44 protein-coding genes and 3 pseudogenes (2 of these 47 running past the window's edge) are annotated in these 57,671 nt (G+C 73.7%); 19 read left to right on the forward strand and 28 right to left on the reverse strand.

What is annotated here, in order from left to right:
* Window positions 1-96, forward strand: the end of a protein-coding gene (locus tag ACQP0N_RS23410) for a hypothetical protein (protein ID WP_355049532.1). Its footprint begins 219 nt before the window's first position; only the last 96 of its 315 coding nucleotides appear in the window; the start codon falls outside the window, past its left edge; its stop codon occupies window positions 94-96.
* Complete coding sequence (locus ACQP0N_RS23415) at window positions 93-551, forward strand: hypothetical protein (RefSeq protein ID WP_433114130.1); 459 nt, start codon at window positions 93-95, stop codon at window positions 549-551. Before ACQP0N_RS23410 ends, ACQP0N_RS23415 begins: the two co-directional genes overlap by 4 nt.
* 21 nt (window positions 552-572) lie before the next feature.
* Here ACQP0N_RS23415 and ACQP0N_RS23420 read toward each other — a convergent pair whose 3' ends face one another.
* Window positions 573-4,562 carry a CHAT domain-containing protein gene (locus ACQP0N_RS23420; protein WP_433114132.1) on the reverse strand — a complete coding sequence of 1,330 codons (3,990 nt, stop codon included), beginning with the start codon at window positions 4,560-4,562 and terminating at the stop codon, window positions 573-575.
* Window positions 4,563-4,745: 183 nt separating this feature from the next.
* Here ACQP0N_RS23420 and ACQP0N_RS23425 point away from each other — a divergent pair, with 183 nt between their 5' ends.
* Window positions 4,746-5,618 carry an aldo/keto reductase gene (locus ACQP0N_RS23425; RefSeq protein ID WP_433114134.1) on the forward strand — a complete coding sequence of 291 codons (873 nt, stop codon included), beginning with the start codon at window positions 4,746-4,748 and terminating at the stop codon, window positions 5,616-5,618.
* A 25-nt stretch (window positions 5,619-5,643) separates the two neighbouring features.
* On the opposite strand, the gene ACQP0N_RS23430 is transcribed toward ACQP0N_RS23425, so the two are convergent.
* The 3 genes from ACQP0N_RS23430 to ACQP0N_RS23440 form a co-directional block, all read right to left on the reverse strand.
* Window positions 5,644-6,036: an effector-associated constant component EACC1 gene (locus tag ACQP0N_RS23430; RefSeq protein ID WP_433114136.1), complete on the reverse strand. Its 393-nt coding sequence runs from the start codon at window positions 6,034-6,036 to the stop codon at window positions 5,644-5,646.
* 14 nt (window positions 6,037-6,050) lie between these two features.
* Window positions 6,051-8,273: a M48 family metalloprotease gene (locus ACQP0N_RS23435; protein WP_433114138.1), complete on the reverse strand. Its 2,223-nt coding sequence runs from the start codon at window positions 8,271-8,273 to the stop codon at window positions 6,051-6,053.
* Window positions 8,274-8,444: 171 nt separating this feature from the next.
* The gene (locus tag ACQP0N_RS23440) at window positions 8,445-9,224 is read right to left on the reverse strand and encodes an esterase/lipase family protein (protein WP_433114140.1); all 780 of its coding nucleotides are present in this window, start codon (window positions 9,222-9,224) and stop codon (window positions 8,445-8,447) included.
* A gap of 232 nt (window positions 9,225-9,456) precedes the next feature.
* On the opposite strand from ACQP0N_RS23440, the gene ACQP0N_RS23445 reads away from it, so the two are divergent.
* Entirely contained in the window at window positions 9,457-10,818 is a 1,362-nt protein-coding gene (locus ACQP0N_RS23445) for a pentapeptide repeat-containing protein (RefSeq protein WP_433114142.1), read from the forward strand.
* A 6-nt stretch (window positions 10,819-10,824) separates the two neighbouring features.
* Here the strand turns inward: ACQP0N_RS23445 and ACQP0N_RS23450 are convergent, their stop codons facing one another.
* Window positions 10,825-11,403 (reverse strand): TetR/AcrR family transcriptional regulator, encoded by a 579-nt coding sequence (locus tag ACQP0N_RS23450; RefSeq protein ID WP_396799248.1) that lies wholly within the window; start codon window positions 11,401-11,403, stop codon window positions 10,825-10,827.
* 218 nt (window positions 11,404-11,621) lie between these two features.
* Here ACQP0N_RS23450 and ACQP0N_RS23455 point away from each other — a divergent pair, with 218 nt between their 5' ends.
* From ACQP0N_RS23455 to ACQP0N_RS23465, 3 genes are all read left to right on the forward strand, one after another.
* Window positions 11,622-13,088: an MFS transporter gene (locus tag ACQP0N_RS23455; RefSeq protein ID WP_433114144.1), complete on the forward strand. Its 1,467-nt coding sequence runs from the start codon at window positions 11,622-11,624 to the stop codon at window positions 13,086-13,088.
* Window positions 13,089-13,183: 95 nt separating this feature from the next.
* Window positions 13,184-14,161, forward strand: coding sequence for an SEC-C domain-containing protein (locus ACQP0N_RS23460; RefSeq protein ID WP_433114146.1), 978 nt, complete (start codon window positions 13,184-13,186; stop codon window positions 14,159-14,161).
* Window positions 14,162-14,841: 680 nt separating this feature from the next.
* Entirely contained in the window at window positions 14,842-15,252 is a 411-nt protein-coding gene (locus ACQP0N_RS23465) for a hypothetical protein (protein WP_433114148.1), read from the forward strand.
* Between the two features lie 63 nt (window positions 15,253-15,315).
* Here the strand turns inward: ACQP0N_RS23465 and ACQP0N_RS23470 are convergent, their stop codons facing one another.
* Complete coding sequence (locus ACQP0N_RS23470; protein ID WP_007462863.1) at window positions 15,316-15,579, reverse strand: DUF6244 family protein; 264 nt, start codon at window positions 15,577-15,579, stop codon at window positions 15,316-15,318.
* Window positions 15,580-15,971: 392 nt separating this feature from the next.
* Between ACQP0N_RS23470 and ACQP0N_RS23475 the strand changes: the two genes are divergently transcribed.
* Window positions 15,972-17,045 carry a phosphotransferase family protein gene (locus ACQP0N_RS23475; protein WP_433114150.1) on the forward strand — a complete coding sequence of 358 codons (1,074 nt, stop codon included), beginning with the start codon at window positions 15,972-15,974 and terminating at the stop codon, window positions 17,043-17,045.
* 26 nt (window positions 17,046-17,071) lie between these two features.
* Here the strand turns inward: ACQP0N_RS23475 and ACQP0N_RS23480 are convergent, their stop codons facing one another.
* Together ACQP0N_RS23480 and ACQP0N_RS23485 are read right to left on the reverse strand one after the other, a co-directional pair.
* Complete coding sequence (locus tag ACQP0N_RS23480; RefSeq protein ID WP_433114152.1) at window positions 17,072-18,109, reverse strand: hypothetical protein; 1,038 nt, start codon at window positions 18,107-18,109, stop codon at window positions 17,072-17,074.
* Between the two features lie 2 nt (window positions 18,110-18,111).
* Complete coding sequence (locus tag ACQP0N_RS23485) at window positions 18,112-20,643, reverse strand: FtsK/SpoIIIE domain-containing protein (RefSeq protein ID WP_433114154.1); 2,532 nt, start codon at window positions 20,641-20,643, stop codon at window positions 18,112-18,114.
* 188 nt (window positions 20,644-20,831) lie between these two features.
* On the opposite strand from ACQP0N_RS23485, the gene ACQP0N_RS23490 reads away from it, so the two are divergent.
* Window positions 20,832-22,364: a M1 family metallopeptidase gene (locus ACQP0N_RS23490; RefSeq protein ID WP_433114156.1), complete on the forward strand. Its 1,533-nt coding sequence runs from the start codon at window positions 20,832-20,834 to the stop codon at window positions 22,362-22,364.
* A gap of 114 nt (window positions 22,365-22,478) precedes the next feature.
* On the opposite strand, the gene ACQP0N_RS23495 is transcribed toward ACQP0N_RS23490, so the two are convergent.
* From ACQP0N_RS23495 to gltB, 4 genes and pseudogenes are all read right to left on the reverse strand, one after another.
* The gene (locus tag ACQP0N_RS23495) at window positions 22,479-22,982 is read right to left on the reverse strand and encodes a hypothetical protein (protein WP_433121771.1); all 504 of its coding nucleotides are present in this window, start codon (window positions 22,980-22,982) and stop codon (window positions 22,479-22,481) included.
* Between the two features lie 330 nt (window positions 22,983-23,312).
* Window positions 23,313-24,425 (reverse strand): annotated as a pseudogene (locus tag ACQP0N_RS23500) (MFS transporter); the annotation flags it as partial.
* Window positions 24,426-24,597: 172 nt separating this feature from the next.
* A complete protein-coding gene (locus tag ACQP0N_RS23505) occupies window positions 24,598-26,118 on the reverse strand; it encodes a glutamate synthase subunit beta (RefSeq protein ID WP_433114158.1) in 1,521 nt (506 codons plus the stop codon).
* Window positions 26,111-30,814, reverse strand: coding sequence for a glutamate synthase large subunit (gene gltB / locus ACQP0N_RS23510; protein ID WP_433114160.1), 4,704 nt, complete (start codon window positions 30,812-30,814; stop codon window positions 26,111-26,113). Before gltB ends, ACQP0N_RS23505 begins: the two co-directional genes overlap by 8 nt.
* A 153-nt stretch (window positions 30,815-30,967) precedes the next feature.
* Between gltB and ACQP0N_RS23515 the strand changes: the two genes are divergently transcribed.
* Window positions 30,968-31,804 carry a GNAT family N-acetyltransferase gene (locus tag ACQP0N_RS23515; RefSeq protein ID WP_433121773.1) on the forward strand — a complete coding sequence of 279 codons (837 nt, stop codon included), beginning with the start codon at window positions 30,968-30,970 and terminating at the stop codon, window positions 31,802-31,804.
* 58 nt (window positions 31,805-31,862) lie between these two features.
* On the opposite strand, the pseudogene ACQP0N_RS23520 reads toward ACQP0N_RS23515, so the two are convergent.
* The 5 genes and pseudogenes from ACQP0N_RS23520 to trpC form a co-directional block, all read right to left on the reverse strand.
* A pseudogene (locus tag ACQP0N_RS23520) lies at window positions 31,863-33,049 on the reverse strand (FAD-dependent oxidoreductase).
* Between the two features lie 14 nt (window positions 33,050-33,063).
* The gene (gene lgt, locus ACQP0N_RS23525; protein ID WP_433114161.1) at window positions 33,064-34,230 is read right to left on the reverse strand and encodes a prolipoprotein diacylglyceryl transferase; all 1,167 of its coding nucleotides are present in this window, start codon (window positions 34,228-34,230) and stop codon (window positions 33,064-33,066) included.
* 226 nt (window positions 34,231-34,456) lie between these two features.
* On the reverse strand, window positions 34,457-35,260 hold the full coding sequence (trpA, locus tag ACQP0N_RS23530) for a tryptophan synthase subunit alpha (protein WP_425889552.1): 804 nt from the start codon (window positions 35,258-35,260) through the stop codon (window positions 34,457-34,459).
* 1 nt (window position 35,261) lies between these two features.
* A complete protein-coding gene (gene trpB, locus ACQP0N_RS23535; RefSeq protein WP_433114164.1) occupies window positions 35,262-36,500 on the reverse strand; it encodes a tryptophan synthase subunit beta in 1,239 nt (412 codons plus the stop codon).
* Window positions 36,501-36,537: 37 nt separating this feature from the next.
* Window positions 36,538-37,341, reverse strand: a complete 804-nt coding sequence (gene trpC / locus ACQP0N_RS23540) for an indole-3-glycerol phosphate synthase TrpC (RefSeq protein ID WP_039906616.1) — start codon at window positions 37,339-37,341, stop codon at window positions 36,538-36,540.
* A gap of 486 nt (window positions 37,342-37,827) precedes the next feature.
* Between trpC and ACQP0N_RS23545 the strand changes: the two genes are divergently transcribed.
* Window positions 37,828-38,121, forward strand: a complete 294-nt coding sequence (locus ACQP0N_RS23545) for a hypothetical protein (protein ID WP_433114166.1) — start codon at window positions 37,828-37,830, stop codon at window positions 38,119-38,121.
* Here ACQP0N_RS23545 and ACQP0N_RS23550 read toward each other — a convergent pair whose 3' ends face one another.
* From ACQP0N_RS23550 to ACQP0N_RS23565, 4 genes and pseudogenes are all read right to left on the reverse strand, one after another.
* Window positions 38,122-38,688 carry a Trp biosynthesis-associated membrane protein gene (locus ACQP0N_RS23550; RefSeq protein WP_433114168.1) on the reverse strand — a complete coding sequence of 189 codons (567 nt, stop codon included), beginning with the start codon at window positions 38,686-38,688 and terminating at the stop codon, window positions 38,122-38,124.
* Window positions 38,685-40,238, reverse strand: a complete 1,554-nt coding sequence (locus tag ACQP0N_RS23555) for an anthranilate synthase component I (RefSeq protein ID WP_433114170.1) — start codon at window positions 40,236-40,238, stop codon at window positions 38,685-38,687. Before ACQP0N_RS23555 ends, ACQP0N_RS23550 begins: the two co-directional genes overlap by 4 nt.
* Window positions 40,239-40,284: 46 nt before the next feature.
* Window positions 40,285-40,716 carry a phosphoribosyl-AMP cyclohydrolase gene (gene hisI / locus ACQP0N_RS23560; RefSeq protein ID WP_433121776.1) on the reverse strand — a complete coding sequence of 144 codons (432 nt, stop codon included), beginning with the start codon at window positions 40,714-40,716 and terminating at the stop codon, window positions 40,285-40,287.
* A gap of 228 nt (window positions 40,717-40,944) precedes the next feature.
* Window positions 40,945-41,583 (reverse strand): annotated as a pseudogene (locus tag ACQP0N_RS23565) (phosphoribosyl-AMP cyclohydrolase); the annotation flags it as partial.
* 180 nt (window positions 41,584-41,763) lie between these two features.
* Here ACQP0N_RS23565 and ACQP0N_RS23570 point away from each other — a divergent pair.
* From ACQP0N_RS23570 to ACQP0N_RS23580, 3 genes are all read left to right on the forward strand, one after another.
* On the forward strand, window positions 41,764-42,504 hold the full coding sequence (locus ACQP0N_RS23570) for an ABC transporter ATP-binding protein (protein WP_433114172.1): 741 nt from the start codon (window positions 41,764-41,766) through the stop codon (window positions 42,502-42,504).
* Window positions 42,501-43,256, forward strand: a complete 756-nt coding sequence (locus ACQP0N_RS23575) for an ABC transporter permease (RefSeq protein WP_433114174.1) — start codon at window positions 42,501-42,503, stop codon at window positions 43,254-43,256. The genes ACQP0N_RS23570 and ACQP0N_RS23575 overlap by 4 nt, the downstream gene beginning before the upstream one ends.
* A gap of 83 nt (window positions 43,257-43,339) precedes the next feature.
* Window positions 43,340-43,936: a TetR family transcriptional regulator gene (locus tag ACQP0N_RS23580; protein ID WP_357170748.1), complete on the forward strand. Its 597-nt coding sequence runs from the start codon at window positions 43,340-43,342 to the stop codon at window positions 43,934-43,936.
* 42 nt (window positions 43,937-43,978) lie between these two features.
* On the opposite strand, the gene ACQP0N_RS23585 is transcribed toward ACQP0N_RS23580, so the two are convergent.
* The 3 genes from ACQP0N_RS23585 to ACQP0N_RS23595 all read right to left on the reverse strand — a co-directional run bounded on the left by ACQP0N_RS23585 (window position 43,979) and on the right by ACQP0N_RS23595 (window position 48,608).
* Window positions 43,979-44,728 (reverse strand): DUF2470 domain-containing protein, encoded by a 750-nt coding sequence (locus tag ACQP0N_RS23585; protein WP_433114176.1) that lies wholly within the window; start codon window positions 44,726-44,728, stop codon window positions 43,979-43,981.
* Between the two features lie 94 nt (window positions 44,729-44,822).
* Entirely contained in the window at window positions 44,823-46,598 is a 1,776-nt protein-coding gene (locus ACQP0N_RS23590; protein WP_433121778.1) for an ABC transporter ATP-binding protein, read from the reverse strand.
* A 126-nt stretch (window positions 46,599-46,724) separates the two neighbouring features.
* Window positions 46,725-48,608 (reverse strand): ABC transporter ATP-binding protein, encoded by a 1,884-nt coding sequence (locus tag ACQP0N_RS23595; RefSeq protein ID WP_433114178.1) that lies wholly within the window; start codon window positions 48,606-48,608, stop codon window positions 46,725-46,727.
* Window positions 48,609-48,778: 170 nt separating this feature from the next.
* Between ACQP0N_RS23595 and ACQP0N_RS23600 the strand changes: the two genes are divergently transcribed.
* The 3 genes from ACQP0N_RS23600 to ACQP0N_RS23610 all read left to right on the forward strand — a co-directional run bounded on the left by ACQP0N_RS23600 (window position 48,779) and on the right by ACQP0N_RS23610 (window position 52,449).
* Window positions 48,779-49,408, forward strand: coding sequence for a TIGR03085 family metal-binding protein (locus ACQP0N_RS23600; RefSeq protein ID WP_433114180.1), 630 nt, complete (start codon window positions 48,779-48,781; stop codon window positions 49,406-49,408).
* 201 nt (window positions 49,409-49,609) lie between these two features.
* Window positions 49,610-50,485, forward strand: coding sequence for a terpene synthase family protein (locus ACQP0N_RS23605; protein ID WP_433114182.1), 876 nt, complete (start codon window positions 49,610-49,612; stop codon window positions 50,483-50,485).
* Window positions 50,486-50,622: 137 nt separating this feature from the next.
* Window positions 50,623-52,449 (forward strand): AMP-dependent synthetase/ligase, encoded by a 1,827-nt coding sequence (locus ACQP0N_RS23610; RefSeq protein WP_433114184.1) that lies wholly within the window; start codon window positions 50,623-50,625, stop codon window positions 52,447-52,449.
* 63 nt (window positions 52,450-52,512) lie between these two features.
* Here the strand turns inward: ACQP0N_RS23610 and ACQP0N_RS23615 are convergent, their stop codons facing one another.
* Complete coding sequence (locus ACQP0N_RS23615; RefSeq protein WP_357127047.1) at window positions 52,513-53,970, reverse strand: PLP-dependent aminotransferase family protein; 1,458 nt, start codon at window positions 53,968-53,970, stop codon at window positions 52,513-52,515.
* A 59-nt stretch (window positions 53,971-54,029) separates the two neighbouring features.
* Between ACQP0N_RS23615 and ACQP0N_RS23620 the strand changes: the two genes are divergently transcribed.
* Both ACQP0N_RS23620 and ACQP0N_RS23625 read left to right on the forward strand, forming a co-directional pair.
* Window positions 54,030-54,704 carry a YczE/YyaS/YitT family protein gene (locus ACQP0N_RS23620; protein ID WP_433114186.1) on the forward strand — a complete coding sequence of 225 codons (675 nt, stop codon included), beginning with the start codon at window positions 54,030-54,032 and terminating at the stop codon, window positions 54,702-54,704.
* 102 nt (window positions 54,705-54,806) lie between these two features.
* Window positions 54,807-55,268 (forward strand): hypothetical protein, encoded by a 462-nt coding sequence (locus ACQP0N_RS23625; RefSeq protein ID WP_433114187.1) that lies wholly within the window; start codon window positions 54,807-54,809, stop codon window positions 55,266-55,268.
* A 26-nt stretch (window positions 55,269-55,294) separates the two neighbouring features.
* Here ACQP0N_RS23625 and ACQP0N_RS23630 read toward each other — a convergent pair whose 3' ends face one another.
* The 3 genes from ACQP0N_RS23630 to ACQP0N_RS23640 all read right to left on the reverse strand — a co-directional run.
* Window positions 55,295-55,837, reverse strand: a complete 543-nt coding sequence (locus tag ACQP0N_RS23630) for an N-acetyltransferase family protein (protein ID WP_433114189.1) — start codon at window positions 55,835-55,837, stop codon at window positions 55,295-55,297.
* A 206-nt stretch (window positions 55,838-56,043) separates the two neighbouring features.
* Window positions 56,044-56,811 (reverse strand): imidazole glycerol phosphate synthase subunit HisF, encoded by a 768-nt coding sequence (gene hisF / locus ACQP0N_RS23635; RefSeq protein WP_433114191.1) that lies wholly within the window; start codon window positions 56,809-56,811, stop codon window positions 56,044-56,046.
* A gap of 72 nt (window positions 56,812-56,883) precedes the next feature.
* Window positions 56,884-57,671, reverse strand: partial view of an NADP-dependent oxidoreductase gene (locus ACQP0N_RS23640; RefSeq protein ID WP_433114193.1) — the 3' portion only. 211 nt of this gene lie beyond the right edge of the window; the window shows 788 of its 999 coding nt (coding positions 212-999); the start codon falls outside the window, past its right edge; it ends in the stop codon at window positions 56,884-56,886.

Raw genomic sequence — 57,671 nt, forward strand, 5'->3', positions numbered from 1 at the left:
CTGCTGTGCGAGTGCGAGGTCGAGCACCCGGGGTGCCCCGCCGGGCTGCGGGGCTGCGGGGCGTACTGGACGCTGTGGCTGGAGGTCGAGGCATGATCCGTCTCCGTCCCGGCCCGCCCGCGACCGTGGCCGACCTGCGCGGCGCGCAGCAGCTCGCCGGACTGCTTCGCGGTGAGCTGGAACGGGTACGCGCGGCGGCGCTGGCCTGGCGCAACGGCCTGGGTGGCCTGCTGGTGGCGCTGGTCGGGTTCAGCCTGATCCGGGGCCGCTCCGACGTGACCACCCTCGCCGCGGGTTGGGGCGCGCTGGTCGGGTTGCTGCTGCTCGCCGCGCTGGCCGCGGGCGTGGCCGGAGCGCTCGCGCTGCTCCGCGCGGCACACGGGCCGCTGACGGTGACCCCGGTGGCGGCGCTTCCGCCGGCCCCGCTCGGTGACCACCGGGAGGCGATGGCGGCGGTCCGGTCCCTGCGCGTCGGGGTGGGGCTGGTGCTGCTGTGCACCACGCTGCTGGTCGCCGCCGTCGGCGTGACCTGGTACGCCCCCGGCCGCTGATCCTCCTACGCTGAGCGGCGCTCAGGGGCCCAGGTGCGCGTAGCCGGCCCAGGTGTCCGGGTGGTCGGGTAGGGCCGCGCGCAGGCGGCGGACCGCCGCGTGCAGGGCCACGGCCGCGCGGTCCGGAGCGATCCCCGCGCTGACCGCCAACCCGTCGTACAGGTCGGCGCATAGCCGCACCGTCAGCGCGTCCGAGATGGACCACAACGCGCCGATGACGTGCCGGAATCCGGCCAGTTGGAAGGCCGTGCCGAGGGTGAGCGCCTCGTCCGGCAGGGCCGCCCCGCCGCGTACCGTCTCGCACGCGGAGAGGACGGCCAGCGCGGCCGGCCGCCCCGCCGGCCGCCACAGGTCGCGGACGCTGAGCGCGCCGCCCGCCAGTTCGAGGCGTCCCCGGGTCGGGAAGCGCAGGTCCTGCGTACCGTGGCAGGACAGGTGCGCGACGGGCTGCTCGGGCAGGGCGTCGAGCACCGTCGCCGGGCTGGCCACCGGGCCGATGAGCGAACGCACCCGGCTGAGGTGCCGTCGGACGACCTCCTCCTCGCGCGTCACGCCGGGCAGGTCGGCCAGGCCGGGCGTCTGTGGCATGCCGACGAAGAGCGCCGCGTCGACCGGTCCGGGAGGTGTCGGTCCGCCCCGGCGGGCGTGCGTCAGCGCCCGGAGCGAGGCCGTGTAGGACGGCACCACCCGGTCGAGCAGCCCGTCGCCGCCGTCGGACGGGCCGGCCGCGTGCAGTGGCAGGAGGGTGAGCACGCCCGTGGGGCACCACCACAGCCGGGGCCAGCCGCCGTCCGTCGGCTCGGCGTCGGCGGCCGGCGGGGTGGGCAGGGCCACCTCGAGGACGGGTACGGCGATGACGCGCCACAGCCAGTCCAGGGTCTGGGCGACCTCGGCACGGGCCGCCGCGTGTCGACGTCGTACCTGCGGCGGGGGGACGTCCGCCGCCGAGGGCCCGGTGAGCACCGCGATCGCGCCCAGGAAGCCCGCCGTACGGACGATCAGCTCGGCCAGGGTCAGCTCGGGCAGCGGCACGACGGTGACCCGGCCGTCGGCGACGACCAGCGCGTCGCACCGCCGGTCGGCGACGTTCACCAGCACCACCGGTCCGTTCACGGCGGCCCGGGCCAGCTCGTCGAAGGGCGGCGGGCGGAGGAAGTCGGCGAAGCCGGGCCGGTCGCGGATCTCGGCCAGCAGGTGGCGGCGGCGGGTGGCGAGGTCGTACCGCTGCTCCGGCGTCGCTCCGGTGGCGGCGACCGACCCGTCGCGGCCCCACGCGTCCGGCGACACCACCTGAGCCGGCGGCCGCGACCCGAAGCCGTCGAGGGCGGCTTGGAGGTCGGCGAGGCGGTCGGCGAGGCGGGGCGCCCGGGCGCGGAGCGCGGCCAGGTCCGCGCCCGCGTCGTGGGCGCGGGTGAGCAGGACTCCCCGGCCGTATTCGAGCAGCTCGACCGCGCGCTCCGGGCGGTCCAGGGCGATGGCGACCGCCGCGGCGTCGCTGGCCAGTCCGGGGAAGCGTGCGAGCAGGCGGGTCTGGTCTTCGGGGTCCATCCCGTGCCAGGCCACCAGGTCGATCAGCTCGATGGCGGTGGTGTACCCGTCGAGCGCGGCCGGCAGGTCGCCCGCCTGGGCGGCGTGTGCCGCGTACCGGCTGGCGGCGGTCGCCCGCAGCAGCGACGGCGCGGACTCGACGCGGGCGGCGGCGCGCAGCGCGGCGGTCGCCTCGGCCAGCGCGCCGGAGTCACCCGCGCCGGTCTCGGCGACCCGCTCCAGGGCGGTGGCCAGGTTGCTCAGGCACATCGTGCGGGCGGGATGCTCGGGGCTCAGCTCGTCGACTGCCTTCCGGTAGGCGGCCAGCATTGCGCTGGCGTCGGCGTCGGCGTGGCCGGCCTGGTGGCGCAGCAGGAGAGCGTTGCCGAGGTTCGTGAGGATCCGGTGCCGGTCCGCGTCGGCCGACGGCCGCCGGCTCAGCCGATCGAGCAGCCGGACCGCCTCGTCCAGCGCCGGCAGGTCGCCATTGAGGCGGTGCCGCAGCAGGTGGGCCAGTGCGTGGGTGCCGACCGTCTGGGCGTACTCGGTGGGGTCGGCCTCCTGTTCGGCCAGCTCGGCGGCCTCGCGCAGGGCGGCCACGGCGGTGTCGGAGTCCCGGGCGATGCCGGCCGCGACCTCGTCCGGGGGCCCGCCGCTCGCGGGCAGCGCGCCGTCGAGGAAGAGTTCGACCCGGCGGTTCAGGGCGGAGCCGTAGTTGGTCAGCGCCGCCAGGCGGTCCGGATGCCCGGTCGGCGTCGATTCGACCACCTGCGCAAGCACCTGGATCGCCTCGGTCAGGGTCGCCAGGTCCTGCGTCGAGGCGAAGAGCGCCTGCAGCACGAGGCCCAGGTTCGAGCGGTACCGGGGCAGCGACGCGCTGTCCGACGCGGCGGCGGCCACGGCCGATCGCAGCGCGACCGCGGCCGGCTCCAGCAGCGTTGGCTCGCCGGCCAGGTCGGAGAGTTCGCGCAGCGTGTTGCCGAGGTTGTTGAGGACGTGCGGGCGCAGCGGGTCGGTGCGGGGCAGCAGCCGTTCCGCCTCGGTCAGCGCGTCGCGGCCGGCGCGCAGCGCGCTCACCCCGCCGAGGTCAGCGTGCCCCAGGGCGAGCGCGTGGCCGAGATCGGCGAGCCGACGCGCCCGCTGGACGGGGTCCCGGGCTGCGGCCGCGCTGGCGCGCAGCACCCGTACCGCCTCGGTGATGTCGTCGGCGCGTCGCCGCCGCTCGTACCGGGTCACCAGCAGACCGCCCGCGACGTGCCGCAGGTCGTCGCCGTCCGTCCCGTCGGGAGACGACCCGGTCGCGGTGGCGGCCCGGTACGCGTCGATCGCCGCGTCGAGGTCCGCCGGGTCGGAGGTGCTGTGGTGCCGCTCGGCGAGCAGGGTGGCGAGCCCGAACTGGGCGGTGCCGGCGAGATCCGGGGCGAGGCCGCCGAACCCGGTCAACGCCGACCGGTACGCCTCGATGGCGGTGTCCCGGTCGGCGGGCGTCCGGTCGCGCGTGAACCGCTCGGCGAGCGCGGCGCCGTGCAGCGCGGCGGCCCGGGGATCGGCGCTGTCCCGGGCGGCGGCGAAGGAGTCGACGGCCTCGTCGAGGTCACCCGGCCGCCGGTGCAGCCGCCACCGGTCGCGCAGCCGTTGACCGAGGTTCATCCGCGCCATCGTGCGCACCGGCGTGCCCGGCGCGGCGACCCGGACCGCGTCCCGCAGCGCGGTGATCGCCTCGTCCAGCGCGACCGGGTCGCGGTCGACCTCGTACGTGTCGCCCAGCACGTTGCCGAGGTTGAACAGCCGTACGGCACGTTCCGGGTCGCCGACGCCGGTCGCCTCCAGGCTCTCCCGGTGCGCCTCGACGGCCCCCGCCAGGGCCCGCCGCCGGCCGAGATGCTGGAACTGGTCGCGGTGGACCTTGCCGAGGGCGGACAGGTAGTGCAGGCGCTCGGGCGCTCCGGCCGGCGTACCGGCCAGCGCCTGCCGCAGCAGCGCCTCGGCCTGGTCGGCGGCCCGGTAGTCGCGGCTGGTCTCGGCGGCGGCCATCAGGAGGACGGCCTCGACGTACCGGGCACTCGCCGTTCCGTCGCGGGCGGTGGTGTCCGCTCGGGCGGGCCGGGGGCGCGGCGGCCGGCCCGCCTCTGCGGGAGCGTGCCGGGAGCGCAGCAGCTCCAGTAACGGCGGCGGCACCCGTTCCGGCGCGAAGCGCAGCAGAAACTCGGTGAGCCGCAACGCCTGGTCGAGGTCGTCGGCGTCCTCACCCGACGGCAGTAGCTGGTAGCGGTACCAGTGCAGGCCGGCCAGGAGCGACATCCCCTCGACGACCCGCTCGGGCAGCGGCCCGTCGGTGGGCGTGGCGGTCACCAGGTCGGCGACGGCCTCCGCGTCGCGGATCGCGCCGGAGTCGAGGACCGCCCGCCGGTCGCCGGTGGCCCCGAAACGTTCCAGCCGCTCCCGTAGCCGCCCGATCGGGTCGGGTCTGAACCGTCGCCACATCGCGCCTCCCCCGCGCCGGCCGCGCCGACTCGGATCAGGCGTAGCAGACCGGACACGGAGCGCGCTAGCCGTCACCGTGTCCCGGCACACAATCGGGCGGGCCGCGGCATGGCGGGCGGATCCCGGGGGACGATCACTGGGGTCCTGTCCCCGCCACGGCGAAAGACGATGAAGGATGTGCGTATGGCGACCGACATCAGTAAGCAGCCCGCGAAGGCGTCCGGCACGTACCGGATCGGGGGCGACACCACGGTCAACCGCCTCGGCTACGGGGCGATGCAGATCACCGGCCCGGGCGTGTGGGGCGATCCGAAGGACCCGGCCGAGGCGGTACGGGTGCTGCGTCGGGCGATCGAGCTGGGCGTGACGTTCATCGACACCGCCGACTCGTACGGGCCGTTCGTGTCCGAGATGCTGATCCGCGAGGCGCTGCACCCGTACGCCGACGACCTGGTCATCGCGACCAAGGCCGGCCTGACCCGGTCCGGGCCGGGCGACTGGCGTGCGGTGGGCCGCCCGGAGTACCTGCGTCAGCAGTGCGAGCTGAGCCTGCGGCACCTGGGTCTGGACAGCATCCCGCTGTACCAGCTGCACCGGATCGACCCGCTGGTCCCGCTCGCCGACCAGCTCGGCGAGCTGGCGCTGCTGAAGCAGGAGGGCAAGATCCAGCACATCGGGCTGTCCGAGGTCAGCGTGGAGCAGATCGAGCAGTCGCGGGCGATCACCGAGATCGTCTCCGTGCAGAACCTGTACAACCTCGGCAACCGCAGCGCCGAGGACGTGCTGGACTACTGCGAGCGCAACGACCTGGCGTTCATCCCGTGGTTCCCGATCGCCACCGGGGAGCTGGCCCGGCCGGGCGGCCCGCTGGACGCGATCTCCAACGCGCACGGCGCGACGCCCGCGCAGCTCGCGTTGGCCTGGTTGCTGCGTCGGTCGCCGGTGATGCTGCCGATCCCGGGCACCTCGTCGGTGGCGCACCTCGAGGAGAACGTGGGCGCCGCCGACGTACGGCTCACCGACGACGAGTTCGAGGCGCTGGCCAAGGCGAGCTGACCGCGCCGGCCCGGACGCCGCCGGTTTACTCGGTGGCGTCCGGGCCGATCTCGCGGGCGGCGCGCAGCGCCTCGGTGGCCTGGGCCAGCAGACGGGCCGAGTCGGTGCGCCCGCTGACCTGCAACTCGACCTCGGTGTCCCCGGACTGGATCCGGATGCTCGCCTCCGTGCGCTGCTGGTCCACCCAGGACTGCAACAGGTTGAACAGCCCCGGCAGCAACCCCTGGGCCAGCACCGCGATGATCACGGCGTCGCTGAAGCCGGGCCGTCCCCCGCCACCGCCGGCAGCCCGGACCCCCTGCCGGTACTCCGGACGGCGGTGGATCCAGGTCAGCAGGTCGACGGCTGCGGGCTGCCGTTGTCGGGGGTTGATGGTCAGCCGGACGGGCAGCCGCGCGGCGGCGTCGCTGTCGGTCACGGTGGGTCTCCCGGTCAGTCGGAGGCGGGTTGGAAGGTGACGGCGTCCCCGTCGGCGGTGGCGAGACCCGAAACGGTCAGCGCGCTGTCGTCGCTGAACGGTGAGCTGGTGCCGAAGTACGTGGTGGTGCCGCTGACCTGCACCCGGCCCTGACCCTCCACCGGCGTGGACACCCGGGCGGTGCTCGGCCCGTTCAGTTCGACGGCGACCTTCGGGTACTCCAGGATCTTCCAGGTGACCTTCTGCGCCGACCCGCCGTAGTAGCGGAACGGGCAGCCCGGCGGTGCGGCGACCGTCTGCTTGGCGCACTCGTCCAACCAGGCGCGTACCCGGGTCTGGACGGCCTCGACCGCCGTCGGCTTGAGCACCGGGGCCAGCTCCAGGATCGCCGAGCCCTCCCCCGGGCCGACCAGCAGGGTCTCGGCCGGCGTCTCGCTCAGCGCGCTGGACGGGCCGGTCGCCGTGTAGAGGCCGGGCAGCAGCACCAGCGGTGGCCCCTCGGTGGCGACCGGCAGCTCCACCCCGTTGAGGCGTACGCCCGGCTCGGCGATCGACGAGTCGAGCGGGATCGGCCCACCGGCCAACCGCCAGCCGTGGAACAGACCGGCGGTGGTCTCCTCCTCGCGCCGCAGGGTGAGGGTGGCCGTCTTCGGCGCGTCACCCAGCCGGTACGCCACCGTGGCGGTGGCCGTGTCGTCGGCGCGCTCCAGGGAGGTGATCTCGACGTCGGTCGGTGGCTGGTAGCCCTTGCCGCGCAGCAGTTGGGCGAGCAGCTTGTGGTCGGTGCCGTCGCCGGAGTCGGCGAGGTGGTCGAGCGCGGCCTCGCTGTCCCGGTCGGCGAGGGCGGAGAAGAATCCGTCCACCGTCGCCTGGGGACGGAAGAACGCCCACTGCACCACGCTCAGCCCGCTGGCGCCGAGGCAGGCGACGAGGGCGAGGACGCCCACCAGCAGCCAGGTGCGGCGGGTTCCGACCGGGCCGCTGTGGCCGAACAGCCGCTCGGCGGTGACCGACGCGGCGACGTCGGCGGGCACGCCGGCCTGGGCGGGCGCACCGGTGACCGACGCCCGTTCCAACGCGTCGAGCCGCAGCTCGTGCGGCGGGTGGGTGGCGCAGACCGCCTCGTCCCAGCCGCTGCGCCCGCTCTCGAAGGAGAGCCGCCGCTCCAGGATGCGCCGCAACCCGTCGACGTGCCCGGTCAGCACCGCGCCCAGGTCGGCCCGGTACTCGGCGGCCCGCACGTCGCGGGCGTGCAGGGGCAGCACCACGTACCGCATGGTGAGCAGCACCGGCCAGAAGAACAGGAACACCACGAAGTTGGTGGCCGGGTGCGGGAACGTCCGCATCAGCCACGTGGGCAGGGCGTGGGCGAGGGTGAGCGGCAGGCCGACGCCGCGGACGAAGGCGCTGGTGATCTCGTCCCCGGTGCGCCAGTGCACCAGCTCGTGGCTGAGCAGCGCCGCGACCTCGTCGTCCGGCTCGCCGAGCACGGCGGTGGTGACCACCACGTGCCGGGCGTACGTGCGGGCGTTGCTCAGGACCGGGTCGTCCTCCATCAGCAACCGCGGCACGTTGGGTAGGCCGAGTCGTCGCGCGCAGTCGTCCAGCAGCGGACGCAGTCGTGCGGTCTCGCGGCGGCTGGGCTGGCGCGCGCCGGACACCACCAGCAGACTCGGCTCGAACAGCACCCGGTACAGCGTGTAGACCACGCCGATCAACGCCGCCGCGACGACCGTGCCGATCAGGCCGGTGAGCAGCGCGAGAGGCTCGTCCGCGACGGTCAGCCAGGGCAGCACCAGCACGGCGAGGAAACCGGCGAGGAATCCGACCGCGAAGCCGGCCACGCCGCCCAGCATTCCGCCGGAGCGGCTGAGGAACGCCTCCAGCAGCGAGCCGATCAGTGGCGCGTCCCGCAGCGCCGTCGGGATCTGGTCGTCCGCGCCGGTGCCTCCGGCGAAGAGGCCGACGGCGGCGAAGCTGAGACCGCCCCAGAACGCCAGGAGCAGCGCGATCGGCAGGTAGAACCAGGTGGCGACGAACGCGCCCAGCACGCCCCGCCAGTCCCGCAGGATTCCGGCGCGCAGCCAGATGAGTGCGTTCGGGTAACCCGGTGGCCGGTCGGCGAACCCGCCGGTGGGCGGCGGGGTGTCGGCGGCCGGGGGTTCGGCGGCCCGGACGTCGAGCTGCGGCACTGTCGGCGGTGTGCTCTCCGGCGGCACACGCTGCGGCTCGGTCATGCCTGCTGCTCCCTCTCGACGGGTGGCGTCCACTGTCGGGAGTGGACGGCCGGAGCAGGTTATCGAGGACGTCTGATGTCTGCCACACCGTTTCCCAGGATCGTCACGCAACCGACACTCGTCGTCGCGGGCAGGGTGCGGCGGTCCCGGAGGACCGCCGCACCGAAGGGCTCAGACCGCGAGGCAGTTGGGTCGCACCGGGCCGTCGACCAGGGCGCCGCGCACGATGGTGTACGCCGTTCCGTCGAGCACCAGGCCCAGGTGCCCCACCACCCGCAGCGGGCAGTACGCCTGGATGAGCACGTTCGTCGCGCCGTCGTTGACGACGGCGTTGCCGGTCGGCCGCACCAGTTCGTCCTGGAGCGTGCGGATGGTGGTGTAGCGCACCGAGCCGGGGGTGTCGTCGCCGGAGTTGAGGTCGGCGAGGAACGCCGAACCGATGGTCATCTGTTGGCAGGCGACGATGCCCGCGCAGCTACCGAGGCCGAGGAACGCCACGATGTTGGCGACGTACGTGCCGTACTGGGGTGTGCCCAGGCTGACGTACCGGCCGACGGTGGCGGTGCCGCCGAGCCGTTTGAGGTAGTAGCGGCTGACCAGCCCGCCCTCGGAGTGGGCGACGACGTCGACGCTCGCCGCACCGGTGCTGGCGCGCACCTGCTCGACGTATCCGGCGAACGCGCGGGCCGAGGCGGGTATGTCACCGAGGCCCAGCCCGGGTAGCTGGTAGATGAAGGTCCGGTAGCCGTCGGCGCGCAGCCGGGCGGCGATCGGCTCGTACGCGACGGCGACGCCGCTGAGCCCGCCGACCACGATGACGGGGTTGGCCGCGGCGGCAGCGGTGGTGGCGGCCGGAGCGACGGGGGCGGGGGCGGCGGTCGCGGTTCCCGCCGAGGCGAGGAGGGCGGCGGTGGCCAGGGACACGACGAGGACGGTCTTTCGGAGCAGCATGGCTGCACCTCCGAGGGGAGGCGCCCGACGATCCGGGCAGGTGGGTGGGGGTGTCCGGTCGACCGTGCGACGATGATGCCCGCAACAATTCGGCAACGTCAATGACTTGTTACGCGCCGGTAACCCGTTGTCCCGTCGACGGCGCAAACCGGCAAATCGGTCGCACTCCACAGCGGACACCGACGGCACCCGCACACCCCCGCCCCTCGACGACCGGTGGCATGCTGTGGCCGTGGCCGCCGACGAACCCCCCGAGCGTCAGTTACGGGTGATGCCCTGGTGGCTGGTCCTGGTCGGCCTGCTGCTCGCCGCCGCCCTTGGCTGGCTGGTGCTCGGCCTGCTGCTCACCGAGGCCGACCGGGCCGTGCAGCCGGACATCCGGGCCACGCTGCGTATCGACGCGATCCGCACCGGCCTGACCGTCGTCGCCGGCACCGGCGGTGGGCTGGCCCTGCTGCTGGCCGCCCGCCGACAGTGGATCGCCGAGCGGGCCCAGCGCCACCAGGAGGCCGTCGCCGCCCGCGACCAGGCGCACCGGGACCGGGTACAGGCACACGCCGAGTCGGTGGCCGAGGCCGCCCAGCGCCAGCAGGACCGGCAGTCGACGGCCGCCGAACACGACGCGGCCGAACGTCGGTTGACCGAGCTCTACACCCGGGCGGTCGAACTGCTCGGCAACGACAGCGCGGCGGTACGCCTCGGCGGGCTGCACGCGCTGGAGCGCCTCGGGCAGGACAATCCGTCCCAGCGGTCGACGATCGTGGCGGTGCTCTGCGCGTACCTGCGGATGTCGCCGCCGGACGACGAACCGCGCGAGACGGAGGTCCGGCGCACCGCGCAGCGGGTCCTGACCCGCCACCTGCGCGAGCACGACGAGACGGCGCACTGGCCGGGCGTCGTGCTGGATCTGGGCGGCGCGGCGCTCGTCGACTTCGACGCCGCGGGCTGCACGCTCGTCGACGCGACCTTCACCGGCGCGGCGTTCACCGGCACGACCAGCTTCGCGGGCGCGACGACGCGAGGGCGCCTACTGCTCGGCGCGGCGCGCTTCGGCGACGTGGTGTTCGACAACGTCACGACCGGCGGGGAGATCGTGCTGGACGACATCCGCGTCCACGGCCTCGCGAGCTTCGACGGGGCCACGTTCAGCGAAGGCCTGTCCTGCCGGCGGTCCCACTTCGCCGGGCCGACCTCGTTCCGCCGGGTGACGTTCGGGCAGCCGACCAGCTTCGACGCGACCCGCTTCGAGGACGCCACCACGTTCCAGGAGTCGGTCTTCGACGGCGCGCTGTCGATGGAGCACACCGCGTTCGGCGGGTCGGTCACCTTCCACTCCGGCCGCTTCGCGAACATGGCGCTGTTCCGTTGGACGATCTTCGGCGCGGAGGCGCTGTTCGATCGGGCCCGCTTCACCGACGCCGCGAACTTCGGCCGGGCCCGGTTCCACCGCATGGCCAGTTTCCGCGACGCGCAGTTCAACCGGCAACCCCAGGTGGAGCAGGCCCGGGCGGTCGTCGATCCCGGTCACCGGTGGCCGGCGGGCACGGTGGTCAAACGCCTCGACGACGAGTGGCTGGTGCTCGTCGACGAGTGAGCCTCGTCAGCGCGTGGCGGCCGCCGGGCGCAACCCGTCGAGGGCCACACCGAGGACGCGGTCCCGCTGCTCGGGCGAGGGGAACTGCGCCATCGTGAGCCCGCTGATCAGCCGCACCACGTCGTCGAAACCGATGTCGTCGCGCACCACGCCGGCCGCCTGGGCGCGACGCATCAGCGGCTCGCCGGCGGCGTAGATCTCCGTCCGGCAGGTCCCGAAGATCTCCGAGTCGTGCAGCAACTGCTCGGCGAGCGCCCGCTTCGTGGCGACGTAGGCGACGAAGCGGTGCAGCCAGGCGACGAGCGCGTCCCACGGGGGCAGCTCGGCCAGGTCCTCCGCCGACCGACTGAGCGCCCGGACCTCCTCCACGTAGACGGCCTCGAAGAGGTGCCGCCGGGTCGGGAAGTTGCGGTAGAGGGTCCCGATGCCCACCCCGGCCCGGCGGGCCACGTCCTCCAGGGAGGCGGCCGCGCCGTTCTCGGCGAACGCGTCACGTGCCGCGGCGATCAGGGCGTCGTAGTTGCGCCGCGCGTCGGCCCGCTTGGGCCGCTGCGCGAAAACCTCGGGCACCCCCGCGCTGGTCATGACGTGCGTCACCTCGTCCTGGTTGCATCCGGAGGCAACCCTCCGCTAGCTTAGTGGAGGCACCCCTCCGGAACTCCCGGAGGCCTGCCTCCGGATAGCTTACCTCGGGACCCGCCCGATCCGCCTGGCCACCCGATCGCCCGGACCCGACAACCCGCCCGCCGCCGACGACGGGTGACAGACGCCTCCTTCCGTACCATTTCAGGGAGTTTTCTCTCGTGGCAGTGACATCCCGACGCGGCTCGCGTCGGCTCACCTTCACCGTGCTCGCGGCCGGCGCCGGATTCTTCGCGATGCTCCAGTCGCTGATCACCCCGGTGCTGCCGACCATCCAGCAGGACCTGCACACCTCCCAGAACACCGTGACCTGGGTCCTGACCGCCTACCTGCTCTCCGCCTCGATCTTCACGCCGATCCTCGGACGGGTCGGTGACATGGTCGGCAAGGAGCGGATGCTCGTCGTCTCGCTCGCCGCCCTCGCCCTCGGCTGCCTGGTGGCCGCCATCGCGCCGAACATCGGCGTGCTCATCGTCGCCCGGGTCGTGCAGGGCATCGGCGGCGCGGTCTTCCCGCTGTCGTTCGGCATCATCCGCGACGAGTTCCCCGCCGCGCGGGTCTCCGGCGCGGTTGCCGCCATCTCGGCGATCGTCGCCGCCGGCGGTGGACTGGGCGTCGTACTGGCCGGCCCGATCGTCACCGCGCTGGACTACCGGTGGCTGTTCTGGATCCCGCTGGTCGTGGTGGGGCTGACCGCCGTCGCCGCGTACCTGTTCATCCCCGAGTCCCCGGTGCGTACCCCCGGTCGGATCGACTGGCGGGCCACCCTGCTGCTCTCCGGCTGGTTGGTCGCGCTGCTCCTGCCGATCAGCCAGGGCGCGGCCTGGGGCTGGACCAGCACCCGGGTGCTCGGCCTGCTCGCCCTCGCCGTGGTGCTGCTGGCCGGCTGGCTGACCGCCGAACTGCGCTCGGCCAACCCGCTGATCGACATGCGGATGATGCGCCTGCCCGGCGTCTGGACCACCAACCTGGTCGCCCTGCTCTACGGCGGATCGATGTTCTCCGTGTACGCGTTCCTGCCCCAGTTCGTGCAGACTCCGACCGCGGCCGGCTACGGCTTCGGCGCCAGCATCAGCCAGGCCGGTCTGCTCATGCTGCCGATGCTGGTCGCGATGTTCGTCGCGGGCATCCTCGCCGGCCGGCTCCAGGCCGTGTTCAGCGCCAAGGCGCAGCTCGCCACCGGCGCGGCGTTCAACGTGGCGGCGTCGGCGATGCTCGCCGCCGCGCACGCCACCCGCTGGGAGGTCGCCGTCGCCGGTGGCCTGGTCGGCCTCGGCATCGGCCTGGCCTTCGCGTCGATGGCCAACCTCATCGTCGCCAGCGTGCCCGCCAGCCAGACCGGCGTGGCGACCGGCATGAACGCCAACATCCGTACCATCGGCGGCGCGATCGGCGCGGCCGTGGTCAGCGGCGTGATCACCGCCCACCCGCAGGCCAGCGGCCTGCCCCGGGAGGCCGGCTTCACGGCGGGGTTTCTCCTCCTCACGGCGATCGCCCTCGCCGCCGCGCTCGCGGCCCTCGCCGTCCCGTCCGCCCGGCGGGCGTCGGCCGGTCGCCGGCCGTCCGCCACGACGATCGTCGAGTCCGAGCTAGCCGGCGAGTTCGCCACCATGCCGGCCACCCGCTGAGGTCCGCGTCGCAGCCCGGGCGGTTCGCCGCCCGGGCTGCGCCGTGTGTCGGAGTACGCTGGCCGGTCGTCACCCGTCGTTCGTCAGGATGTGCCATGCCCGACTTGCTCACCGCCGACCGTATCGACGAGATCGGCGCCCTCGGATCGGGGAGCCCCGACCCGGCGGCGCTGGTCACCGAGCTGGTGAGCGCCGTCGACGAGGGCCGGGTCGCCGACCCCGCCGACACCGGGTACGCCCTGCTGGTCGCCGCCGACATCCTGGAGCAGGCGGGTGACCTGGCGGACGCTCTCGCGCTGGCCACCCGCGCCATCGCCGAACAGCCCGACGACAACACGTACGTCCGCGCCGTGCGCGGCGGCCTGCTGCTGCGCCTCGGCCGAGTCGACGAGGGCCTGGCGGAGTTGTCCGAGCTGCGTCCGCTGCTGGAGACCGACCCCGACGGCGTGCACCTGGTCGACAAGCTGACCGAAGCCGGCCACGCCGAGATGGCGGTCGAATGGCTCACCGCGGCGCTCGACGCGATGGTGGACCGCAGCCGCACCCACCAGCACGAGTCCGAGGACGCCCAGGACACGGCCGCCGCAATGATCTACGGGTTGGCCCAGCGGCGGCACGACCTGCGCGAAGAGTTGGGCCTGCCGCACGACGAGCACGACACCCTCGCCGACCGGCTGCGCGACGTGGCCAGCCATGCCGCAGACGCGCTCGACGACGGTCCGGCGACGCTGCTGTTCTGGCCGAAGCCGGCGTTCGACGCGCTGCTGGCGCGCTGGCCGGCCCTGGCCGAGAGCTATCCGAGCACCTGGGACGAGCACCGCGCCCAGATCGAGCGCGCCCTCGTCGACGCGTCCGGGCTCGGCGGCGGCGACCTGGGCGTCGTGGCGGGCAGCGTCGAGACTCTGGCGGCCTTCGCGGGCGCCGACCCCATCGACGAGGAGACCCTCGACGAGTACGCCGACAGCCTCGACGACGCGGGCATCACGTCGTGGCCGCCGGGCCGCAACGACGCCTGCTGGTGCGGCTCGGGCACCAAGTACAAGAAGTGCTGCCTGCCCCGCTCCCGGGCCTGACCGCCGCGCGGGCCTGACCGCCGCGCGGGCCTGACCGCCGCGCGGGCCTGACCGCCGCGCGGGCCTGACCGCCGCGCGGGCCTGACCGCCGCGCGGGCCTGACCGCCGCGCGGGCCTGACCGCCGCGCGGGCCTGACCGCCGCGCGGGCCTGACCGCCGCGCGGGCCTGACCGCCGCGCGGGCCTGACCGCCGCGCGGGCCTGACCGCCGCGCGGGCCTGACCGCCGCGCGGGCCTGACCGCCGCGCGGGCCTGACCGCCGCGCGGGCCTGACCGCCGCGCGGGCCTGACCGCCGCGCGGGCCTGACCGCCGCGCGGGCCTGACCGCCGCGCGGGCCTGACCGCCGCGCGGGCCTGACCGCCGCGCGGGCCTGACCGCCGCGCGGGCCTGACCGCCGCGCGGGCCTGACCGCCGCGCGGGCCTGACCGCCGCGCGGGCCTGACCGCCGCGCGGGCCTGATCTTCGCCGGGCCGTTGCGCGGCCGCTCGGTTCCCCAGGGGAGCGATGTCCCCTGAGTCTCTGATGCCTGTGCGTCATCAAGATGACTCACAGGCATCACGCTCGCCCGTCCACCCCCACCCGACGGCCGCCCGGCACCCCACGATCGATCGATGGTGGCGAGTACCAGCGATGGCTACGGTGACCGTGGAAACGCACCCACTCCATCGAGGAGGACCGCCGTGCGCCGTGTCACCACCACCATCGCCCTGCTCTGCCTGTCCCTGTTCGCGCTGCTCGTACCGACAGCGGCGAGCGCGGCCACCACCGTCGAGGTCACCTCGGCGAAACTGGTCGCACGCGGCGTCGCCGTCGACATCACCATCACCGTGACCTGCGAATCCGGTCGGAACGGCGGCGCAGAATTCAGTCTGCGGCAGCGCTCCGACAACCACGTCGCGTACGGCAGCGGCTGGGCGCCCGTCTACTGCACCGGGTCGGCGCAGGCCGTGACCGGCCGGGTCTACGCGGAGGCCGGAGGCTACGCCTTCAACCGGGGCATCGCGCTCGTCAACGGGGGCATCGAGCTGTGCACCGAGATCGACTGCGACTACTCGCCGCGCTTCGACGGCGAGATCCGCATCACCCGCTGACCGCCACCCGGAATGCTCGCGTCGCTAGCCGTTCGGTGAACGAGCCAGGCTAGCGACGCGTGGTCAGTTTCCCAGCGCGCGGACCTTGGCGATCGTCTCCTGGACGTGCTGCTTTGCCGGCTCGCCGCCCTGGGACGCCTGCGCTAACGCCTGGCGGTACGCGTCGATCATGCCGACGAGAGGGCCGGCCGCTACGCCCTCCAGAGCGCCGGCCACGAGGGATCGCGCCTCGGCCGCATCCTGCGCCGCCGCCGCGGTCTTGGCCTTCGCCTCGTCGAGCTTCTGCGACGCCGCCGCCAACCTCGCGATGATCTGTGCTGCGCTCACGCGCGCCCTCCCCACGGTCGACCATCGCCTCCACCACCGCGCTGGCGGAGACCACAAGGGAGCGTACGAGATCCGCGCACAGCGCGCGACCGCTCGATCGCTCGATCGTGAGCTGCAGGGCATCGCTCGCGGAGATCACTTGATGGTCACCAGTCCCCGCAGGCGTTCGACGAACTGGTACGCATCAAGTGATCAAGAGACCCCAGCCCAACGGCCGAAGCGGTCAACGAGGGGTGCACCGACCAGGAACGGGACGGCGTCCTCGCGGCGGCGGCGCAGCTCGCCGACGACGTCGCGCCGGGCGGGGACTTCAGCAGCGCACCAGGACGGTGACTTTACGACGAATCTGGCACTCTGGCGGGCGTCACGAACGGGGAGGAAGGTACGCCGGGGTGGAAGCGCTGAGCCGTACGCAGCGGCCACTGGACCACGATCAGGTGCGTCGCTACGTGCAGGCGTCCTTCGGCACGGGCCACGCGATGGCGGACTGTGGACCGAGCACGGGTGGCGGCTTCGCGTCGGTGTGGTGGGTGGCGCTCGACGACGGGCGCGAGGTGGTGCTGAAGGTGGCGCCCCGGCCCGACGTACCGCTGCTGCGCTACGAGCGGGGCCTGTGCGCGGCCGAGGCGCGGTACTTCCGCCTCGTGTCCACGCGCGCGCCGCAGGTCCCCGTGCCGGCGTTGCTGCACCACGGCGACGATCCGGAACTCGGCGAGTGGCTGGTCAGCGGCCGCATCCCCGGCCGTTCGCTGCGGGCGTGGGCAGAGTCGGAACAGCACCTCGACGACGCCCCGGCCCGGTACGAGTTCGGAGCCGCGATCGCCGCGCTGCACCGGGTCAGCGGCGACCGCTACGGGTACGACGGTGGCCGGGCGAGCGGCGCGACGTGGCGCGATGCTTTCACCGGCATGCTCGACGGGCTGCTGGCCGACGCGGCGGACTGGGACGTCCCGCTGCCCACCTCGCCGGAGCGGATCCGGGAACTGCCCGAGCGGTACGCGTCGGTGCTGGACGAGGTACGCCGGCCGGCGCTGCTGCACTTCGACGGCTGGGACGGCAACGTGCTCGCCGAACCCGAACCCGAGGCCGACGCCGACGCCGACGCCGACGCCGACGCCGACGGCAACCTGCACCTGCGCGGGATCGTCGACGGTGAACGGTTCCTCTTCGGCGACCCGCTGATGGACCTGGTGTCGCCCCTGATCTACCGGCGGGTCGAGGACGAACCGGACAGCCCGTTCCTGCGGGGCTACCGGGCGGCCGCCACCGATCCGGTGGTCTTCGACGAGGCCGAGCTGCGTCGGCTCAGCCTCTACCGCCTGCACCTGTACCTGTTGATGACGGTCGAGATGCCCAGCCGGGGAATCACCCACCAGAACCGGCCGGACCGGTTCGAGCGACTGACCGACCTGCTGGACCACGAGCTGACCGAGCTGCGGCGGGCAAGCCCGTCGGCCCTCGGCTGACGGCAGCGCGGCTCGGACGACGGTCGTCAGCGCAGGGCGCGGAACAGCACCAGGTAGGCGCAGTAGCCCAGCGGCACCAGCAGGAAGCAGATCGCGAACCCGAGGGGCAGGTAACGCGGCGGCGTGCCGGCGACCATGGCGGGTCTCCCCCACCGCCCCAACACCAGATAGCCCGCGAAGAACGCCAGCGCCGGCAGGCCCGCGCAGATCCACGCGCCGAGGGTGAAGCCGTCGACCAGCCCGATCCCGGACGCGAGCACCAGCGTCAGCATGAACACCCCGGCCGCCACCCCGCAGGCCGCGTAGACGGCGACCGCCCGCGCGAGCGGCGACCACGTCGGCAGCAGCGCCGGCCGTTGGGCCAGCAACTCGGCCTGCTGCCCGTGCCGGTCGGCCTCGTCGGCCATCCGCCGGGCCAACTCCAGCTCCACCACCGGGTCGACCGCCGCCGCGCGCTGTGTCGGCACCCCGCCGCCCGCCGGGCTCACGGCCGTCGGCAACGCCAGCCGCGCCTGCCCCGCCGGCAGTTCGGGGTACGCCCCGACACCCGACCGCCCCGGCACGCCGGCTGCGCCGGCGGAATCCCCGTCCCCAGCCTCGGGCGCCGCAGGCGTACCGAACCCGGCAGACGGGCCGGGCGCCGCGGGCGGACCGGACCCGACAGGTGGGCCGGGCGCCGCAGACGGACCGGACCCGGCAAACGGGCCGGGCGCCGCGGGCGGACCGGACGTACCGAACCCGGCAAACGGGCCGGGCGCCGCAGACGGACCGGACCCGGCAGGCGGGGCCGGCCAGGTGGCGGGGTCACCCGGTGGGCCGGGCGGGAACGGCGGGCCGGGCGGGGCACCGGCGTCGGGCGGCGCGGCGGCCGGTGGCTGGTCGACGCCGATCGCGCGACCGAGCTGGTCGAGACGCTGTCCCTGGGCGGTCAGCCGCTGGTGCAGATAGTCGGCGGCGGCGTGCAGGTCGCGGCGGCGCGCGGACTCGGCGGCGGTGTCCCGCTCACCGGCGCGGCGGTGCTCGGCGAGCTGTCGGGCCAGCGCCGCGTACTCCTCGAAGGACACCGTCAGCGCTCCCCGTCCGGCTCGTGCCCGTCGCGGGCGAACGGCACGATCAGCCGGGTCCGCTGGTCGTGCCGGTCGACCAGCAGCGCCCGGTCGGCACGGGGCGTGTACGCCAGGTCGTGCACCCCGAGGTGCAGGGCCAGTTCCGCGCCGGGCAGGTTGAGCGCGACGAGGCAGGCGACGTCGTCGCGGTTCTGGGTGCCGCCGAGGTCGTCGGAGAGCCGGCGCAGGCCACGCCACCAGCCCAGCAGGTGCACGCCCTGGGCGGGCCCCTGGCGCAGCACGGCCCGCAGGTCGTCCAGGCCGGAGCGGAACGTCACCGGGTCGGCCGCACCGAGTACCGGCGCGGCGGCGTCCATCCCGAACACCACCAGGTATTCCCGGCCGGCCGGCTCGGCGGCCAACTCGGCGATCCGGTCGCGCAGCCCGGCCGCGTCGAGGCGGTGCACGGGATGGCCGGCGGCCCGCAGCGTGGCCTCGGTCTCGGCGGCGACCGGGTCGGCGGCGGTGACCAGGGAGGACACCTGGAACCGGACGTCACCGGGGTTGTGTTGACGGGCCAGGCTCAGCGCGGCGGCGCGCAGCACGTCCGCGCCGGCGGGTGCGGTGCCGACGACGGCGAGGTGCCGGCCTGGGGTGGTGTCCATGAGGAACAGCGCGGTGGTGCCGTGCACGTCGACGGTCCGGCCGACCAGCGCCATGGGGCGTCGGCCACCGGGACGCAGCCCGGCGAAGGTGGGATCGTCCTCGACACGGGCCGCCTCGTACCCCTTGAAGACCGCCGGTGCCCGCGAGCCCGGCGGGCGGGCCTGCCACAGCTCGTGGCGCAGCGCCGCGAGGTCCCCGGCGGCGGCGTGCGCGTCGGGGAAGCGCAGCACGGTGTCCGCGCCGACCGCGCCGGCGGCGGTGTTGATGACGGCGGCGCCGATGGGCAGGGCCGCGGCGGCATCGTTGAGCTGGTCGAGGACGCCGCCACCGCCGGGCAACGCCACCCGCAGGGCGAACTGCCCGAAGATCGCCTCGGCCCGGCCGTAGAGCGCCTCGATCCCGGTCATGCTCTGGCTGGCCAGCACCAGGTGGATGCCGTACGAGCGGCCCTTGCGGGCCAACTCCTCCAGCAGGTCGACCGATTCGCGGGCCAGGGCGTCGTTGCCGGCCAGGAGCACGTGGAACTCGTCGATGACGGCCACGATGCGCGGCAACGGGCTGTCTCGTGGCAGGTCGGCGAGCTTGGTGACGCCGTGCCGCTTCAACGCGGTGGCCCGCCGCTGTGCCTCGCGGCGCAACTCCCGCAGCACCGCCAGGCCGTACTCGCGGTCGGACTCGATGCCGACCGCGCGGGCGTGCGGCAGCCAGGACGGGTCGCGGCCGGTGGGCACGAACTCGCTGAAGCTCACGCCCTCCTTGAAGTCGAGCAGGTAGAGCTGCAACTCTGCGGGCGAGTACCGCGCGGCCAACCCGTACAGGACGTCGAGGAGGAAGACCGTCTTGCCCGCGCCGGTCCGCCCGCCGACCAGCCAGTGCGGGGTTGCGTCATCGAAGGCGACGGTCAGCGGCGTGGCGCCGGCCCGGCCGACGACGGTGCGCAGGCCGTTGGCCGAGGACTCGGCCCAGCGCCGCTCGGGCAGCAGAGCGGCGAAGGGCAGCGCGTCGGCGCGGCGGGCGGCGGCGCCGACATGCTCGGCGAGCGCGCGGACCGACGCCGGCGGCGGGTCGCCGTCGAGCAGCACGGGGGCGGCGAGGCCGCTGCCGTCGGCGCTGAACGGGGTGCCGGGCGGGTCGCCGACGTGCGCGTACCCGTCGCTGAGCCGGATGGCGGTGGTGCTGCCCAGCGGCGGCGACGTCTCGCCGGGCAGCCGGGACGGATGGCCGGCGAGGAGCACGCAGACGGCGGCGGCCGGACCGGCGTGGGTGAGCGCGGCGAGTCGGGCCAGCTCGCGTGGCGCGGGCGCGGCGGTGGCGACGACCAGCAGCAACTGCCGTGTGGTGGGCTCGGCGTGCTGGGCGGCGCGGGCGTGCCGTTCGGCGGCGTCCAGCAGGGCGGTCACCTCGGCCTCGCTGGTGGCCGGCGGGTCGAGCACCCCGGCGTCGAGCAGCGGGCGCAGCGGGCCGAAGGTCGCGCCCAGCGCGGCGGTGTCGATGCCGGCGACCCGGACCCGGCCGGGCGGCGCGGTGGCCACGAGCCGCAGCACCACCGCCCGCAGCAACGCGGCGACCCGCCCGTCCCGGGCGTCGGTGTCCAGTGCCAGGTGGTTGCCGCCGCCGAGTGGCACCAGCACGGCGAAGCCGCCGTCCTCGGTGGACGCCTCGCCGACGCGCACCGCGACCGGGTCGTCGGTCAGGGCGGCGACGCCGGGAGTCGGTGTGGCCAGTGCGCCACCGAGGCGCGCGAGCCGGGCGACGAGGTCGGCCCCACCGGCGCGGGGCGTCGAAGGCGGCGCCGCGCCGAGCACGGCCCGGGCCGCGTCCAGATGGGTACGGGCCGCCCGGTGGGCGGTGACCGCCTGCCCGTACGCCGACGCGAGCCTGCCCACGCATCGCCTCCCACGCCACGGCCGTCCGGTTCGCGCAAACCCTAACGGACAGCGGTGACGCCGGGACAGTAACCGACCCCCGCTTTCGGATCGTGGCGACGACGTCTCCCCCCGCGCGGCAGGCCAGCGACGCTCACAGTTGTCGATTAGGTTTGCGGTGCGAACACCCGATGGAGGGAGTCCACCCCGTGCGTCGAGTCCTCACGGCGGCCACCGCCGCCCTGACCCTCACCACCGCCGGCACCATGCTCACCGGCCCGCCCGCCGCGGCCGCCCCGACGGCCTGGGGCCGACCGGTCGTCACCGCCGCGCCGCAACCCGGCGCGCCCGGGCTGGGCGACACCTACTACCCCGACTACGGCAACGGTGGCTACGACGTCTCGCACTACGACGTCCGGCTGCGCTACGACCCGGCCACCGACCGGCTCACCGGCACCACCACGATCCTCGCCACCGCGACGCAGGATCTCTCGGCGTTCAACCTGGACTTCCTGCTCGACGTCGAGTCGGTGCGGGTCAACGGCTGGGAGGCCGGCACCAGCACCGCGGGCACGCACGAACTGGTCGTCACCCCGGCCCGCACCATCAGCCGGGGCCAGCAGCTCACCATCGTGGTGCGCTACGGCGGCGTCCCGTCGGAGACCCTGGTCGGCGGCTACACCGGCTGGACGCGTACCGACGACGGGGCGCTCGCGGTCAACGAGCCCGAGTCGGCGTGGTGGTGGTTCCCGAGCAACGACCACCCGCTGGACAAGGCGACCTTCGACATCTCCGTGTCGGTGCCCACCGGCCTCGAGGTGATCAGCAACGGCGTGCAGCCGAGGCCGCCGCTGGCCGAGGCCGGCAACCGCACCCGGTGGATCTGGCGGACCACCTCCCCCACCGCGCCCTACCTGGCCTTCATGGCCATCGGCGAGTACGACATCGTCACCGACACCACGCCGGGCGGCCAGCCGGTGATCAACGCGTACAGCACGTCGCTGGGCGCGCTCGGTCCGGCCGCGCGGGCCAGCGTCGAGCGCACCGGTGAGATCGTCGACTGGGAGAGCGGGATCTTCGGCCCGTACCCGTTCGAGGCGCAGGGTGGCGTGGCCGGTCCGGTGGACGGCATCGGCTTCGCCCTGGAGACGCAGACCCGCCCGGTGTACGGGCCGGGCTTCTGGCGGCGCGGCGCCAACACGTACGTGGTGGCCCACGAGAACGCCCACCAGTGGTTCGGCGACTCGGTCTCGGTGGCCGAGTGGCGCAACATCTGGCTGAACGAGGGCTTCGCCTCGTACGCCGAGTGGCTCTGGTCGGAGGAGCAGGGCGAGGGCACCGCGCAGGAGGTCTTCGACTTCGTATACGCGAGCTACCCCGCCGAGGACGACTTCTGGCAGGTGCTGCCCGGTGACCCGGGCGCCGACCGGATCTTCGACGACGCGGTGTACGACCGGGGCGCGATGACGCTGCACCAGCTCCGGTTGGCCGTCGGCGACGACGCGTTCTTCGCGATCCTGCCGGCGTGGACGGCCGAACACCGGTACGGCAACGGCACCATCGAGCAGTTCCAGGCCCTGGCCGAACGGATCTCCGGTCTGGACCTGGACGACTTCTTCACCACCTGGCTCTTCACCGCCGGCCGCCCCGACGTGGCCAGCGCCGCCCGCAAGACCGCCCCACCGGCCGAGCCGAAGTCCTGGTCCAAGATCCGCGAGTCCCACGAGCTGCTCTCGCACTAGGTCTCGGCCCCACGTCGCCCACCCCGTCGATCATGGAGTTGTGGTGCCTCGCATGTCGGGCACTGGTGAAGCTTTCGCCCACCACAACTCCATGATCGGCGCGTGGGGAGGGGGTCAGGGGTTGGGGGTTTGGGTCGGGCTCGCCTCGACGGCACGGATGTGTCGGTAGGCGAACCAGAGCGGTGGGAACGCCCCGACCGCGAAGGACAGGTCGACGAGCGTCCAGAACCACGGGATGTCCCGGATCGGGCCGCAGATCAGCGCCAACGGGATGATCCCCGCGCAGGCGATCACGCCAACCTGCACCACCCAGACGTTGCGTACCGGGTCACGCAGCGGCCCCCAGAACGCCACCGCCAGCACCAGGTGGGCGAAGGCCAGCCAGTCGGTGCCGTAGAGCAGGAACGGGTAGTCCCGGTCCGCCGTCACCAGACCGTTGTGGACCCGTTCGATCCAGGCGACGAGCGCGGGGAACTGGCCGGCGAGCGGGTCCAGCGCGCGCAGCAGCCAGCGCACCTCGATCTCCAGTGGAAACGCGGTGGCCCCGCTCAGGAAGAGGCCGATCAGCACGATCCACAGCCACCGGCGGGTACGCCGCAACCGCTCCTCGTTGTCCATGATCGCAGCGTAACGATGATCTTCGTGTCGCCCGGTCCCGGAAGCGGTGACCGCTGTCTCAGTGCCGGGCGGTCTCGCCCGCGAGGGCCAGCTCGCCCAGTCGGAGCGGACGCGGGGCGGTGCCACCGGTGGCGACGACGCACACCGCGCCGGCGGGCCGTACGACGCGGGCCGCCCGCCACGCCGCTCGCCGTACCGGATGGCGCGGCCGTGGGACGACCAGCGTGAGGGCGCGGCGCGGCCGTGTTGCCGGTCCAGGGCGACCGCCGCCGCCGTGGTGGCGATCGCGGCGACCGAGCCGGCCAGGACGAGCGTCTGCCGTGGACCGGCATGCTCGGCCAGCCAGCCCAGCAGCAGGGCGCCGACCGCGGCGGAGACCGAGCCGGTGACCGCGAGCGCGGCGAGCACCCGGCCGCGCATCGCGCCATCGGTGTCGAGTTGGGCGCGGGTGCCGACGGTGGTGTCGATGACGACCGCGGCGGCGGCGATCGGGAGGATCACCGCGGCGAAGCTCCAGACGCCCGGGACGAGACCCGCGACGATCTGCAGACCGCTGGCCAGCAGGCCGGCGCCGACCAGGGTCCCGTAGCTCAGCGACCGCCGACGTGCGGCGGCGAGCGCGCCCACCACCGTCCCGACCGCGAACACCGTGGACAGCAGGCCGTAGCCGGAGGCGCCGGCGGCCAGCGGGCCGTCGCTCATCGCCGCCATCGTCACCTGGTAGTTGCGACCGAGGCTGCCCAGCACGAACGACAGGGCGAGCGCGAGCAGCAGGACCGGTTGGCCGCGCAGGTAGGAGAACCCGGCGCGGAGACCGTGTCGGGTCGGGCCACCGGCAGCCACCGCGCCGGCCACGGCCCCCGGCCGTACGGCGAACAGCGCCACCACCACGGCGGCGAAACTCGCCGCGTTGATGCCGAAGAGCAGCGCCGGGCCGACGACGGCGACGCCGACGGCCCCGAGGCTCATGCCGAGGATGCGTCCGGCGGAGTTGGTGAGCGAACCGAGCGCCAGCGCGTTGCCCAGCGTCTCGCGATCCACGAGGGTCGAGGACCAGCGACCCATGACCGGCCCCTCGATCGCCGAGACAGCGCCGCTGGCCAGTGAGATCGCGAAGATCAGCGGGAGGCCGCCGACCCCGGTCAGGGCGACCGCCGCGAGGCCCGCGGCGAACGCGGCGTGGGCCACCTGGGCGGTGATCAGCAGAGGACGGGCGGGAAGACGATCGGCCAGCACCCCGCCCCAGACGCTCAACAGCAGCGTGGGGGCCGCCTGGAGCAGCACGGCCACGCCCATCGAGGTCGCCGAGCCGGTCTCCTTCAGCACGTACCAGTTGACTCCGAGCACCTGCATCCAGGTTCCGATGACGGAGACGAAACCGGCGAGCGCCCAGATCCGGTAGTTACGGTGGCGCAGCGCGGCGAAGGTGGCACCCGTGGCCACGACGAACCTCCAGCGATCGACGACAGAACGGCGAGCCGATCGCGGCGCGGTTCGGCAGCCGACAAGTCTTGCCGACCTAAACCTCTTTGCCCAGATTTGTGAAGGGTCTCACCTCGGGGAATGTCCGGTCGGCACGGCGACTCGCCGTCGCGCCGACCGGACCCCCCTCAGCTCAACGGGCGGCCAGCGGCTGCGCAGCCGGCCCGACCGGGGCGGGCAACGCGCCGACACCACCGAGGTAGCCGTGTATCGCGGCGGCAACCGCGCGCCCCTCCGCGATGGCCCACACGATCAGCGAAGCGCCCCGGTGCATGTCCCCGGCCACGAACACGCCGTCCGCGTCGGTCTGCCAGTCGTCCCGGGCGTCGATAGCTCCCCGGGCGTTGCGGGCCACCCCGAACTGCTCCAACAGCGGCTGCTGCTCGGTGCCCTCGAACCCGATCGCCAGCAGCACCAGGTCGGCGGGCAACTCCCGCTCGGACCCCGGCACCACGGTCAGCACCCGCCGACCGTCCACCTTCTCGACCGTCACCTCGGCGATCCGTACCGCACGCACCTGACCGGTGCCGTCGTCCACGAACTCCTGCACCGCCACCGCGAAGACCCGCTCTCCGCCCTCCTCGTGCGCCGGGTAGTTGCGCAGGAGCCACGGCCAGGTCGGCCACGGATCCCGGGCCTCGTCGCGCTCGGTCGGCGGCTGCGGGTACAGGTCGAGCTGGTGCACGCCGGCGGCGCCCTGCCGGTGCGCGACGCCGAGGCAGTCCGCCGCGGTGTCACCGCCACCGATGATCACCACGTGCTTGCCGGCCGCGTCGATGGGGGTGCCGTCCGGCAGCACCGCCCGCGCCAACCGACGCTCGGCGGCCTCCTCGGTGGTCGCGGTCGCGACCGCCCGGTTCGCCGCGACCAGGTGCGCCATCGCCTGGTGTACGCCCCGAAGCGCCCGCCCCGGCGTCTCGGGAGTGTCCCGGCCCTGCAACGCGCCGCAGGCCAGCAGTACCGCGTCGTGCTCGGCGCGCAACTGCTCGGCGGTGACGTCGACACCGACGTGCACGCCGGTGCGGAAGCGCACCCCCTCGGCGGTGAGCTGGGCCAACCGGGCGTCGATGTGCCGCTTCTCCAACTTGAAGTCGGGGATGCCGTACCGGAGCAGGCCACCGATCGCGTCGTCACGCTCGTACACCGTCACGGCGTGACCGGCGCGGGCGAGCTGCTGGGCGGCGGCGAGACCGGCGGGCCCGGAGCCGACCACGGCCACCGACCGGCCCGACGGCGTCGGGATCGGGCGCGGGGTGAAGCCGCGGGCGGCGGCCGCGTCGGCGATCTCCACCTCTACCTGCTTGATCGTCACCGGCTGGCCGCCGGCGATGCCGAGCACACACGCCGCCTCGCAGGGCGCCGGGCAGAGCCGCCCGGTGAACTCCGGGAAGTTGTTGGTGGCGTGCAGCGACTCCACGGCGGCGTCCCAGTTGCCGGTCCGCACCAGGTCGTTCCAGTCCGGGATGCGGTTGCCCAGCGGGCAGCCGTCATGGCAGAACGGGATGCCGCAGTCCATGCACCGGGTGGCCTGCTCGCGGACCAGCTCCTCACCGGCCGGCGGGTAGACCTCCCGCCAGTCGCTGATCCGCACCGGCACCGGACGGCGGGCCGGCAGACGCCGGTCGTAACGCAGGAAACCGTTCGGGTCAGGCACGGGCCACCTCCGGGGTGGCCGCCCGCGGCGCGGGCGGCACGGACGCGGCCGGCGCGCTGAGCGCGCTCATCACCGCGTCGTCGACGTCGTGGCCGGCGGCTTCGGCGGCCTTCATGATCTCCAGCACCCGGCGGTAGTCGCGGGGCACCACGGCGGTGAACTCGGCCACCGCCTCCGGCCAGCGCTTGAGCAGCTCCTCGGCGACCGCCGAACCGGTCTCGGCGACGTGCCGCTGGACCAGCTCGTGCAGCAGCGTCTGCTCCTGCTCGCGCAGCGGCGCCAGGTCGACCAGCTCCGCGTTGACCCGGGACCGGTCCACCCGGTGCACGAACGCGGTTCCGCCCGACATGCCGGCGGCGAAGTTGCGGCCGGTCGCGCCGAGCACCACCACGGTGCCGCCGGTCATGTACTCACAGCCGTGGTCGCCGACGCCCTCGACGACGGCGACCGCGCCGGAGTTTCGCACCGCGAACCGCTCCCCCACCCGGCCGCGCAGGAAGACCTCGCCCGCCGTCGCGCCGTACAGGATGGTGTTGCCGGCGATGATCTGGTCCTCCGCGCGCTGCCCCGGCTCGGCGTCGGGGTCGAGGAACGGCGCGGCGGCGTCCGGACGGACGACGATGCGTCCGCCGGAGAGGCCCTTGCCCACGTAGTCGTTGGCGTCGCCGTGCAGCCGCAGGGTGACGCCCCTCGGCAGGAAGGCACCGAACGACTGGCCGGCGGTGCCGTGCAACACGAACTCGATGGTGTCCTCGGGCAGGCCGTCGCCGCCGAAGCGGCGGGTCACCTCGCCACCGAGCATCGCGCCGACGCTGCGGTGCTCGTTGCGCACCGCCACCTCGACCCGCACCGGCGCGCCCTCGGCGAACGCCGGGGCGGCCAGCGCGATCAGCTCGTTGTCCAGGGCGTGCTCCAGGCCGTGGTCCTGGGCGCGGACCCCGCGTCGGACGGTGCCGGCGGGCAGCTCCGGCAGGTGCAGGACGGGGGCCAGGTCGAGCCCGTGGGCCTTCCAGTGCGACAGCGCCGGGGCCACGTCGAGCAGTTCGCTCTGCCCGATCGCCTCCTCGATGGACCGCAGGCCCAGCTCGGCCAGGTATCCCCGGACCTCCTCGGCGAGGAACAGGAAGAAGTTCTCGACGAACTCCGGGGTGCCCGTGTACCGCTCGCGCAGCACCGGGTTCTGGGTGGCGATGCCCACCGGGCAGGTGTCCAGGTGGCAGACCCGCATCATCACGCAGCCCGAGACGATCAGCGGCGCGGTCGCGAAGCCGAACTCCTCGGCCCCGAGCAGCGCCGCGACCAGGACGTCCCGGCCGGTCTTGAGCTGGCCGTCGACCTGCACGGTGACCCGGTCACGCAGCTTGTTGAGCAGCAGCGTCTGCTGTGCCTCGGCCAGGCCCAGCTCCCACGGGGTGCCGGCGTGCTTGAGCGAGTTCATCGGTGACGCGCCCGTGCCACCGTCGTGACCGGAGATCAGGATGACGTCGGCCTTGAGTTTGGCCACGCCCGCGGCCACGGTACCGACGCCCACCTCGCTGACCAGCTTGACGTGCACCCGGGCCGCCGGGTTGACGCACTTCAGGTCGTGCACGAGCTGCGCCAGGTCCTCGATCGAGTAGATGTCGTGGTGCGGCGGCGGCGAGATGAGGCCGACGCCGGGGGTGGCGTGCCGGGTACGGGCGATCCACGGCCAGACCTTGTTGCCGGGTAGCTGGCCGCCCTCGCCGGGCTTCGCGCCCTGGGCCATCTTGATCTGGAGGTCGTCGGCGTTGACCAGGTATTCGCTGGTCACGCCGAACCGGCCGCTGGCGATCTGCTTGACCGAGGAGCGACGCAGCGGGTCGTGCAACCGGTCGACGTCCTCGCCGCCCTCGCCCGTGTTGGACTTGCCGCCGAGGCGGTTCATCGCGATGGCGAGCGTCTCGTGGGCCTCGGCCGAGATCGAGCCGTACGACATGGCGCCGGTGGCGAACCGCTTGACGATCTCGGTGGCCGGCTCGACCTCCTCGATCGGCACCGGCGGACGGACCCCGGTGCGCACGGTGAACAGGCCGCGCAGCGAGCCGGCCTGCGCGGCGAGCGCGTCGACCTTTGACGTGTACTGGCGAAAGACGTCGTACTGCCGGCTGCGGGTGGCGTGTTGCAGCAGGAAGACCGTCTCCGGGTTGAACAGGTGCAGCTCACCCTCGCGACGCCACTGGTACTCGCCACCGACCTCCAGCCGGTCCGAGTCGGCGGTGCCCGCCGGCGGCCAGGCCAGCGCGTGCCGGGCGGCCACCTCGGCGTGCACACCGGCCAGCCCGACGCCGCCGATCCGGCTCGGGGTGCCCCGGAAGTACCTGTCGATGAGCCGGCTGTCCAGGCCGACCGCCTCGAAGACCTGCGCGCCGCAGTACGAGGAGACCGTCGAGATGCCCATCTTGGACATGATCTTGAGGACGCCCTTGCCGAGCGCCTTGGCGTAGTTGCGCACCGCCGCGACCGGCTCGACCCCGGCGAGCGTGCCGGTGGCGATCATGTCCTCCACGGACTCGAACGCCAGGTACGGGTTGACCGCCGCCGCGCCGTACCCGATCAGGACCGCCGCGTGGTGCACCTCGCGGCAGTCGCCGGACTCCACGATCAGCGCCGCCTGCGTACGCGTCTGCTCGCGGACCAGGTGCTGGTGCACGGCGGCGGTGAGCAACAGCGACGGGATCGGCGCGAGATCGGCGTTGGAGTCCCGGTCGGAGAGCACCAGGATGCGCACGCCGTCCTCGATGGCCTCGGAGACGTGCCGGCAGATCTCGATCAGCCGCGCCTTGATGCCGGCCGCGCCGTCACGCAGGCGGTACAGGCCGGAGACCCGAACGGCCTTGAAGCCGGGCAGGTCACCGTCCTCGTCGATGGAGAGGATCTTCGCCAGCTCGTCGTTGTCGATGATCGGGTGCGGCAGCACGATCTGCCGGCAGCTCGCCGCGGTCGGGTCGAGCAGGTTGCCCTCCGGCCCGATCGTCGACGCCAGGCTGGTCACCAGCTCCTCGCGGATGGCGTCCAGCGGCGGATTGGTGACCTGTGCGAAGAGCTGGTGGAAGTAGTCGTAGAGCAGTCGCGGCCGCGTCGACAGCGGCGCGATCGGGGTGTCCGTGCCCATCGAGCCCAGCGGCTCCGCGCCGGTACGCGCCATGGGCGCGAGCAGGACCTTCAGCTCCTCCTGCGTGTAGCCGAAGGTCTGCTGGCGGCGACGCACCGAGTCGTGGGTGTAGACGGTGTGCTCGCGGGCCGGCAGGTCGTCCAGCTCGATCAGCCCGGCGTGCAGCCACTCCGCGTACGGCTCGGCGGCGGCCAACTCGGACTTGATCTCGTCGTCGTGCACGATCCGGCCGGCCACGGTGTCGACCAGGAACATCCGGCCCGGCTGGAGCCGGCCCTTCGCCACCACGTGGGCGGGGTCGAGGTCGAGCACGCCCGCCTCGGAGCCCAGCACCACGAGACCGTCGTCGGTCTGCCACCAGCGCCCCGGGCGCAGCCCGTTGCGGTCCAGCACCGCGCCGACGATCTCGCCGTCGGTGAAGGCGACCGACGCCGGGCCGTCCCACGGCTCCATGAGGCTCGCGTGGAAGCGGTAGAACGCCCGCTTGTCCGGCTGCATGCCGGGGTCGTTCTCCCACGCCTCCGGGATCATCATGAGCACCGCGTGCGGCAGGCTCCGACCGGCCAGGTGCAGCAGCTCCAGCACCTCGTCGAAGTTCGCCGAGTCCGAGGCGGCGGGAGTGCAGACCGGGAAGACGCGCCGGATGTTGCCCGGCACGTTCGGCGAGCGCAGCAGCGCCTCGCGGGCCTGCATCCAGTTCCGGTTGCCGCGGATCGTGTTGATCTCGCCGTTGTGGGCGATGAACCGGTACGGGTGCGCCAGCGGCCACGAGGGGAACGTGTTCGTGGAGAAGCGGGAGTGCACCAGCGCGATCGCGCTGTCGACCCGCTCGTCGCGCAGATCCGGATAGAACGCCGGCAGCTGGTCGGGCGTGAGCATGCCCTTGTAGACCATGGTGCGGCTGGACAGCGACGGGAAGTACGCCGGCACACCCCGCTCGGCGGTCTCCCGCTCGGCCTGCTTACGGAGGCAGAACGCCACCCGGTCCAGCTCGATGCCGCGCAGCGGGGAGCCGGCCGGTCCGGCGGGCGAGTCGGTGAGGCGGTGCGCGGCCACGAAGACCTGCCGGACCCGGGGCATGGCCGCCAGGGCGGTTTCGCCGAGCCCGTCCGGCTCGATCGGCACGTCCCGCCAGCCGAGCAGGTCCGCGCCCTCGACCAACGCGTACTTCTCGACCACCCGACGGGCGCGCGCCTCGGCGGCGTCGTCGTCGGGCAGGAAGACCAGGCCGGTGGCGTACTCGCCGGCCGGCGGCAGCGGTACTTCGGCGACGGCGCGCAGGAACGCGTCCGGCACCTGGATCATGATGCCGGCGCCGTCGCCGGTGTTGGGCTCCGCGCCCCGGGCGCCCCGGTGGTCCAGGCGGCAGAGCGCGCCGAGCCCGTTGGCGACGACGGAATGGGACCGTCGGCCGTACAGGTCCGCCACGAAGGCCACCCCGCAGGCGTCGTGCTCCTGCGCCGGGTCGTAGAGGCCCTGGGCCTCGGGGCGGGTGCCGGGCGTCGGGGACGCCTGCGGGCTGTGCGGGTGCGGCTGTGTCGAATCCGCGTACGGCTGAGCCACCGGGCCTCCTGTCGTCACTCAGGTTGGATCATGGTGGGGACGACGTCGGCCCGTGGGTCTATTGAGTCTACGTTAGGGCTGGGGGCACAAGGCCACTCAAGATTGATCACACCGTCCAGAGTCTGGGACGTGTAGTCTCGCGCGGTGGATTCGGTGCGCAAGGACGACTTCGACCGGTTGGAACGTTTCTACGACGCGGTGCCCCGCGACGTGGCCGGTGTCGAGGAGCACGGCGGGTTGGTGCTGTTCGTCCGCGAGGGTGCCGGCTGGCCGTTCTACGCCCGCCCCCGGATCGACGCCACCGAGCCGCCATCGCTGGCCGACGTGACCTCGGTACGGGAACGCCAGCGCGAGCTGGGCCTGCCGGAGGCCTTCGAATGGGTGCACGAGACGACCCCGGAGCTCCTCGCGGTGGCCCGCTCGGCCGGGCTGTCCGTGCTGGAGGCCCCGCTGATGGTCCTCGACCCGGCCGCCCTGCCCGACCCGGCGACGCTCTCCGACGTACCCGTGCGGGTGCTGGCGGCGGACTCGCCCGACTTCGCCGCGGACGTGGCCGCCCGGCGGGCCGTGGCGGCCGTGGCGTTCGGCGTCCCCGGCACCGCGCCCGGCGAGGCCGGACCGGCCGAGCGGGACGCGGCCGTCACCGAGCTGGAGGTGGCCGCGCTCGACGAGGAGCGGGCCCGCATCGCCGACGGTCGACGGATCTCCGCGCTGGCCGGCACGCCGACCGAGGGCGCGCTGGCCAGCGGCATGGCGATGCGCGTGGACGACGTCGCCGAGATCGCCGGAGTGGCCACCCTGCCGGCCGCCCGCCGACGCGGAATGGGCGCCGCGCTGACCGCCACCCTCGCCCGGGAACTGCTCGCCGCCGGGACCGGGCTCGTCTTCCTCTCCGCCGGCAGCGAGGAGATCGCCCGGGTCTACCTGCGGGTCGGCTTCCGCCGCATCGGCACCGCCTGCATCGCCGAACCCGCCGCCCTGATTCCCTGAGCCGCCCGGCCGACGCCGGTTTCGAGAACCGCGCGCGCGGTCACCTGAGCGCCGCCGGTCAGGCCGGCGGACGCCACTGGGCCGCGGAGGCGGCGGCGCTGGAGAGCAGCCGCGAGTTGATCGTGCCGAGCGCGGCGTCCCGGGCACGCAGCGCCAACCGGCCCCGGGTCTGCAGCACCGCGGACATCCGCCGGGTCTGCCGGACCACGGTCGCCGCCCGGGGACGGCGCACCCGGTCGTACGTCTGCACGGCATCGGGTAGCCGGGCCTCGCGCAGCAGGGAGGCGAGGGTGGCGGCGTCCTCGAACGCGAGGCAGGCGCCCTGCCCGAGGTGCGGCGGCATGGCGTGCGCCGCGTCGCCGAGCAGCACCACGCCGCCCGGCCCGGCCCCGAAGCCGTACGCGCGCGGCAGCGGGCGAAGCTCGCGCACCTCCTGCTGGACGAGGTCGCTCGGATCGGTGGCGTCGAGCAGCGCGCCGATCGGCGCAGGCCAGCCGGCGTACCAGCGGCGAAGGAGAGCGAGCTGGGTCTCCGGCGGCTCCGGGCGGGGAGCGCCGGCCGCCGTGGCCACCCAGTAGATGCCACCGCGCGTGGAGCCACCCGAGGAGCCCCGCTCGCCCAGCGAGGCGGCCACGAAGCGGTAGCCCGCGCCCAGCACCTCGCCAGCGATCGGCTGGTCGGCGGGCAGCCGGGGCGCCCGGTACCAGGGGATGACGGCCCGCCAGGCGGCGCAGCCGGAGCTGACCACCCGGGACTCGGGGGCCAGTTGGCGGCGGATGACGCTGTCCGTGCCGTCCGCCGCGACCACCAGGTCGGCTTCGATGGTGTGCCGCCCGTCGTTCACACCCGGTCGCTCGCCCGGATCGACACGCACGTGCCGCACGGTCACCCCGGTACGCAGCTCGACCCGGTCACCGAGGCCGGCGATCAGGGCGTCGTGCAGGTCCTCCCGGTGCACCACCACCGGCATCCGGTCGGCCGGCGTCGGCCGGGGCTGCACGAGCCAGTGCCCGTCCGGACGGCGTACCCCGCCATCGGGCAGCGGGGTGGCGATGGCGGCCAGACCGGCGCCCAGGCCGAGAGCCTGCAGGGCGCGCACGCCGTTGGGCCACAGCACCACGGCGGTCGGCTCGGGCCGGACCCGCTCGGCACGGTCCAGCAGGGTGACCTGCCACCCGGACCGGGCCAGCGCGCCGGCGACCGCGAGGCCCCGACCCCGGCGCCGACCACCACCGCGCTTCGCATCGGGCCGCCCCCGCTCAGCTGTCCCGGTCGGCGGGGCGGACGCCGGTGGCGTCGGCCCGGGCCCCGTCGCGCCCCTCGGGCGTCCCGTCCGTCGACTCGGCGGCGCGGTCCCCGTCGGCGGATGACTCGGTACCCTCCGGGAGCACGTCGTCGGCCGGCTCCGGTGGCGCCACACCGGTGTCCCGCCAGGTGGCGTACTGCTCCTCGCTGACCACCCGGTAACCCTCGGGGGCGGTGGCGCGCGCGCTGGTCTCGCGTGCGGAGACGTCGACCTGCGACAGGTCGGACTCCGTGGGCGGTGTGGCGGTGGTCGCCGCGCCGATCGGGATCAGGTACTCCCGGGGGCCACGGACCCGCACGAAGTAGGCCAACGCGCCGAGGAAGACCAGGGCCGCGGTCCACACGTTGAGCCGTACGCCGAAGATCTGGTTCGCCTCGTCGGTGCGCATCAGCTCGATCCAGAACCGGCCGGCGGTGTAACCCATGACGTACAGCGCGAACGCCCGGCCCCGCCCGAGCTTCAACCGCCGGTCCAGGACGAGGACCAGCCCGGCCACCCCGACGTTCCACAGCAACTCGTAGAGGAACGTCGGGTGGTAGAGACCCGGCTCGAGAATCGGCTGGCCGGCGTCGTCGCGCAGGGCGTGCCCCGGACTGTCCGGGTCCATCCGGTGGATCTCCAGACCCCACGGCAGGGTCGTCCGGCCGCCGAACAGCTCGTTGTTGAACCAGTTGCCCAACCGGCCGACCGCCTGGGCCAGCGGCAGACCGGGGGCCAGCGCGTCGGCCACCACGCCGAGCGGGATGCCGAGCTGCCGGGCCGCGATCCAGGCGCCGACCGCGCCACCCGCGACCGCGCCCCAGATGCCGAGACCGCCCTCCCAGATGTAGAACGCCTTCAGCGGCTCGCCGCCGGCGCCGAAGTACTTCTCCGGTGAGGTGATCACGTGGTAGACCCGGGCCCCGATGATGCCGGCGGGCACCGCCCAGACGGCGATGTCGAGCACCGCCCCGGGCGCGACGCCCCGCTGGCGCAGTCGGCGCTCGGTCACCCAGCAGGCCAGCACGATGCCGGCGATGATGCACAGCGCGTACGCCCGCAGCGGGAACGGCCCGAGCTGCCAGACGGCGGTGCTGGGACTGGGCAGGGCCGCCTGGGGGGATAGCGAGGCGATGGTCACGGGTGCACACGCTACCGCTGCGCACCCCCACAGCGGCACCCCGGGCCGCCGCACCGGGGTCGGAATGACGTCTGGTTCGTGCCGCCGGGGCCGCCGGAGAGGCCGGGCAGCACCCGTTGGAGCGTGATGCCTGTGCGTCATCAAGATGACGCACAGGCATCAGAGTTGTCGCACCCGTACCGCGAGAGCGGCGAGGGAGGCGGGCCGGGTCGGCCCGCAGCGGCGCTCAGCGGGCCGGGTTGCGAACGCCCTCGGCGAGTTCGGCGCTCAGGGTACGCAGCGCGGCCAGCCCTTCGGCCTCGGAGGAGGCGTCCAGGACGCACCGCACCAGCGCGCTGCCGACGATCACCCCGTCGGCGTACCCGGCGACCGTGCTGGCCTGCGCGCCCGTGCCCACACCCAGGCCGACCCCGACGGGCAGGTCGGTCACCCCGCGCACCCGCGAGACGAGCGTGGGAGCGGCGTCGGAGGTACGCGCCCGCGCGCCGGTCACCCCCATCACCGCCGTGGCGTAGACAAAGCCCCGGCAGTGCTCGACGGTCATCGCGAGCCGCGCGTCGGTGGACGACGGCGACACCAGGAAGGTGCGGTCCAGCCCGTGGGCCTCCGAGGCGGCCAGCCACTCCGCCGCCTCGTCGGGAATCAGGTCCGGCGTGATCAGGCCGGTGCCACCGGCGGCGGCCAGGTCACGGGCGAACACGTCCACGCCGTACCGCTCGACCGGGTTCCAGTAGGTCATCGTGACGACCGGCGCGCCGGTCGCCGCGACGGCCTCGATGATGCGCAGCGCGTCGGCTGTACGGACGCCGCCGGCCAGCGCGATGTCGCTGGCCTTCTGGATGACCGGGCCGTCCATCACCGGATCGGAGTACGGGATCTCCACCTCGATGACGTCGACGCCGGCCTCGACCATCGCCGTCATGGCCGCGATGCTGCCCTCGACGGTCGGGAACCCGGCCGGCATGCAACCGACCAGCACGGCCCGCCCGTCGGCCCGGGCCTTGTCGAACGCGACCCCGATGCGGCTCATCTCAGCGCTCCTTGTCGAGGATGCCGAAGTAGTCCCCGGCGGTGTGCACGTCCTTGTCGCCCCGGCCGGAGAGGTTGACCACGATGGTGGGCTCCCGGCCCAGCTCGGCGGCGAGCTTCGGGGCCAGCGTCACGGTGCCGGCGAGCGCGTGGGCGCTCTCGATCGCCGGAATGATGCCCTCGGTGCGGCAGAGCAGCTCGAAGGCGGCCATCGCCTCCGCGTCGGTGACCGGCAGGTAGCTGGCCCGGCCGGTGTCGTGCAGCCAGGCGTGCTCGGGCCCGACGCCCGGGTAGTCCAGACCGGCGGAGATCGAGTGCGACTCCAGCGTCTGACCGTCGGCGTCCTGCAGGACGTACGTGCGGGCACCGTGCAGCACGCCCGCCGACCCGCCGGTGATGCTCGCGGCGTGCCGACTGGTGGTCACCCCGTCGCCGCCGGCCTCGAAGCCGTAGAGCCGCACGTCCTCGTCGGGGACGAAGGCGTGGAAGATGCCCAGCGCGTTCGAGCCGCCGCCGACGCAGGCGGTGACCGCGTCCGGCAGCGCGCCGGTCAGGTCGAGGCACTGCTGCCGGGCCTCGTCACCGATCCCCCGGACGAAGTCCCGCACCATGGCCGGGAACGGGTGCGGCCCGGCGGCGGTGCCGATCAGGTAGTGGGTCTCGTCGACGTTCGCCACCCAGTCGCGCATCGCCTCGTTCATCGCGTCCTTGAGGGTGCGCGAGCCGGTGGTGACCGGTACGACGGTGGCGCCGAGCATCCGCATCCGGGCCACGTTGAGCGCCTGCCGCTCGGTGTCGACCTCGCCCATGTAGACCACGCACTCGAGGTCGAACAGGGCGGCGGCGGTCGCGGTGGCGACGCCGTGCTGGCCCGCCCCGGTCTCGGCGATCACCCGGGTCTTGCCCATCCGCTTGGTGAGCAGCGCCTGGCCGAGCACGTTGCGGACCTTGTGCGCGCCGGTGTGGTTGAGGTCCTCCCGCTTGAGCAGCACCCGGGCGCCGACCTTCGCGGAGAACCGGCGGGCCTCGTAGAGCAGCGACGGTGTGCCTGCGTAGTCGCGCAGCAGCGCGCCGAACTCGGCCCGGAAGGACTCGTCCGCGATCGCCGTACGCCACGCCCCGTCGAGCTCGTCCAGCGCGGCCACCAGGGCCTCGGGCACGAACCGACCGCCGAAGCGGCCGAAGTGACCGGCGGAGTCGGGCTGCGAACCGGCCACCGGGGCCAGCGCGTCGGCGCTCATCGGACAATCCTCTCGGTGGGGCGTCACACCGGCGCGGTCAGCGCACCGGCCGGGGCGTCGCCGGGTGGTTACCGGCGTTGACCAACTCGGCCACCGCCTCGCGTGGGCTCTTCTGGGTGACCAGTCCTTCGCCGACCAGGACCGCGTCGGCGCCGGCGGAGGCGTACCGGATCAGGTCGTGCGGCCCGCGAACGCCGGACTCGGCGATCTTGACGACGCTGCTCGGCAGGCCCGGCGCGATCCGCTCGAACACCGAGCGGTCCACCTGAAGGGTACGCAGGTCACGGGCGTTGACCCCGATCACCTGCGCGCCGGCCTCCAGGGCCCGGTCGGCCTCCTCCTCGTCGTGGACCTCGACGAGCGCGGTCATGCCCAGCGACTCGATCCGCTCCAGCAGGCCCATCAGCACGTTCTGCTCGAGAGCGGCCACGATCAGCAGCACCAGGTCGGCACCGTGCGCGCGCGCCTCGTGCACCTGGTAGCTGGAGACCACGAAGTCCTTGCGCAGCACCGGCACGGTGACCGCGGCCCGAACGGCGGCGAGGTCGTCCAGCGAACCGCCGAACCAGCGCCCCTCGGTCAGCACGCTGATGGCCCGCGCACCGCCCGCCGCGTAGTCGACGGCGAGGTCGGCCGGATCGGCGATCTCGGCCAGCCGGCCCTTGGACGGCGAGGAGCGCTTGACCTCGGCGATGACCGCCACACCGGGCTTGCGCAGCGCGGCGTACGCGTCCAGCGGCGGCGGCGCCGCCGCGGCCAGTTCACGGATCCGTTCCAACGGAACCTGCTCCTGGCGACGGGCGACATCCTCGCGCACGCCAGCCAGAATCTCGTCGAGCACGCTTACGGACGCCGCCTGACCGGCCTCGTCCCCCTCCGCGTGCGCATGCTCAGCAGTCACCAACGGACTCCCCTCTCCGGGTGTCATGGGCCGATGCTAGGGGCACCCGACCGAGGCCGGGAGCCGGGGGTATGGCGCTGCTCACGAAAAGGCCTGCGGCATAATGGCCGACTTGCCGTGAAGGGGATGTCACGCAGCGCCACCTCCGTATCGACCACCGTCACACGACGAGAGCCCGGCGGCTCCGGTCGAACCGGGCCGACCCATCGATCATGCCATCCACCGCCGATCACCGCCCGGCGACAGCGACCGCAGTCGATGTTGTGAGCAAGCTCAAGGCCGAACGGCCCCTCCCAGGTCGCGGGCGGGGCGGGACAGTTGACGGGGCGGTCACCCCGACGAAACGTCGGCCGGTGAGCATCGTCCTCGGGCAGACTCGATGACGCGCCTGCCCGACCGTCGCCGACTCCTCGTGTGGAGTGAGCCATGAACACTGCCGAGTCGAACTCCAGCATCGGACTGACCACAATCTCGCGGACCATGGCGTCGTTCGCCGTCGGGGTGGTGCACACCCTGGAGCGGGCCGTCGTCGGCGAGGGCCGGATGCGCACGGCCCGCGGTAACGCCTGGGAGGCGGTCTGCGCCGACCGGGCCCGCGCCGACCGACGCGCCGAGCTGGACCGCCTGGTGGCCGAGCTGACCGCCACCCGCGCCGCCGCCCACCCGCAGCGGGAGCGTCAGCCGGTCGTCCGGGAGCGGGACCGTCAGCCGGTCGGCTGATCAGCCGGCCGTCGGGTCCTCGCCCCGGTCCAACGCGTCCCACGCCTCGGTGGTCCGCCGACCGGCCATCGGGCCCGGGGTGGCAGCCGTCGTCGGCCTACTCTCCGTGACGGTCCGCGTCGGCCGCTCGTACCGGGCGCCCATCGCCGGCCACCCGCCGCCCCGCAACGCCGTCCACCCACCACCCACGGCGACGAGCAGACCGCCGACCAGGCAGAGCGCCGGCCACTGCCGACTCACCACACCGTCGAGGTCGGCGACCAGTCCGTAACCCGCACCGGCCGACACCGCCAGGCCCAACGCCCCCAGCAGCACACCCAGCAGCCGCCGTACCCGACCCCGGGTGGCCAGCACCGCGCCACCACCGGCCAACGCCACCACGGCCAGCGCCGGCAGCCACGGCAGCAGGACGGCCCCGCTGCGGGCCTCCCGCACCGGCGGCAGCGGCGCCGGCCGCGCGGTCAGCTCGACCGACCAACCCCGGGTCGCCATCCACAGCGCCAGGCCCGCGCCAGCGAGACAGAGCAGCACCGCGTACGTCAGCTCGCGCCGACCCTTCACGTTCATCGGGCAGCCCGCAGCGTTTCGGCGGCGGCGATCGCGGCCAGCACGGCGGCGGCCTTGTCGCGGGTCTCCTGCTCCTCGGCGGCCGGATCCGAGTCGGCGACCACTCCGGCCCCGGCCTGCACGTAGGCGCGGCCGTCGCGGATCAGCGCGGTCCGGATGGCGATCGCCATGTCCAGGTCGCCGCCGAAGCCGAAGTAGCCGACCGTGCCTCCGTAGACGCCACGGCGTACCGGCTCCAGCTCCTCGATGATCTCCATGGCGCGTACCTTGGGCGCGCCCGAGAGCGTCCCGGCCGGAAAGGTCGCCGCGAGCGCGTCGAACGCCGAACGGTCCTCACGCAGCGTGCCGGTCACGGTGGAGACGATGTGCATCACGTGGCTGTACCGCTCGATGGTCGCGAACTCGGGCACCTGGACGCTGCCCGGCTCGCAGACCCGGCCCAGGTCGTTGCGGCCCAGGTCGACCAGCATGACGTGCTCGGCGCGCTCCTTGGGATCGGCGAGCAGCTCGGCGGCGAGGCCCGCGTCGGCCGCCGGGGTGCCGCCGCGCGGGCGGGTGCCCGCGATCGGGTGCAGCAGCGCCCGCCGCCGCCCGTCCGCGCCGGCGGTGACCTTCAGGTGCGCCTCCGGCGACGAGCCGACGATGTCGAACCCGTCGAAGCGCAGCAGGTACATGTACGGGCTGGGGTTGCTGGTGCGCAGCACCCGGTAGACGTCCAGCGGGTCGGCGTGGGTGGCCCGCTCGAACCGCTGGGACAGCACGATCTGGAAGCACTCGCCCGCCCGGATCGCCTCCTTGGCCGCCTCCACGGCCTTGACGTAGCCCCCCTCAGGCGTACGACAGACGACCTCGCCGGCCGGTGGGCGCGCGACCGTCGAGATCATCGGCGGGATGGGTCGGGACAGCGCGGTGGTCATCGCGTCGAGGCGGCCCACCGCGTGGTGGTACGCGGCGGTGACGTGCGCGTCGCGGTCCGCCGCGTCCAGCGGTGGCAGCACCGCGTTGGCGACCAGGATCGCGGAGCCGTCGTAGTGGTCGAGCACCACCAGGTCGGTCGCGAGCATCATGCCCAGCTCCGGCACGCCGAGGTCGGACTCGGTCAGCTCGGGCAGCCGCTCGAAGCGGCGGACGAGGTCGTACCCGAGGTAGCCGACCATGCCCCCGGTCAGCGGCGGCAGGCCGTCGCCCGGTCCGGGCGGCGGCCCGGCGAGCGCCGCGACGGTGTCCCGCAGCACCCGCACCGGGTCACCGTCGGTCGGCAGCCCGGCCGGGGGCTGCCCGAGCCAGGTCGCCGCGCCGTCCCGTTCGACGAGGGTCGCGCTGCTCCGGACCCCGATGAACGAGTACCGCGACCAGGCCGTGCCCGCCGAGCCGACCCCCTGCTCGGCCGATTCGAGCAGGAAGGTTCCGGGCCCGCCGGCGAGCTTGCGGTAGACCCCCACCGGAGTCTCGGCGTCGGCCAGCAGCCGTCGGGTGACCGGTACGACACGCCAGCGGGCGGCCAGTTCGGTGAAGGTGGCCACGTCGGGGCTCACCGCGCCGTCGGTCATGCGCCGACCCGCCTCTCGTTCACGGCGGGGCTCCGCCGAACCGTGCTCACCGGGCGTCCGGCGCGGTGACCGGCAGCTCGGTGAAGAAGCACGTCCGGTGCCCGGTGTGGCAGGCCGCGCCGACCTGGTCAACGCTGACCAGGAGGGCGTCGCCGTCACAGTCCAGGGCGACTGAGCGCACGTACTGGTGGTGCCCGGAGGTGGCGCCCTTGACCCAGTATTCGCGCCGGCTGCGGGACCAGTAGGTGGCCCGGCCGGTGGTGAGGGTGCGGTGCAACGCCTCGTCGTCCATCCAGGCGACCATCAGCACCTCGCCGGAGTCGTGCGCGCGTACCACGGCGGCGACCAGGCCGTCGGCGTTGCGGCGCAGCTGGGCCGCGATGGCCGGATCGAGCCGGGACGGACGGACCGGCGCCGAGGCCACCGGGCCGTTCGGTTCGCTGGGGACGCCGGTCACCGGCGCGTCAGGTACGGGCACAGTTGCCCATTCTCCCGCACGTGGCGTGGGCACCGGCGACGGCTCCCGCCGGGGGTTCGGCCGGTCGACCACGGGCCGCGCGAGCTGGGCCACGTAGCGGTCGAGGCGGCCGTCGACCAGGGCCTCGGCCAGGTCGGCGCCGGAGGATTCGGCGATCTCCCCGGCGTACGGGCGGATCAACGGCAGGGTGCCGGCGACCAGCCGCACGGCGGCGGCCCAGAGTTGGCCGGTGGCGCCCGGGCGCAGGCCGAGGCAGAGGAGCATGTCCTCGCGGTAGCCGACCGGCGCGACCGGCAACTCCAGGGCCGCCGCGAACGCCGCGCGGCGGGACGACACCCGTACCGACGGGTTCGCCGGGCGCAGCACCGACGGGCAGAGCCGGGCCAGGTCCGCCACGGCGAGCCGGACCCCGAGGCGGTCGGCGGCGGCGCGGGCGGCAGCGGCCTTGCCGAGCAGGGCGATGAGCTCCTCCAGCCGGGGCGGCTCGGCGGGTTGGCAGAGCACCGGCAGGTCGATCCGGGGCCGCCAGTGCGGGTCCGCCCAGAGCAGCCGGGCCGGCGCGGTGACCGGCAGTCCGAACGCCCAATCGGCCGGCTCACCCAGCCGGTGCACCCAGGAGCGGACGTCCCGCGCCGCCACCGAGACGTGGGTGACCCGGCCGGCGCTTTCGGCCAGGTACGCGCGACGGGCGGCGTACGGCGAGCCACCGACCAGCACGTCGAGGTCGACGTCGCTGTGCGCGGTGGCCGCCCGCCGGGCGTGACTGCCGCGCAGCAGGATGCCGACGACCGGTCGTTCGGCGGCGTCCCGCAACCGCGCGGCCCAGTCCTCGAGAAATCCGCTGTGCGGTAACGGAGCGTGACCCACGGCGCCATCGTGCCGTACGTCCGATCGGCGCGCAATGCCCGTTGCCGGACCCGCTGTCCGGTCCGAAGCCTACTGCCCGTTGTCACGCTGGGCGCGAGGGCGGGCACCAGAGGACAGGCGGGTCGGGCACTCCCCTCTAGCGTGGAATTCAACGAACGATGAGTTTCTGGGAGGTGCGCGATGGACGACGCGATAGGCGTCCACGACCTGGTGGTCGATCGAGGCGGGCGGCGGGTGCTGGACGGCATCACCTGCGCCGTTCCGCGGGGCGCCGTCACCGGCCTGCTGGGGCCCAGTGGCAGCGGCAAGACCACGTTCATGCGCGCCGTGGTCGGCGTGCAGGTGGTCACCTCGGGGACGGTGACCGTGCTGGGCCAGCCGGCGGGCGCCCCGGCGCTGCGGCACCGGGTCGGCTACCTCACGCAGGCGCCGAGCGTCTACGCCGACCTGACCGTGCGGGAGAACGCCCGCTACTTCGCGGCCCTGTACGGGCGCGGTCGGGCCGAGGCCGACGAGGCGGTGAGCGCCGTCGGGCTGGCCCAGGCGGCCGGTCAGCTGGTCGCCACCCTCTCCGGCGGCCAGCGCAGTCGGGCCTCGCTGGCCTGCGCCCTGGTCGGTGACCCGGAGTTGGTCATCCTCGACGAGCCGACCGTCGGTCAGGACCCGGTGCTGCGGGCCGACCTGTGGGCCCGGTTCCACGCCATGGCCGCTGCCGGCACCACCCTGCTGGTGTCCAGTCACGTGATGGACGAGGCGGCCCGCTGCGACCGGCTGCTGCTGATCCGCGAGGGCCGGCTGATCGCCGACGACAGCCCGGACGCGATCCGCGCCGCCGCCGGCGTGGACGACCTCGACGAGGCGTTCCTGCGACTGATCCGGGCCGGCGAGGCGAAGGCGACAGCCGGACGGGAGAACTCATGAACGTGCGGATCCTGGCGGCCACCATCGGCCGCGTCCTGCGCCAGCTCCGGCACGACCGGCGGACGATCGCGCTGCTCGTGGTGGTGCCGACCGTCCTGCTCACGTTGGTCTACTACATGTACGCCGACAAGCCGACACCGCCGGGACAGCCGTCGGTGTTCGACCGGGTCGCGCTGGTAATGCTGGGAACCTTCCCCTTCGTGATCATGTTCCTCGTGACCAGCATCGCGATGCTGCGCGAGCGCACGTCCGGCACCCTCGAACGGCTGCTCACCACCCCGCTGGGCAAGCTCGACCTGCTCTTCGGGTACGGCATCGCGTTCGGGTTGGCCGCCGCCGTGCAGGCCACGTTGGCGGCCGGTCTGGCGTACTGGGCCTTCGACCTGCGAACTCTCGGCAGCAGCGGTCTCGTGATCGGGATCGCGGTGCTCGACGCGGTGCTCGGGGTCGCCCTCGGCCTGCTGTGCAGCGCCTTCGCCCGCACCGAGTTCCAGGCAGTACAGTTCCTCCCGGTCGTGGTGATCCCGCAGCTCCTGCTGTGTGGGCTGTTCGTGGCCCGGGACGAGATGGCCGGCTGGCTCCAGGGGCTCAGCGGCGCTCTGCCGCTGACGTACGCCATCGAGGCGTTGCAGGAGGTCGGCGCCCACGCCGACCCGACCGCGACCATGTGGCGGGACGTGGGTGTGGTGTTCGGCGCGGTGGTGTTGGCGCTGGTGCTCGCGGCGGCGACCCTGCGTCGGCGCACCGGCTGACCGACCGGCGGCGACCCGCGCGGGGCGGGTCGCCACCCGCCGCCGGGAGACCGGCGGCGTCAGCGGACGAACGAGGGGCGGCGATGACGCGGCGTACCGGCCGGCGACCCGGCAACCCGGACACCCGGGAGGCGATCCTCGACGCGGCGCGGGCGACGTTCGCCGAACGGGGTTTCGACGCCGCCCCGATCCGCGCCATCGCCGCCACCGCCGGGGTGGACCCGGCTCTGGTGCACCACTACTTCGGCACGAAGGACCAGCTCTTCCGGGCCGCGATGAACTTCCCGGTGGACCCCGCCGAGCTGCTGCCGGCGGTGCTGGCCGGTGACCAGGACGGCGTCGGCGAGCGGTTGGTCCGGACCTTCATCGGCATCTGGGACTCACCGGCCGGCAGCGCCGGGGTGGCGCTGGTGCGCTCGGTGCTCAGCAGCGAGTGGACCGCGCGCCTGCTGCGGGAGTTCGTCACCACGCAGGTGCTGCGCCGGGTACTCGACCAGCTCGACGTCGACCCGGCCGAGGTCCCGCTGCGTGGCTCGCTGGTCGCCACCCAGCTCATCGGCCTCGCCATGATCCGGCACGTGGTACGGCTGGAGCCGGTCGCGTCGGCCGATCCGGAGCTCCTGGTCGCCACCATCGGCCCCAGCGTCCAGCGGTACCTCACCGGGTCGCTGCCGATCTAGCGGCAGACGCGGGGCGCGGTCAGAGGGAGACGCCGGGCACGGTCAGCGGGGCGGGTGCACGTCGGCGGGGCGGCGCAGCGGCGGGAGCAGCCGGCCCAGCTCGTCGGGGCCGCTGAGCGGCCACGGGAACGCCAGCCGGACGCGCCGTCGTGCGCCGGGGCGTCCGAGAGCGACCACCAGCCCGTAGCGGTCGACACGCACCACGCGCGGCGGGCCGTCCGGGGCCTCCTCGGTCAGCCCGAGCTGCCGGCGCAGGTAGTCGGTGACGGCGGTGGGCTCGCGCTGGGCGAGGTCGGCGAGCAGCAGAGCCTCGAAGGGGTGCACCGGATCCGGCTCCGCCTCGGCGTACTCCCCCGGGTCGATCCGGCGCACGACGCCGGCCCGCTCCCAGCGGACCTCGGCCACCTCGAAGCGGAACAGCCGGAACCGGGCGCCGACGTCGAGCAGGTCGCCGGTCGGCTCGACGGCCGCGAAGTCGACCGCGGCCCGACGTGCCTCGTCGTCGTGCAGTTCGGCGGCCCAGCCGGAGACCCAGGCCCGCCCGAGCCCGGGAGCGCCGGCCGCCGGCGGCAGGTCGAGGACGTCCAGGACGACCGCGACGTCGTCGCCCCCGGCGACGGGCTGGAGCGCGGCGCCCAGGTGGCTGGCCACCGGCACCAGCAGCAACACCCGGCCGTCGGGGTCGGTCACGTGCCGGGCGTGGTGCGGACCCGGGCGACGAGCCAGGTGGACGAGGCCGGGCAGGCGACCGGCGACGAGGGTGCGGACGATCTCGGCGGGGCTGGGCCGCATGGCGCAACCTCCTTCAAAGGTTAGCCTTACCTAACCGGAGCGTAGAGCACCAGGACCACCCCGTCCACCAGCGAAAGCCTGTGACATCGACCCGTTACCTCGTCTGCTCCAGCCAGGAGGCGTACAGCAGCCCGTAGACCGAGTCGGCGTCGCGCACCAACTCGTCGTGCGGGCCGCGCTGCACGACGCGCCCCCGGTCCACCACGATGACCTCGTCGGCGGCCTGGGCGGTGGAGAGCCGGTGCGCGATGGCGAGGGTCGTACGCCCCCGCGTGACGGCGTCCAGAGTGCGCTGCAGGCGCACCTCGGTCGCCGGATCCACCGCGCTGGTCGCCTCGTCCAGCACCAGCAGGTCGGGGTCGGCCACGTACGCCCGGGCCAGCGCGACGAGCTGCCGCTCCCCCACGCTCAGCGCCTCGCCGCGCTCCCCGACCGGGGTGTCGAGGCCGGCGGGCAGGCCGTCCAACCAGTCGGCCAGGCCCAACTCCGTGAAGGCGGCCCCCAGCTCCTCGTCGGTCAGCTCGGGCCGGGCGAACCGCACGTTGTCGCCGACCGTCGCGTCGAAGAGGAACCCGTCCTGCGGCACCATCACCACCCGCGAGCGCAGCGAGTCGAAGCGCACCTGCGCCAGCGGAACCCCGGACAGCAGCACCGCCCCCGCCGACGGATCCATCAGTCGGGTCAGCAGCTTCGCGAAGGTCGTCTTGCCGCTGCCCGTCTCGCCGACCACCGCCACCCGGCTCTTCGCCGGGATCTCCAGGTCGATGTCGTGCAGCACCGGCGGCCCGCCGGGATAGGCGAACCGCACCCCCGAGAACCGGATGTCCAACGGACCGATCGGCAGGTCCCGGCCCTGCTCCCCGGGGTCCGCGACGTCCGGGGCGACGTCCAGCACGTCCAGCACGCGCCGCCAGCCGGCGATCGCGTTCTGCGCCTCGTTGAGCACCTCGGTGGCGATCTGCACCGGCTGGATGAACAGCGTCACCAGGAAGAGGAACGCGGTGAGCTGGCCGATCGACAGCGTGCCGTCCACGCCCAGCGTCACACCGAGCACCACCACGCCGGCCAGCGCCAACCCGGCCGCCAACTCACCGACCGAGCTGCCCACGATGCTGATCCGGATGGCCCGCTGCTGCGCGACGCGCTGCGCGTCGATGGCCTCGTCCAGCCGCCGCTCGGTACGCCCCGCGATGCCGTACGCCCGGATCACCGGCGCGCCCACGACGCTCTCGCCGATCGCGCCCAGCAGCGCGCCGGTGCGCTGACGCACCGTCGCGTACGCCCCGCCGAGGCGGCGCTGCAACTGCCGGATGACGAGCACCGCCGGCAGGAACGCCACCAGCACCACCAGGGTCAACTGCCAGGAGTACGCCAGCATGACGGCCGTCGTCACCACGAGCTGACCCAGGTTGACCAGCAGGATCACCCCGCCCCACTGGAGGAACTGGGTGATCTGGTCGACGTCGCTGGTCACCCGCGAGACCAGCGAGCCACGGCGCTCCGACTGCTGGTGCAGCATCGACAGGTCGTGCACGTGCCGGAACGCCCGCGTCCGCACGTTCGCCAACGCGGTCTCGCTGACCGTGAACAGCCGGCGCATCATCAGGTAGCCGCAGGCCGTGGTGACCACGAGGATCGCCGCGGTGACCACCACCACCGACCAGACGACGTCAAGCCGCAGGCCGCCGACGATGCCCCGGTCGATGCCCTGCTGCACCGCCACCGGTACGGCCACCCGCCCCACCATGTAGACCAGCGCCAGGGCCAGGGTGGCGGCGAGCCCGGTCCGCAGCTCGGGCGAGAGGGCCAGCCCTCGCCGCAGCGTCCGCCAGGTCGTCTCCGGCCTCTCGTCGCGCTCGTCGGTCGTCACCGTCGTACTCACCGGGCTTGCCTTTCGTTCGCGACTGTGGGGCTCCGCTGCGCTGCACTCCTCGCGCTCACCGGGTTTGCCTTTCGTTCGCGACTGCGGGGCTCCGCTGCGCTGCACTCCTCGCGCTCACCGGTCCACCTCGATCTCCAGGCCCGACGGCAGCGGCGCCACCTCGTCGTCGTACGCGCGCTCCTGCGCGCGGTCGACCTCCGCCTGCTCGTAGGCGGTGACCAGGTCCACGTACCCGGGCACGGTGGCCAGCAACTCGGTGTGCGTGCCCCGCGCGATCACCCGCCCCTGCTCGACGTAGATGACCTCGTCGGCGAGCGCGATGGTGGCCCGGCGGTACGCCACGACGAGGATCGACGCGGCGGGAACCCCCGGCTCGCCGGCCGAGGAGCGCAGGCCGGCGAGGATGGCCGCCTCCACGCGCGGGTCCACGGCGCTCGTCGCGTCGTCGAGCACCAGCAGGCGCGGCCGCCCGGCGAGGGCGCGGGCCAGCGTGAGCCGCTGCCGCTGCCCGCCGGAGAGCGAGGTGCCCCGCTCGCCGACCATCGTGTCCAGCCCGTCGGGCAGCGCCGCGACGAAACCGTCCGCCTCGGCCAGGCGCAGCGCCGCCCACACGACCTCGTCGTCGATGCCCGGCCGGTCCAGGGCGATGTTGGCCCGTACGGTGTCGTCGAAGACGAACGGCACCTGCGCCACGAGCGCGACCGTGCTGGCCAGCGACGCGGCGGTCAGGTCACGCGTGTCCACGTCGTCCAGGGCGACGGTGCCCGAGTCCGGGTCGACCAGGCGGACGGCCAACGAGGCGATGGTGGACTTGCCCGCGCCGGTCGGCCCGACCAGGGCGACCGTGCGGCCGGCCGGGACGGTGAAGCCGACCTCGCCGAGCACCTGCGCGCCGGGCTGGTGGGCCTCGGCGGGCGGATAGGAGAAGTGCACGTCGGTGAAGGTGAGGCTGGCCGGGCCCGGGGTGGCCGGGTCGAGCACCCGCTGTCCGTACGGCATCTCGCCGGTGGCGTCGAGGACCCGGCGCACCCGGTCCCAGCCCGCGACGCTGCGCGGCAGCTCGGCCAGCACCCAGCCGATGGCCCGTACCGGGAAGGCCAGCACGGTGAAGAGGAAGGCGACGCTGACCAGCTCGGTGACGCTGATCGCGCCCTGGCGCAGCCGGAAGGCCCCGACCACCAGGACGGCCAGGGTGCCGAGGCTGGGCAGTGTCTCCAGCAGCGGGTCGAAGACGCCCCGCAGCCGGCCGACCGCGATGAGGGCGTCGCGCAGCTCACCGGCGCGACCGGCGAACCGGGCGGTCTCCTGCGCCTCGCGACCCATGGTCTTGACCACCAGCGCGCCGTCGAAGCTCTCGTGCGCGATGCCACTGACCTCGGCGCGCAACCGCTGCGCGCGGGCCTGGCGGGGCGCCATCCGGCGGGAGTAGACCACGTTGAGCGCGAACAGCGCGGGAAACACCGCGAGGCCGACCAGGGCCAGGGCCCAGTCGGTGGCGAACAGCGAGACGATCGCGCCGACCAGCATCACCAGCGTGCCCACCGCGAAGGGCAGCGGGGCGATCGGATACCAGGCCGCCTCCACGTCGGAGTTGGCGTTGGACAGCAACGTGCCGGTGGCGTTGCGGTGGTGCCAGGACAGCGGCAGGTCCAGGTAGCGGCGGGTGACCCGGCGGCGGTAGGCGGCCTGGAGCCGGTACTGCATGTAACCGGCGCCGAGCCGACGCCCGAAGATGCCGACCACCCGCAGCACGCTGATCCCGAAGAGGGCAACCGCCGCCAGCACCAGCGCGCCGACGCCGACCTCGCCCCGGGCGATCGCCGGCACCACCACGTCGCCGACCACCGCACCCACCACGTACGCGCTGACGATAACCATCGAGCCGAACAGCACGCTGCCGACCACGGCGACCGTGAAGATCCGCGGCTGCTCCCGAATCGCCTGCCGCAGAACCCCCAGCCCTCTGCCGAGCACGTCCCGGCTTGTCCTGCTCGCCACGCTCTCCCCCGCCGTAAGCCACAATTATCTACCTCATCCTTACCGGTGCGGGCCTGCGCCGCCGACCCGGACGGGATATGTCGACCATCACGTACCCCACGCCCGCGCCAGCGGTACGACCCGGCCCCGCTCGCCGCGCGGCCGCCCGGGTCCGGGCCTACGATCGGCCCATGTCGCGGTACGCCCGAGCCGAGCGCGAGACGCTGGCCGATCTCCTTCTGGCCCTCGGGCCCGACGCACCGACGATCAACGAGGGCTGGGCGACGCGCGACCTCGCCGCGCACCTGGTGCTGCGCGAACGCCGGCTGGACGCGGCGGGCGGGATCCTGCTGCCGCCACTGCGGGGGTACGCCGAACGGGTCCGCCGCCAGCTCGCCGCCGGGCCCTGGCCGGAGCTGGTGGCGAAGGTACGCCGGCCACCGCTGTGGAGCCCGGTCAGCAACCCGCTGACCGACGAGCTGGTCAACACCATGGAGTTCTTCATCCACCACGAGGACGTTCGGCGGGCCGTCGGGGGGTGGCAGCCGCGTGAGTTGCCACGTGGCCTGCAGGCAACGCTGTGGAAGCGGGCCGCACCGATGGCCCGGCTGACGCTGCGGCGATTCCCAGCGGACCTCTACGTGCAGGCGCCCGGGTACGGCGAGGTCTCCGTCGGCCGTGGCGGCGAACGACTGCGCCTGGTGGGCGCCCCGGCCGAGTTGGCCCTGTTCCTGTCCGGACGACAGCGGGTGGCCAGGGTCCAGTTGGACGGCCCGGCGTCGTCCGCGCGGCAACTGCGCAACGCCAGCCTGGGCATGTGACTTTCTGCGCCTAATCGGTCACTGCAACCTCGGACGAATGCCCCAGTCCCAGCGATGCGTACCGATACCTCCTCCCGTACGCTTCACCGCGCCGTTCCGCGCCAGGGCGGCACGATGTGGGGGCATACGATGCGAAGTTTCGCAATCTCGGCGCTACGGGAACCCTCCTTCACGGCGGGGCGCCACAAGTCCACAGATCGGGTGGCCAACGAGAGCGTCGAGTGGGCGCGCGCTTTCGGCCTGGTCAACTCCGGTCAAATTCATCGACTGCAACGGGCGGACGCCGCCGGTCTGGCGGGCCGAGCCTGCCCGGACGGGCCGGTGCGGGGGCTGCGACTCCTCACCGACCTGATCTCCTGGCTGTTCGTCATGGACGACGCCTGCGACGAGGACGGCCTCGGGGCCGACCCGAGCCGGCTCTCGCCGGTCATCGCCGCTCTGCTCAACGTGCTGGACCGTGCCGGCGACCCGGGCGCCGCACCACCACCGGAGGCCGGCCCGCTGGGCGCCGCGCTGCACGACCTGTGCCGCCGGACCCGGGCCGAGGGCCGGGCGCCGATGCTGCTGCGGTTCGTCAGCCAGGTCCGCCAGTACCTGCTGGCGCTCCTCTGGGAGGCCAGCAACCGGGAGCGCCACCGGGTGCCAGGGGTCTCCGAGTACGTCCAACTGCGTCGACACATCGGCGGCGTACACCCCTGTCTCACCCTGACCGACCTCGCGTCGGAGCAGCCACCCGGGCCGGCGCGGCGGGCCGATCCGGCGCTGACCGCCCTGGACCTGCTGGCGGTGGACCTCGTCTGCTGGTGCAACGACCTCTTCTCGTACGGCAAGGAGAGCCGGTCCGACCCGGACGCGCACAACCTGGTGACGGTCATCGCCCAGGAGAGCGGCCTCGACGAGGCGGGCGCGTTACGGGCCGCCGCGGAACGCTTCAACCGGGGGTTGGCGGCGTACCAGGCGGCGGAGGAGGACTTGCTGGCGAGCGGTGTCGCGGCACTGCACTCCCCGTTGGCCGCGCGGCGCAACTGGGTCCGGGCCACCTACGACTGGTCGGTCGTGGCTGCCCGCTACGCCTGATTCAGGGCGCCGGTCGGCGCGGCAGGGTCGCCGGACGATCACCGGCACTAGCCGATGCCCGGTATCAGGCAATACTCTTCGGTAACCACTATGACGTGACGACCGTCACGTCGCCACCCCCGAAGGCGGCTACAGCGATGGCTCTCGATGTACCGTACCGTTCCATCCCGGACATGTTCCTCAAGCGCGTGGCGGCCACCCCCGACCGGCACGCGTTCGCGTCCCCGACCCCTGACGACTCGGGGCCCGACTGGTTGACCTGGGAGCAGGTCGGCCAGCGCGCCAAGGCCGTCGCCGCCGGCCTGCACGCGCTCGGCGTCGGCCAGGAGAACCCGGTCGCGATCCTCGCCAACACGCGGCTGGACTGGGTGGTCGCCGACCTGGGCATCATGTGCGCCGGCGGGGCGACCACCACCGTCTACCCGACCACCGAGCCGGCGGACGCGACGTACATCATCGCCGACTCCGGCTCGCGGGTCCTCTTCGCGGAGAACCCGGCGCAGGCGGCCAAGATCGCCGGAGCGGAGCTGCCGGCGCTGACCCACGTGGTGCTCTTCGACGGCACCCCCGACCCGAACGCCGCGATCCCCCAGCTCACCCTCACCGAGCTGGAAGAGCGGGGCAGCCGGGCGCTGGCCGCCGAGCCCGATCTGATCGACATGCTGGTGGCCGGCATCGGCCCCGACCACCTGGCCACCCTGATCTACACCTCCGGCACCACCGGCCAGCCCAAGGGGGTCGAGCTGCTGCACGGTGGGTGGTGCTGGGAGGCGGTGGCGCAGGCCGACGTCGGGCTGCTGCGCGACGACGACCTGCAGTACCTGTGGCTGCCGCTGGCGCACTCGTTCGGCAAGACGCTGCTCTGCGGCGCGATCCACGTCGGCCTGCCGACGTACGTGGACGGGCGGGTGGAGAAGCTGGTCGACCTGCTCGCGGTGATCCGACCGACGCTGATGTGTGGCGCTCCCCGGGTCTTCGAGAAGGTCTACAACCGGGCGGTGACCACCGCGCACGGCGCCGGCGGCGCGAAGGCGAAGATCTTCGCCTGGGGTGTCCAGGTCGGTAAGGAGAAGGTCGCGCTGGAGCAGGCCGGCAAGCCGGTGCCGGCCGGGCTCAAGCTGCGCTACGGGCTGGCCGAGAAGCTGGTGTTCAGTAAGCTCCAGGCCCGCCTGGGCGGCCGGATGCGGGTGCTGGTCTCCGGCGCCGCGCCGCTCAGTCCGGAGATCGCCACCTTCTTCGCCGCGGCCAACCTGCCGATCTCGGAGGGCTACGGCCTCACCGAGACCAGCGCCGGCAACTTCGTCAACCCACCGGACGGGCTGCGCATCGGCACGGTCGGGAGGGCGATGGGCGACCTGGAGTGCCGGATCGACACCGACGGCGAGATCCTCGTGCGGGGTCGCCCGGTGATGCGCGGCTACCACAACCTGCCCGAGGAGACCGCCGCCGCGTTCACCGAGGACGGCTTCTTCCGCACCGGCGACATCGGCACGCTCGACGAAGAGGGCTACCTGCGGATCACCGACCGCAAGAAGGACCTGGTCAAGACCTCGGGCGGCAAGTACATCGCGCCGTCGCACATCGAGGGCATGTTCAAGGCCATCTGCCCGTACACCTCGCAGGCGGTCGTGATCGGGCAGGCCCGCAACTTCTGCACGATGCTCGTCACGCTCGACGCGGACGCCATCCGGGGCTGGGTGGCCGGCGGCCCGCTGGAGGGCCGCGACTACACCGAGATCGTCGCCTCGCCGGAGGCGCAGGCGATGGTCGAGGAGTACGTCGCCCAGCTCAACGCCAAGCTGAACCGCTGGGAGACGATCAAGAAGGTGGCGATCCTGCCACGTGACCTGACCATCGAGGACGGCGAGGTCACCCCGTCGTTGAAGATCAAGCGACGGGGCGTGGAGGGCAACTTCGCCGCCGAGATCGACAAGATGTACGCCGGCTCCCTCGCGGAGCTGTAGCAACGGGCCGTCGTGGCCCCGCACCCACCCGGGTGTGGGGCCACCGGCGTCTTCCGGGTCCGCTCAGGCGATGACCGATGGCTCCGGCCACCGCTGCCGGCCGCTGCGGTCCAGGTCGTAGCGGACCGTGGCGATCCGCTCCACGGCCTCCACCAGCTCGGCGGCCGGCAGGGTGAACGGCAACCGCAGGAAGCGTTCCAGGGTGCCGTCCAGGCCGAACCGCGGCCCGGGCGCGAGCCGTACGCCGACCTCCTCGGCGGCCCGCGCGAGCGCGCTGGAGACCGGGCCGTCCAACTCGGCCCAGAGGGTCACGCCGCCGCGCGGCACGGTCACCCGCCAGTCCGGCAGTCGGTGCGCCAGCGCGCCGAGCAACGCGTCGCGCTGGGCGGCGAGCTGCGCCCGACGGTCGGCGACGATGGCCGCCGCGTCGGCGAGCAGGCGCACCGCCACCAACTGGTCGAGCACCGGGCTGGACATGTCGACGCCGACCCGGACCGCCGCCAGCCGCTGCACCTGCGGCGCGGAGGCGCGGACCCAGCCGATCCGCAGACCACCCCAGTACGGCTTGCTCATCCCTCCGATGCTGACCACCCGGGAGTGCCGGTCGAACGTGGCCGTGGGCGGGGGCAGCTCGACGCCGTCCAGAGGGAGGTCCACGAAGGACTCGTCGACGATGAGGTCGGTGCCCACGGCGTGGGCGGCGGCGACCACCCGCTCGCGCAGCGCGGCGGGCATCAGGTGGCCGGTCGGGTTCTGGAACTCCGGGATCAGGTACGCCAACTTGGGGCGGGTCTGCCGCAGGCTGCCCAGCAACAGGTCGGGCTCCCAGCCGCCGGCGTCGGCGGACAGGCCGTGCGTGGCGATCCGGGCCCGCCGGCCGGCCAGCGCGGCGAGCGCGTTGGGGTAGGTCGGTGACTCGACCAGCACGTTCCCGCCGGGGGCCAGGGCGAGGCGCAGCACCAGGTCCAGGGCGTGCTGGGTACCGCTGGTGACCATGATCTGGTCGGCCGAGGTGGGTAGCCCTCGCGCGGTGTAGCCGGCGGCCACCGCCTCACGCAGCTCACCGATGCCGGTCGGGTGGTAGCCGGCGCCGCCCAGGTAGCGGGGCAGGTCCTCGACGGCGGCCCGGGCAGCCCCGAGCAGTTGCGGCGGGGCCGCCAACGCGGCGACGCCAAGGTCGATCATGTCCCGATCGTCCAGCGGGGTCCACAGGCCGGTGCTGGCGACCCGGTGGTTGCCCGGCAGCATCGTCCAACTGCCGGCGCCCCGGCGGCTGGCGAGGTGGCCGGTCTCGCGCAGCTCCCGGTACGCGGCGGTGACCGTGGTACGGCTGATCCGTAGCGCCTCGGCCAGCTCACGTTCCGCCGGCAACCGCACGCCCAGGGGAAGCCGGGCATCCGCGAGCAGCCCGCGCACCGCACCGGCGAGCGCCGCGTAGTCGGGGCTGCGGCGACGGCCCGGCAGGGCGTGCCACTGCCCCAGCAGTCGCGCTAATTGGACCCCTCGCACCTGACCGGTCATGACCACTCCTCGGATATTGGCCTCTTCCTCCGGGAGGATTGGCACCTAGGGTGGCATGCATGGCACTGATTGGCAATCTGCGAGAGCGGCCGGTACGACGGCTCAGCCAGCTCTACGCCGGGCTCGCCCTCTACGGGGTCAGCATGGCCCTGATGGTCCGCTCCCACCTGGGCCTGGACCCCTGGGACGTCTTCCACCAGGGGCTGTCCGAGCTGACCGGGCTCTCCTTCGGCACGGTCACCATCATTGTCGGGGCCCTGGTGCTGCTGCTGTGGATTCCGCTGCGACAGCGGCCCGGCCTCGGCACCGTCAGCAACGTGGTGGTGGTCGGCCTCGTGGTGGACGCCACTCTGGCCCTGCTGCCCGCCGGTGGTCCCCTCGGCGTCCGCATCGCCCTGTTGATCACCGGGATCGTCGCCAACGGCGCCGCCACCGCGCTCTATCTCGGCGCCCGCCTGGGTCCGGGCCCACGCGACGGGCTGATGACCGGCTTCGTCGCCCGTCATCCCCGCTTCTCGGTACGACTGGTGCGTACCGTCATCGAGGTCACCGTGCTCGCGCTGGGCTGGCTGCTCGGCGGCACGGTCGGCGTGGGTACCGTCGCGTACGCGCTGGCCATCGGTCCGCTGGCGCAGTTCTTCATCCCGCTCGTCGCGGTACCTCCCGCCGAGGCCGACGCTGACGACGAGTCGGCGGTCACTGCCGGTGACCCGTCGCGCGCCCCGGCCGCCTGAACGTTCACCGACCGTTCACGGACCGGCACGCGCCGCTGGTGGAAGTGGGCTCGTTGGAGGGTGGGTGTTCCCTTCCGCGTCGCTCGCCGTCATCATCACTGCATGGGGGAGAACGGTTGGCGCTGGAGCGACGCCTGGATCTTCGTGTCGTTGGTCATCGCAAGCGGCGCCGGACGGCACCGACGGTCCGCGACCAGCCGCCGCCCGGAGGGCGTACGTCTGACCGACGTGCTGTCCACCGCCGACCACCTCAACCACGCGATTCCCGAACGGCACGAGGTGGAGGCCGCGGTCCAGCGGCTGGTCGGCGCGGGCCTGGTCACCGTCGCCGACGGGTGGTTCCGCATCACCGCCGAGGGTGAGCAGCTCTGGCGCAGCCGCCCCCGGGCCGGCGTCGCCACGATGGTGGACACCGTGCAGGGGGTCCTGAGCCGCCGGCACACGCCCGGCAGCGCCGACTGGATCCTGGAGGAGGCCGACCACGCGGCGGCCGTGCAGGAGTACGCGGTCCGCTCGATCCCCACGCCGCGCCGCTCACCCGAGGGCCACTCCGGCGGCCACTGACGCAGCGAGATCTTGGATTGCCACGGTTAAGGCGCGCCGACGGGCGGGGCGGGTAGCGGCAGGACCAGCAGGTGCGTGGGTGTGCCGTCGGGCATCGCCGAATCGCCGACCTGCCGCCAACCCGCGCGCTGGTAGATGGCGCGGGCCGGTGCGGCCGGGTGGGACGCGAGGGTCGCCCACCGCTCGGCCCGCCCGTCGAGGAGCCGGTACATCAGTTGTGCGCCGATGCCCTCACCCCGCCGGCCGGGACGAACGATCCATTCCATGACCGCGAACTTGTCGACGGCGCGGAGGTCGGCGGGCGGCTCGGCGGCGGCACGCGTCCACCAACGCCCGGCGGCCATCGTCGACCCGTACGCCGCACCGACCAGTTCCCCCGCGTCGTCCGCCACCACGAGGGCGAACCCAGGGCGCTTCGTCTCACCGGGCAGGGCGGCGGCGAACGAGGCCACCTGATCCGGTCCCTCGACGTACGGCGGCTCCGCGTAGACGACCGCGTAGAGACGTACCAGCGCCGGAAGCACGGCCGTGGCCGAATCGCTGTCATGCATGGTGTACGTGACGGGCATGGCAGCAGAGCCTAGGCCCGGATCCGGTCGGCGAGATCCTTGAACGCGGTCCGGGATCGTTCCACTGTGGGTACCGCATCCGCGACCTGAGCGGCCACCGAGCGCAGCGAGTGCGGGCGGCTGGTGCTTCGACGCAACAGCGGATGGCGATCGCCGATCAGCGGCATCGGTGTTCGAGTCGCGCGGATCACGACTTACATGACCCGCTAGCGCACCGGGTGGCCGCTGCGGCGCAGGGCGTCCTTGACCTCGCCCACCGTCAGCTCGCCGAAGTGGAAGACACTGGCCGCGAGGACCGCGTCGGCCCCGGCGCCGATGGCGGGCGGGAAGTGCGCCACCTCGCCGGCCCCTCCGCTGGCGACGACCGGCACGTTCACCACGGCCCGCACCGCGCCGATCAGTTCCAGGTCGAAACCCGCCTTGGTGCCGTCGGCGTCCATCGAGTTGAGCAGGATCTCCCCCGCGCCCAGCTCGGCCACCTGCCGGGCCCAGTCGACCGCGTCGATGCCGGTGCCGCGCCGGCCACCGTGGGTGGTGACCTCGAACCCGCTGGGCGTGTCACCCGTGGGCGCGCGGCGTACGTCGAGGGAGAGCACCAGCACCTGCCGGCCGAACCGGTCGGCGATCTCGGCGATCAGCTCCGGCCGGGCGATGGCGGCGGTGTTCACGCCGACCTTGTCGGCCCCGGCGCGCAGCAGCGTGTCGACGTCGCCGACCTGCCGGACCCCGCCCCCGACGGTCAGCGGGATGAAGACCGACTCGGCGGTGCGACGTACCACGTCGAGCATGGTGCCCCGGTCACTTGACGACGCGGTGACGTCGAGGAAGGTCAGCTCGTCGGCGCCGGCCCGGTCGTAGGCGGCGGCCAGCTCCACCGGGTCGCCGGCGTCGCGCAGGTCGAGGAAGTTGACCCCCTTGACCACCCGCCCGGCGTCCACGTCGAGACAGGGGATCACCCGTACCGCCACCGTCATGCCGTCAGCCTATCCTCCGCGCACGGCGCGGCGGCCGACCCGAGGGGCCGACCGCCGCGCCGGACGTGCACGTCACACCCGGACGAGCATCTTGCCCAGGTTCTCGCCGCGCAGCAGGCCCAGGAACGCCGCCGGGGCGTTCTCGATGCCGTCGACGACCGTCTCGTCGTAGGAGAGTTTGCCCTCGCACAGCCAACCGGCGACCTCGCGGACGAACGTCGCGCGCACGTTGTTGTGGTCGTTGACCAGGAACCCGCGCAGGGTGAGCCGCTTGCCGATGACCAGCGCCAGGTTGCGCGGCGCGGCCGGCGCCTCGGTGGCGTTGTACTGGGCGATCATGCCGCAGATGGCGACCCGGCCGTGCAGGTTCAGGGCCGAGATCGCCGCCTCCAGGTGGTCGCCACCGACGTTGTCGAAGTAGACGTCGATGCCGTCCGGGGCGGCGGCGCGCAACGAGTCGCGGACCGGCCCATCGTGGTAGTCGAAGGCGGCGTCGAAGCCGAGTGCCCGGAGCCGCTCGACCTTGGCGGCCGACCCGGCGCTGCCGACGACCCGGCCCGCGCCCTTGAGCTTGGCGATCTGACCCACCAGGCTGCCGACCGAGCCGGCCGCGGCGGAGACGAAGACCGTCTCGCCGGGCTTCATGGCGGCGACCTCCAGCAGACCGGCGTACGCGGTGAGTCCGGGCATGCCGAGCACGCTCAGGTACGCGCTGGCCGGGGCGATGCTCGCGTCGACGGTGCGGGCGCGACCGGCGTCGAGCAGCGCGTACTCCCGCCAGCCGAGCCCGTGCAGGACGGTGTCGCCGACGGCGATGTCGGGTGACTCGCTGGCCACCACCTCGCCGACGGCGGCCCCGT

The sequence above is a fragment of the Micromonospora sp. CA-246542 genome, from assembly GCF_050942905.1.
Classification (GTDB): Bacteria; Actinomycetota; Actinomycetes; order Mycobacteriales; family Micromonosporaceae; genus Micromonospora.

Coding starts and splice junctions, on each gene's coding strand:
- ACQP0N_RS23460 (WP_433114146.1), top strand. CDS start 13,184: ATGCCCGACTTGCTCACCGCCGACCGTATCGACGAGATCGGCGCCCTC.
- ACQP0N_RS23615 (WP_357127047.1), bottom strand. CDS start 53,970: ATGACCGGTCAGGTGCGAGGGGTCCAATTAGCGCGACTGCTGGGGCAG.
- trpB (WP_433114164.1), bottom strand. CDS start 36,500: ATGAGCGCCGACGCGCTGGCCCCGGTGGCCGGTTCGCAGCCCGACTCC.
- ACQP0N_RS23495 (WP_433121771.1), bottom strand. CDS start 22,982: ATGGACAACGAGGAGCGGTTGCGGCGTACCCGCCGGTGGCTGTGGATC.
- ACQP0N_RS23550 (WP_433114168.1), bottom strand. CDS start 38,688: ATGAACGTGAAGGGTCGGCGCGAGCTGACGTACGCGGTGCTGCTCTGT.
- trpA (WP_425889552.1), bottom strand. CDS start 35,260: ATGAGCCGCATCGGGGTCGCGTTCGACAAGGCCCGGGCCGACGGGCGG.
- ACQP0N_RS23620 (WP_433114186.1), top strand. CDS start 54,030: ATGGCACTGATTGGCAATCTGCGAGAGCGGCCGGTACGACGGCTCAGC.
- ACQP0N_RS23585 (WP_433114176.1), bottom strand. CDS start 44,728: ATGCGGCCCAGCCCCGCCGAGATCGTCCGCACCCTCGTCGCCGGTCGC.
- ACQP0N_RS23570 (WP_433114172.1), top strand. CDS start 41,764: ATGGACGACGCGATAGGCGTCCACGACCTGGTGGTCGATCGAGGCGGG.
- ACQP0N_RS23630 (WP_433114189.1), bottom strand. CDS start 55,837: ATGCCCGTCACGTACACCATGCATGACAGCGATTCGGCCACGGCCGTG.
- ACQP0N_RS23625 (WP_433114187.1), top strand. CDS start 54,807: ATGGGGGAGAACGGTTGGCGCTGGAGCGACGCCTGGATCTTCGTGTCG.
- hisF (WP_433114191.1), bottom strand. CDS start 56,811: ATGACGGTGGCGGTACGGGTGATCCCCTGTCTCGACGTGGACGCCGGG.
- ACQP0N_RS23435 (WP_433114138.1), bottom strand. CDS start 8,273: ATGACCGAGCCGCAGCGTGTGCCGCCGGAGAGCACACCGCCGACAGTG.
- ACQP0N_RS23450 (WP_396799248.1), bottom strand. CDS start 11,403: ATGACCAGCGCGGGGGTGCCCGAGGTTTTCGCGCAGCGGCCCAAGCGG.
- ACQP0N_RS23600 (WP_433114180.1), top strand. CDS start 48,779: ATGTCGCGGTACGCCCGAGCCGAGCGCGAGACGCTGGCCGATCTCCTT.
- ACQP0N_RS23440 (WP_433114140.1), bottom strand. CDS start 9,224: ATGCTGCTCCGAAAGACCGTCCTCGTCGTGTCCCTGGCCACCGCCGCC.
- ACQP0N_RS23575 (WP_433114174.1), top strand. CDS start 42,501: ATGAACGTGCGGATCCTGGCGGCCACCATCGGCCGCGTCCTGCGCCAG.
- ACQP0N_RS23555 (WP_433114170.1), bottom strand. CDS start 40,238: ATGACCGACGGCGCGGTGAGCCCCGACGTGGCCACCTTCACCGAACTG.
- ACQP0N_RS23545 (WP_433114166.1), top strand. CDS start 37,828: ATGAACACTGCCGAGTCGAACTCCAGCATCGGACTGACCACAATCTCG.
- ACQP0N_RS23415 (WP_433114130.1), top strand. CDS start 93: ATGATCCGTCTCCGTCCCGGCCCGCCCGCGACCGTGGCCGACCTGCGC.
- ACQP0N_RS23610 (WP_433114184.1), top strand. CDS start 50,623: ATGGCTCTCGATGTACCGTACCGTTCCATCCCGGACATGTTCCTCAAG.
- ACQP0N_RS23420 (WP_433114132.1), bottom strand. CDS start 4,562: ATGTGGCGACGGTTCAGACCCGACCCGATCGGGCGGCTACGGGAGCGG.
- ACQP0N_RS23425 (WP_433114134.1), top strand. CDS start 4,746: ATGGCGACCGACATCAGTAAGCAGCCCGCGAAGGCGTCCGGCACGTAC.
- ACQP0N_RS23580 (WP_357170748.1), top strand. CDS start 43,340: ATGACGCGGCGTACCGGCCGGCGACCCGGCAACCCGGACACCCGGGAG.